Annotated in this window: 43 protein-coding genes, 2 pseudogenes and 1 riboswitch (2 of these 46 running past the window's edge); of the genes and pseudogenes, 36 read left to right on the plus strand and 9 right to left on the minus strand. The window is 27.5% G+C overall.

Features of this window, described 5'->3' with window-relative positions; all coding sequences use genetic code 11:
• Nucleotides 1-588, plus strand: the end of a protein-coding gene (gene rlmD, locus L3B96_RS13445) for a 23S rRNA (uracil(1939)-C(5))-methyltransferase RlmD (protein WP_238861392.1). The gene continues 771 nt to the left of window position 1, outside the view; only the last 588 of its 1,359 coding nucleotides appear in the window; its start codon lies beyond the left edge, outside the window; its stop codon occupies nucleotides 586-588.
• Between the two features lie 916 nt (nucleotides 589-1,504).
• Nucleotides 1,505-1,852, plus strand: a complete 348-nt coding sequence (locus L3B96_RS13455) for a hypothetical protein (RefSeq protein WP_238861394.1) — start codon at nucleotides 1,505-1,507, stop codon at nucleotides 1,850-1,852.
• A 211-nt stretch (nucleotides 1,853-2,063) separates the two neighbouring features.
• Here L3B96_RS13455 and L3B96_RS13460 read toward each other — a convergent pair.
• A pseudogene (locus L3B96_RS13460) lies at nucleotides 2,064-2,610 on the minus strand (sigma-70 family RNA polymerase sigma factor).
• A 314-nt stretch (nucleotides 2,611-2,924) separates the two neighbouring features.
• Here L3B96_RS13460 and L3B96_RS13465 point away from each other — a divergent pair.
• The 4 genes from L3B96_RS13465 to L3B96_RS13475 all read left to right on the plus strand — a co-directional run bounded on the left by L3B96_RS13465 (nucleotide 2,925) and on the right by L3B96_RS13475 (nucleotide 6,150).
• Nucleotides 2,925-3,188 carry a hypothetical protein gene (locus L3B96_RS13465; RefSeq protein WP_275297173.1) on the plus strand — a complete coding sequence of 88 codons (264 nt, stop codon included), beginning with the start codon at nucleotides 2,925-2,927 and terminating at the stop codon, nucleotides 3,186-3,188.
• Between the two features lie 3 nt (nucleotides 3,189-3,191).
• Entirely contained in the window at nucleotides 3,192-3,338 is a 147-nt protein-coding gene (locus tag L3B96_RS27255; protein ID WP_275297174.1) for an N-acetylmuramoyl-L-alanine amidase, read from the plus strand.
• A gap of 792 nt (nucleotides 3,339-4,130) precedes the next feature.
• Nucleotides 4,131-4,910, plus strand: coding sequence for a LytTR family DNA-binding domain-containing protein (locus L3B96_RS13470; RefSeq protein WP_343073094.1), 780 nt, complete (start codon nucleotides 4,131-4,133; stop codon nucleotides 4,908-4,910).
• Nucleotides 4,900-6,150 (plus strand): GHKL domain-containing protein, encoded by a 1,251-nt coding sequence (locus tag L3B96_RS13475; protein WP_238861396.1) that lies wholly within the window; start codon nucleotides 4,900-4,902, stop codon nucleotides 6,148-6,150. Before L3B96_RS13470 ends, L3B96_RS13475 begins: the two co-directional genes overlap by 11 nt.
• On the opposite strand, the gene L3B96_RS13480 is transcribed toward L3B96_RS13475, so the two are convergent.
• Nucleotides 6,126-6,245: a cyclic lactone autoinducer peptide gene (locus tag L3B96_RS13480; RefSeq protein ID WP_238861397.1), complete on the minus strand. Its 120-nt coding sequence runs from the start codon at nucleotides 6,243-6,245 to the stop codon at nucleotides 6,126-6,128. The two genes, L3B96_RS13475 and L3B96_RS13480, sit on opposite strands and share 25 nt — an antisense overlap.
• Nucleotides 6,205-6,807 (minus strand): accessory gene regulator B family protein, encoded by a 603-nt coding sequence (locus L3B96_RS13485; protein ID WP_238861398.1) that lies wholly within the window; start codon nucleotides 6,805-6,807, stop codon nucleotides 6,205-6,207. Before L3B96_RS13485 ends, L3B96_RS13480 begins: the two co-directional genes overlap by 41 nt.
• 751 nt (nucleotides 6,808-7,558) lie before the next feature.
• Here L3B96_RS13485 and L3B96_RS13490 point away from each other — a divergent pair.
• Nucleotides 7,559-7,933, plus strand: a complete 375-nt coding sequence (locus L3B96_RS13490) for a transposase (RefSeq protein WP_343073095.1) — start codon at nucleotides 7,559-7,561, stop codon at nucleotides 7,931-7,933.
• Nucleotides 7,934-8,063: 130 nt separating this feature from the next.
• Nucleotides 8,064-8,285, plus strand: coding sequence for a transposase (locus L3B96_RS13495; protein ID WP_238861400.1), 222 nt, complete (start codon nucleotides 8,064-8,066; stop codon nucleotides 8,283-8,285).
• Between the two features lie 736 nt (nucleotides 8,286-9,021).
• On the opposite strand, the pseudogene L3B96_RS13500 reads toward L3B96_RS13495, so the two are convergent.
• From L3B96_RS13500 to L3B96_RS13510, 3 genes and pseudogenes are all read right to left on the minus strand, one after another.
• Nucleotides 9,022-10,505: pseudogene (locus L3B96_RS13500) on the minus strand (IS1182 family transposase).
• Between the two features lie 261 nt (nucleotides 10,506-10,766).
• Complete coding sequence (locus L3B96_RS13505) at nucleotides 10,767-13,010, minus strand: FtsX-like permease family protein (RefSeq protein ID WP_238861401.1); 2,244 nt, start codon at nucleotides 13,008-13,010, stop codon at nucleotides 10,767-10,769.
• A 33-nt stretch (nucleotides 13,011-13,043) separates the two neighbouring features.
• Complete coding sequence (locus L3B96_RS13510) at nucleotides 13,044-13,742, minus strand: ABC transporter ATP-binding protein (RefSeq protein WP_238861403.1); 699 nt, start codon at nucleotides 13,740-13,742, stop codon at nucleotides 13,044-13,046.
• Nucleotides 13,743-14,138: 396 nt separating this feature from the next.
• Between L3B96_RS13510 and L3B96_RS13515 the strand changes: the two genes are divergently transcribed.
• The 15 genes from L3B96_RS13515 (at nucleotide 14,139) to L3B96_RS13585 (ending at nucleotide 40,942) form a co-directional block, all read left to right on the plus strand.
• The gene (locus L3B96_RS13515; RefSeq protein WP_238861405.1) at nucleotides 14,139-23,684 is read left to right on the plus strand and encodes a non-ribosomal peptide synthetase/type I polyketide synthase; all 9,546 of its coding nucleotides are present in this window, start codon (nucleotides 14,139-14,141) and stop codon (nucleotides 23,682-23,684) included.
• A gap of 1 nt (nucleotide 23,685) precedes the next feature.
• Nucleotides 23,686-26,103 (plus strand): type I polyketide synthase, encoded by a 2,418-nt coding sequence (locus tag L3B96_RS13520; protein ID WP_238861406.1) that lies wholly within the window; start codon nucleotides 23,686-23,688, stop codon nucleotides 26,101-26,103.
• Nucleotides 26,104-26,114: 11 nt separating this feature from the next.
• Complete coding sequence (locus L3B96_RS13525) at nucleotides 26,115-30,338, plus strand: thioester reductase domain-containing protein (RefSeq protein ID WP_238861408.1); 4,224 nt, start codon at nucleotides 26,115-26,117, stop codon at nucleotides 30,336-30,338.
• 17 nt (nucleotides 30,339-30,355) lie between these two features.
• Nucleotides 30,356-31,147, plus strand: a complete 792-nt coding sequence (locus L3B96_RS13530; protein ID WP_238861410.1) for a class I SAM-dependent methyltransferase — start codon at nucleotides 30,356-30,358, stop codon at nucleotides 31,145-31,147.
• 19 nt (nucleotides 31,148-31,166) lie between these two features.
• Nucleotides 31,167-32,315: an MFS transporter gene (locus L3B96_RS13535; protein WP_238861412.1), complete on the plus strand. Its 1,149-nt coding sequence runs from the start codon at nucleotides 31,167-31,169 to the stop codon at nucleotides 32,313-32,315.
• A 127-nt stretch (nucleotides 32,316-32,442) separates the two neighbouring features.
• A complete protein-coding gene (locus L3B96_RS13540) occupies nucleotides 32,443-33,381 on the plus strand; it encodes an ABC transporter ATP-binding protein (protein WP_238861414.1) in 939 nt (312 codons plus the stop codon).
• Between the two features lie 9 nt (nucleotides 33,382-33,390).
• Nucleotides 33,391-34,131, plus strand: a complete 741-nt coding sequence (locus tag L3B96_RS13545) for an ABC transporter permease (protein WP_238861416.1) — start codon at nucleotides 33,391-33,393, stop codon at nucleotides 34,129-34,131.
• 10 nt (nucleotides 34,132-34,141) lie between these two features.
• Entirely contained in the window at nucleotides 34,142-35,113 is a 972-nt protein-coding gene (locus L3B96_RS13550) for an ABC transporter permease (RefSeq protein WP_238861417.1), read from the plus strand.
• Nucleotides 35,114-35,154: 41 nt separating this feature from the next.
• Nucleotides 35,155-35,862 (plus strand): thioesterase domain-containing protein, encoded by a 708-nt coding sequence (locus L3B96_RS13555; RefSeq protein ID WP_238861418.1) that lies wholly within the window; start codon nucleotides 35,155-35,157, stop codon nucleotides 35,860-35,862.
• Nucleotides 35,863-35,865: 3 nt separating this feature from the next.
• A complete protein-coding gene (locus L3B96_RS13560; protein ID WP_238861419.1) occupies nucleotides 35,866-36,573 on the plus strand; it encodes a 4'-phosphopantetheinyl transferase superfamily protein in 708 nt (235 codons plus the stop codon).
• A 224-nt stretch (nucleotides 36,574-36,797) separates the two neighbouring features.
• A complete protein-coding gene (locus L3B96_RS13565; RefSeq protein ID WP_238861420.1) occupies nucleotides 36,798-38,504 on the plus strand; it encodes a fatty acyl-AMP ligase in 1,707 nt (568 codons plus the stop codon).
• A gap of 212 nt (nucleotides 38,505-38,716) precedes the next feature.
• Entirely contained in the window at nucleotides 38,717-38,935 is a 219-nt protein-coding gene (locus L3B96_RS13570) for a hypothetical protein (protein WP_238861421.1), read from the plus strand.
• Between the two features lie 71 nt (nucleotides 38,936-39,006).
• On the plus strand, nucleotides 39,007-39,279 hold the full coding sequence (locus L3B96_RS13575; protein ID WP_238861422.1) for a hypothetical protein: 273 nt from the start codon (nucleotides 39,007-39,009) through the stop codon (nucleotides 39,277-39,279).
• A 60-nt stretch (nucleotides 39,280-39,339) separates the two neighbouring features.
• Nucleotides 39,340-39,594 carry a transposase gene (locus L3B96_RS13580; protein ID WP_238861423.1) on the plus strand — a complete coding sequence of 85 codons (255 nt, stop codon included), beginning with the start codon at nucleotides 39,340-39,342 and terminating at the stop codon, nucleotides 39,592-39,594.
• A gap of 601 nt (nucleotides 39,595-40,195) precedes the next feature.
• Nucleotides 40,196-40,942: an acyl-ACP thioesterase domain-containing protein gene (locus L3B96_RS13585; RefSeq protein ID WP_238861424.1), complete on the plus strand. Its 747-nt coding sequence runs from the start codon at nucleotides 40,196-40,198 to the stop codon at nucleotides 40,940-40,942.
• Between the two features lie 483 nt (nucleotides 40,943-41,425).
• On the opposite strand, the gene L3B96_RS13590 is transcribed toward L3B96_RS13585, so the two are convergent.
• A complete protein-coding gene (locus tag L3B96_RS13590) occupies nucleotides 41,426-41,758 on the minus strand; it encodes a transposase (protein ID WP_238861436.1) in 333 nt (110 codons plus the stop codon).
• A gap of 66 nt (nucleotides 41,759-41,824) precedes the next feature.
• Nucleotides 41,825-42,274, minus strand: a complete 450-nt coding sequence (locus L3B96_RS13595) for a transposase (RefSeq protein WP_238861426.1) — start codon at nucleotides 42,272-42,274, stop codon at nucleotides 41,825-41,827.
• Between the two features lie 616 nt (nucleotides 42,275-42,890).
• Here L3B96_RS13595 and L3B96_RS13600 point away from each other — a divergent pair.
• The 6 genes from L3B96_RS13600 (at nucleotide 42,891) to L3B96_RS13625 (ending at nucleotide 48,413) form a co-directional block, all read left to right on the plus strand.
• A complete protein-coding gene (locus tag L3B96_RS13600) occupies nucleotides 42,891-43,568 on the plus strand; it encodes a response regulator transcription factor (protein ID WP_238861428.1) in 678 nt (225 codons plus the stop codon).
• Entirely contained in the window at nucleotides 43,565-44,638 is a 1,074-nt protein-coding gene (locus L3B96_RS13605; protein ID WP_238861429.1) for a HAMP domain-containing sensor histidine kinase, read from the plus strand. Before L3B96_RS13600 ends, L3B96_RS13605 begins: the two co-directional genes overlap by 4 nt.
• Nucleotides 44,639-44,853: 215 nt before the next feature.
• Entirely contained in the window at nucleotides 44,854-45,204 is a 351-nt protein-coding gene (locus L3B96_RS13610) for an antibiotic biosynthesis monooxygenase (protein ID WP_238861431.1), read from the plus strand.
• 194 nt (nucleotides 45,205-45,398) lie between these two features.
• Nucleotides 45,399-46,757: an MATE family efflux transporter gene (locus tag L3B96_RS13615; protein WP_238861432.1), complete on the plus strand. Its 1,359-nt coding sequence runs from the start codon at nucleotides 45,399-45,401 to the stop codon at nucleotides 46,755-46,757.
• Between the two features lie 598 nt (nucleotides 46,758-47,355).
• Nucleotides 47,356-47,441: riboswitch (cyclic di-GMP riboswitch) on the plus strand.
• A 35-nt stretch (nucleotides 47,442-47,476) separates the two neighbouring features.
• The gene (locus tag L3B96_RS13620; protein ID WP_011967886.1) at nucleotides 47,477-47,842 is read left to right on the plus strand and encodes a response regulator; all 366 of its coding nucleotides are present in this window, start codon (nucleotides 47,477-47,479) and stop codon (nucleotides 47,840-47,842) included.
• A gap of 313 nt (nucleotides 47,843-48,155) precedes the next feature.
• On the plus strand, nucleotides 48,156-48,413 hold the full coding sequence (locus tag L3B96_RS13625; protein ID WP_011967887.1) for a hypothetical protein: 258 nt from the start codon (nucleotides 48,156-48,158) through the stop codon (nucleotides 48,411-48,413).
• A 376-nt stretch (nucleotides 48,414-48,789) separates the two neighbouring features.
• On the opposite strand, the gene L3B96_RS13630 is transcribed toward L3B96_RS13625, so the two are convergent.
• Nucleotides 48,790-49,197 (minus strand): DUF3284 domain-containing protein, encoded by a 408-nt coding sequence (locus L3B96_RS13630; RefSeq protein ID WP_011967888.1) that lies wholly within the window; start codon nucleotides 49,195-49,197, stop codon nucleotides 48,790-48,792.
• Between the two features lie 303 nt (nucleotides 49,198-49,500).
• Between L3B96_RS13630 and L3B96_RS13635 the strand changes: the two genes are divergently transcribed.
• From L3B96_RS13635 to L3B96_RS13665, 7 genes are all read left to right on the plus strand, one after another.
• Entirely contained in the window at nucleotides 49,501-52,383 is a 2,883-nt protein-coding gene (locus tag L3B96_RS13635) for a sigma 54-interacting transcriptional regulator (protein ID WP_011967889.1), read from the plus strand.
• An 18-nt stretch (nucleotides 52,384-52,401) separates the two neighbouring features.
• Complete coding sequence (locus tag L3B96_RS13640; RefSeq protein ID WP_238861433.1) at nucleotides 52,402-52,848, plus strand: PTS sugar transporter subunit IIA; 447 nt, start codon at nucleotides 52,402-52,404, stop codon at nucleotides 52,846-52,848.
• 58 nt (nucleotides 52,849-52,906) lie between these two features.
• Nucleotides 52,907-53,209 (plus strand): PTS sugar transporter subunit IIB, encoded by a 303-nt coding sequence (locus L3B96_RS13645; RefSeq protein ID WP_011967891.1) that lies wholly within the window; start codon nucleotides 52,907-52,909, stop codon nucleotides 53,207-53,209.
• Between the two features lie 31 nt (nucleotides 53,210-53,240).
• A complete protein-coding gene (locus L3B96_RS13650) occupies nucleotides 53,241-54,659 on the plus strand; it encodes a PTS transporter subunit IIC (RefSeq protein WP_077830856.1) in 1,419 nt (472 codons plus the stop codon).
• Nucleotides 54,660-55,044: 385 nt separating this feature from the next.
• Nucleotides 55,045-56,112, plus strand: coding sequence for a galactitol-1-phosphate 5-dehydrogenase (locus L3B96_RS13655; protein WP_207716934.1), 1,068 nt, complete (start codon nucleotides 55,045-55,047; stop codon nucleotides 56,110-56,112).
• 13 nt (nucleotides 56,113-56,125) lie between these two features.
• Entirely contained in the window at nucleotides 56,126-56,944 is an 819-nt protein-coding gene (locus L3B96_RS13660) for a transketolase (RefSeq protein ID WP_238861434.1), read from the plus strand.
• A protein-coding gene (locus L3B96_RS13665; RefSeq protein WP_023973694.1) for a transketolase family protein crosses the window boundary here: on the plus strand, nucleotides 56,944-57,671 show its 5' portion. It continues 190 nt past the right edge of the window; 728 of the gene's 918 nt are visible here — the first part of the coding sequence; its start codon is at nucleotides 56,944-56,946; its stop codon lies off the right edge, out of view. The genes L3B96_RS13660 and L3B96_RS13665 overlap by 1 nt, the downstream gene beginning before the upstream one ends.

The following is a 57,671-nucleotide window of genomic DNA, read 5'->3' on the forward strand; positions in this document are numbered from 1 at the left end:
AAGGTAAATGTGTTATTTGGAAAAGATTATATTAGAGAAACATTACTAGGATTACAATTTAATATTTCTCCATTTTCATTCTTTCAAACCAATACAAAAGGTGCAGAAAGCCTATATTCTATTGTTAAAGAGTTTATGGGAGATAGTGAAGAAAAAATTGTATTCGATCTCTATTGTGGTACAGGAACAATAGGGCAAATAGTAGCTCCAAATGCAAAGAAAGTAATAGGAATAGAACTTATTGAAGAAGCAGTTGAAGCAGCAAGAGAAAATGCTAAATTAAATGGATTAAATAATTGTGAATTTATAGCTGGTGATGTAGCAGAAATAATAAAAACAGTAAAAGTTAAACCGGATATAATAATATTAGATCCACCAAGAACTGGAGTACATCCTAAGGCGTTAGATTATGTAATTAAATTTAATGCACCAGAGATAATATACGTTTCCTGCAATCCAAAGACATTAGTTAATGATCTTAGAGTACTTACTGAAAAGGGATATAAAGTTATTAAAACTAAAGTTAAGGATATGTTCCCTAATACGCCTCACGCTGAAACTGTAGTGAAGCTAATTAAGCAATTGTAGCTAACTAAAAAAGTCTTGCAACTTCTAAAAGAACCCTGCTATTTTCAAAAAAACTGTGCAGAAGGCTGTGAATAAAAGCAAGGAAAATGAAAGGGCTGTGGATAGAATCAAGAAGATTGATTAAGAATAAAATAGGTAGCTCGTATCACTGGCGAAGCCAGATATATCAATGGCTAAAGATAGAATAATGATAGGATTAAGGATTGAACTTCCTTAGTCCTATTTTTCATGCCTTTTTCCACTTTCCCCTTCAACAATACCAGATAAAAGTCCGAACTAATGTATGACAAAACCGCCCCGAAAGGGATACGGAGATAGGTGGAAAGATTGCACTAACACAAGGTAAATCAATGGTTAAGATAGGGTTTGAGGGAAGATAGAAGATAGGCTTAATGATAGATAGAGTGGCTGATACCGGCCTGAATAGAATTGAAAATAACGATAGATTTAAAGCTTGATTTCTCAAGCAAATATGGTCGGTTTTTTTAGCAAGGGTTTCTTCAAATTTGAAAATACTTTTGTGGATAAAGTGGTAATGGATACCAGGGAAAATCAGAAAAATCTTAGCAAGAGTTTTTTCAAAGTCGACCAGGAAATGCGGGGTTGAGGGGGAAAGTTTAGCAAGACTTTTTTACGTGTATCTAGTAATAAAGCCATTTTAGAGGATATAATTAGATGAATATCTTCCGACCGTGGATTTATGTAGTCGGAAGATTTATTTTTAACATATCTTTAAAATATTAAAACTATAATTTGACATCTTTTTAGTAACATGGGAATAAACATCCATGGTAATTGAAGATTTGCTATGACCAAGTTTTTCTTGAATATCTTTTATATTGTCACCAGCTTATAATAACATGGTTGCGTGAGTATGTTTTAATGAGTGAAATTTAAATGTTTTTCTACCACGTTAATGCGAACTAATGAGGTAATCGCAGTTGGCAATTATATTGGTGGGACATATGATTCAAAAGTTGGAATAGTGTTACAAGGGATCGGTCACATAGAAATAATGCTTGGACCTAATTTTGCGGGCCATTCTCTTATAGCTGTTCGCAATGTTTCACAAATACCTTTAAGAATAAAAGTTAATGAAACTTTTATATCCATAATATTTCATTATTTAAATACGCCAATAAATTATGGAGATTCAATCGTCAATGGTCATACTGATAAAATGGCTTCATTAGGAATACATCTAAGTGCAGAAGATGCACAAGTATTAGAGGAAGATTGGGAAAGCAATATAACTCTAGTGTAAGAAGAAATGAGCAAAGATGAAAATTATAAAGAATATAAAAAGGCATTAGGAAAAGGAAAAATAGAGAAAATTCTAAAACAATTAAATTGGAAAAGTGTTAGCGCTCTATGTGTATTTTTATTAATATTTTATTTTGTTTATTTTATATACAAAAATTCAGAATCCTATATGGGAAGATAGATTTTGAACATTAGATTTTTTGTGGGAATAATTAAAAATACAATGAAATACTATTAAGGATTTTGATTAAAATAGTTTTATTAGAATAGCAGTAGAGTAGCACCTATTTTTTTAATAATCATACTCCTTAACAGTGTAATTTCTATAGAATAAAAAATCTATAAGTTCAGGATCCTCTTCATTTAAATCTTCTTAATCACACATTTCGTATAATGAAGTTTCAATTGAGATTTCGAGTTCGGGAAAATCATTTTCAACATCATCATGTAAGCTTAAATCATCACTACCTTCAGTAAACCTTGTGGTTTTAATTCTTTTGATTAAATAATTCATATAATTTTTAATGGCATTAGTAGCATAGATAACGAATCTATGCTTTTCTAAATTGTACATGGAAACAGGTTTAAAAAGTGATTGGTAACATTCCTAGATAATATCATGAGAGTTATACCAATCAATGAAATTTTTTTTAGAAATACTATAAATTAAGGGTCTAAATTCTATAGCAGATTTTTTCTTTGCTTCTTCCTCATTATTCTTACAGCAGTAAGTGTGGTTTCAATATAATTAAAATCCATATAAACCTCATTCTTCAACTAAGAGTTATAGATTAAAGTGATTAACTTGCATATATGGTGTTTCTTGTTGGACTTACCTCTATATATAGTATATATAGCTGAGATCTATATAACTTAGATAGATATAGAAAAATAATTAATTTTATGTTTTTTAAGTTCTTGATTGCAGCATAGCTGTTTCTTTAATAGTGTATAAATTATATGAAAAGGTAAAAAAATTAAATAGTATAAGGGAGCTGTATATAATCATTAATTTTATACTAGCTGTAGGTCATGCTGCAAGTGGAAATATTGGGTAGTTATTGATAAGTTAAATGAGAATGGTTACACCTGTGAGAATGGAGAATTGCAGAGTATTTAAAAGAAAAAAAGAACATGGACTTAATTTACTTAGAACTGATAAGTGTAATAGCTATGGTTTTGAAGATTGTTATGAAAGAGCTAATGAAATTGCAAGGGTATTAGAGGTGGAATTATATGTGAAAATTCATATTAATCAAGGGGAAGGAACTGATCCAGAGGTGTTGACTACTGGTAAATCAGAGTATGCAGTTAAAACAAGTGCAGTATTATCATGAGCTTTGAATTTACCTAACAGAGGCATAAGAACAAGGAACGTAATTGTTCTTAATAAAACTATTATGCCTGCAATTTTATTTGAATGCTTGTTTGCGGATAGTGATGATAGATGCTATGCTTTTGATGAACATGGTATATGGATAAGATGATATATTAATGTTAGGAGGAGATAAAAAGGTTGATTTTTAGGTTTATTATCTATTGATTAATATGCTCATTAAAATACACTAATAATAAATTTTGAAAATATCATCTATAGAAAATTTATTATTATTAAAGAATATCCATGTTCATACAATTGGTAGATAATTCACTAGAACCTGGAGTTCGTTGATTTCAACTTTATTATATTAGTTACATTGAAGGGATTATTTTGCTTGCTTTTAAGGCCCTTTAATTTTATTTGATTATGTAATACTGTAAGAAAATTTAGATGTATTATTTTTATATTTTAATTATAGTGGGTTGTCAAAAAAATTATTGTAATTAAAATTAAAATTGAGTTGTGATATTATTTATATTTACATAATTAAAAGGTTATTATATATTACACTACTTCATAATCAAAATTAATTAATAGTTAGTATTTATAATCTAAAAAGTTAAACTTTTTACATTTAATGTTATGATATAAATCGAACCTATTATATGAAAAAATTGTATTTTATTCAAGAATAGTGTATTCTATAAATAGGAGTTTATTATATATTTTACTTATTTGTTTATAAAATAAATAGATAATCGAATCAATGTTAATATTTGAAATTCCATTTTTCGAAATTTATGAGTATTTCACCGAAGAATACGTTATGTATTTATAATGTAGCTTTGTAAGTATATTTATTAAAACTAAGAAACTAGTGTTATCAAATTGATAAACGACTATTGGTATAAACAAATAATATAAGAATATATTATTTAATGTTATATAACACAGGAGGGTGAAAGTTTTGTATTCAGTTATTTTAGTTGAAGATGACTATATGCAAAGAGAAATTCTGAAAAATATGATTCTATCTACATATGAATCGATAAAAATTTATGAGGCTGATAGTAAAAGCACAGCTCTAGATATAATTGAAAAGAACGATATTAATATGTTCTTAATAGATATTAGCCTAAAAGAATCTTCAGGATTAGATCTTGCAATGAACATTAGACGTATTCCTAAATATGAATTTAGTCAACTTGTTTTTTTAACAACTCATGTAGATTATATGTTACAAGCGTTTAAACAAACCCATTGTTATGACTATATATTAAAGCCTTATAATAAAAATATGGTCCAATCTATGTTGAGTAAGCTTATTAATAAAGAGATCAATAATTCAAATTATGAAGAGGATGAATCTAACGAGTATGCGGACAAGGAGTTGGTTATAAAAATAAGAAGTAATGTATTCGTAAGAGTGAAGATAAATGATATTTTATTCATAGAAATTAATGGTAGAAGTTGCGACGTAAATACTCTTGAGGGAATATATACATATATAAATATAAGTTTAAAAAAAATACTTAAGTTAATTAATTGTAAATATATAGTTCAAAGTCATAAAGCTTTCGCAGTAAATAAAAATTACATATTTAAAGTAGAAAAGTTAGACATTAGATTAAGTAGAATATGCTTTAGAAATTATTCTAAAACAGCTCTATTAGGATATAAATTTAAAAATAATATAATATCAGAGTTTAGACAAGCAGGAAAATATTATGTTAATTAATTTTATTATAAATAGTCTAGACACTACAAATATAATTTATTTATGGGTGATACTAAATAAAAAGAATACTAGTTTGCATAGATTATTATTTTGCATAATTATTTGTTCAGGCTTAATTACGACTGTTGAAGATTTTAACTTGAATTTTATTGTGTCATATATAATATTAATTACGACAATTGCAATTGCTTATAAAAAGAAGTTAAAAGACGTAATATTAGAGTTTTTTTTAATATTATTTATAGAGATGAGTTTGCAATTGATAATTTCTTTGCTTATGAATATATTTGTTTATGACGATAGTATTAAAGCGATTACTGTAGAGTTAATAACATTAGTTGCTGTAATTAGTTTTTCGAAATTGAAGTTAAGTAGTAATAACATTAACTTTGAAAAAATAAATAATGATGTCTCTATGTATTTAATTTCAACATTTAGTATGGATGTTATAGTTTTCAAAATTATTTTGACTTATGATGATACATTAATTTCAAATCATTTACCAATTACAGCTTTAATAGTTGCTATATCGGTTATTTCTCAAATATGTATATATATTTCTATTATTAGAGGGATGAAAGAAAATCAAAAATTAAAAATATCAAAGGAGTATAGTGAAGTAATTGATGAAATTGTTCAGGAAATAAAGCAACGGCAACACGATTTTGTTAATTATAAGAACACAATACGAGGAATCGTAGAAGTCATAGAGGAAGATAAGATAGGTGAGGCGATTAGAAATTATATTAAAGATGAAGATATATATGATAATAAGATAAATGATCTTATATATGTTGATAATGTAGTTATTAAATCTATAATATATAGAAACATGTGTAGAGCAAAAGGGCATAATATTAATTTTCAATATAGAATTAACAACAATATTTTAGATGATATTCTTAACTATAATGAAATATCAAATATACTAAATAATTTATTAAATAATGCTTTTGAGGAAGTAATGAAGGATGATTGCATTAAGAAGAATATTGAAATTGAAATTTTAAAAGAAGATGAAACACCCCATTTAATGATTAAGAATCAGGTGGCAGATTCTAATAATGTTAATATAAATGAGATGTTTACAAGAGGTTATTCTACTAAAAATACGGGCACAAGGGGTTACGGATTGTATAATGTAGAACAAATAATTAATGCACATAAAGGGTGCATGGAGGTTAAAGTGGAATCAAAAGAAATTATTTTTAATATTTATTTTAATAACTCTTCAGGATAATCTGGTTCACCATAATATCCTGCACAGCTTGTGTTTGATGCTAAACCAAATATCTTAATTAATAAAGTTGAAAACAGATTTATTAATTTTTGCATTAGAAACAACTCCTCTCATATTAACGATAATTAATTGAATAATTTGTAATAATAAACTCAGAAATATGCAATTGCATAGTTGTGTATTTCTAAGTGTAAAAAATAATATACACCAAAAAGTGAGAGATATTAAAGATAGTATTTTTAATATCTTTTTATTTTTTATTGGTCTCTTCTCATTGCGACAAGGGGCATAAGCTAAAGTTATAATGAATGATATTATAAAAAACACAATGTAGAAATATATATTTAACTTTGGAGATAATGTACTAAATAGCATTATTACTATAAAGTACATTATGCTACATATTAAACATGATTTAAATGTTTTGCAATGAATACCTCCCATTAAAGGTCTTGTTGAATTTAGAATAACAAAAATTAAGAAAAATAGATATAATTGTTTTAAAAACAAGAAAGTTAGGAGTAATACTGCAGATTTACATATATCCCCCAAAATTACTTGTAGTGAATATTGGATTTTTAATAAGTCACTTTTAGTTAAAGAACTATTGTTATTATTTAAATATTCTGTTAAAAAATTAGCTATTGATTCTATCATATAAACTCCATATATGCCTAATTAGTATAATATGTATATAATTAATTATTATAGTAAATGAATTATAAGATTACAATATTGTTAACATGAAACACACCTTTTTTTTCACGAAAAGCATATTCTTATAAAATATCTATGACTTTATAGAAATAACTAAGTTAATATAGAATGCTTATATAAATTGAAATAGCAAAATGTACAAATATTTGAGTCTAAAATGTTTATAAATAAAATGTATGAACATCTGATATTATATGTTAGCATTTATATTGAAAAGCATATATACTAGCCTTCCCTTAGTCATAGCTTCATTTATTGCTGCGGTTCCCTTTAACGCTATTGAACCATATATGCAGAGCAGCATCAATGTTGATAGTTAATAACTTTAGAATTAAGCTGCATTTTGATGCCGACATTTGCAACCATAATGTATACTTTAAAGGTAAAAGAGTAGTGGACATTATATCTAGAAGAAAATTTTTTATAGCTTTTTATTTTATTTTGCGAAAGTAGAGCTGAGATAAGAAGTAGTGAAAGATCTATGAAGAGAAGATTAAATGCTTAAGGATTTGATTACCAATGTTTAATCTTAATAAAGTTAATACAGTTTATCTTGTATGCGAAATAATAGATTTAAGAAAAAGCCTTGTTTGTTATGAAATATAAATATTAAATTACATTATATGGAGTTGAATCATATTTTAAGATGATGGATGTTAATTTTTCAAGTCAGACATTATATAACTGAATAATAAGCTGTGCAAATAAACTTCCGCCTGTTTTTGATTATATGAAAGAGGAGATATTAATAGGAAGTTATATCCATACCAATGAAACATATGTAAAGGTTATTGAGGAATACATAAAAGATTTTAATTCCAAAAGATTCATCTGGTTATATCGATCTAGAGGCATTGAAAAATTAATGGTTTTATATGACTATCAGAAAATGCGATCTGGCTCTTGTTCTGAAGAATTTCTTAAGGGATTTTCAGGTTATTTTCAGGCAGATGGATATGATAAATATAATAAAGTCAAAAAGATAAAAAGACTAGATTGTATAGCTCATATTCGAAGAAAATTCTTTCACATAATATCAACCTTAAACATTGAAGCTTTAAAGTAATTATATACACTAGCTGGGGTTAATTATTGTTAGCAACTTTATGAAATCGAAAAAGAGATAAGGGAACAATACATAGATAGTGATTATTGGTATGATGATCGATATACGATAAGGTTCAAGAGATTTGTACTTGATTCTTAGAAAGTTTCAAGAATATATAGATAATGAAATTGTTAATGATCTTCCTAGAAGTTCTCTAGGTAAAGTTCTTGCATATTCTAAAAAGTTATTGCCATATATGAGAACTTTCTTGACAAATGGATATCTTGAAATTGATAATAATGCAGCTGAGAGAGCTATAAAACCATTTGTAATTGGCAGAAAAAATTGGATGTCTTTTAAGAGATATTAAAAGGTGCAAAATCAAGTACGCTTTTTTATAGTATTATTGAGACGGCTAAGGCCAAAGTCTTAGCAGCAGAGGAATATTGAGTATGTTTCTTAGAAGTGTTAGTAAATTCAGAAGTTAAGGAAAGAGACATGTTAGAAAATGTATGCATGGTCTGAAAGTATTCCAGATGAGTTGCGTGTTAGGATTATTAAACAATTATTTCTATATAAAATTGTAACAAACAGAAAATATAAATTTTTTTGTTTAGTTTATTTTATCACTTAAGTTATGATACCGCCATGCATCGATTATTTGACGATTACGAAGCGGTATGAAAAATAGAATTAAAATTAAATCAAATTATGAGAGGGGGAATTATTATGGGATAGCTAACGCTCGTGGTAAGCTAGAAGAATTAGATGGTTAAAGAATAAGAAGGCTAAGATTTGCATATGGAAATAATAGAATAAGATTATCATTAAACAAAGAAATTTAGTTAAGCTAGGGATTAAGAAATGCAAAACGCTGAAATATGTAAATACAAGAAAAGGCTATTCGAGAATCTCAAATAGTTATATACCAAGCAAGTCTTTAAATAACAAGGAAGTGTCGCAAAATGATTAAATTTTAATCAGGAGCGATGCTCCTTTTCGGTTTAAACTAGCAAATTTCTAAATATTTGAAATACAATATTAATTATTTAAATATTTCTGATTTTTAAGCGCACTAAAATAAGCCCAGTTAATTTATTCCATAATCAGGCAGTAGGTTTCAATTCATGAAGATGATTTTGAGTTTTTTCATTTTGTATTTTTGAATGTAATTTGTTAATGTTATAACCAAAACAAAGCAAAATAAATTCAGTTTGAACGCTATTTTTTCCACGTGTTAAAAATCTATTGAATTCATAATCACTTTTTAGAATTCCAAATGCTCCTTCCACCTGAATAGATCTATTCATTTTTAATTTAGTTCCAAATTCAGTTGTAATATTTTTATAGGATATTTCACGCTTTTCCACAAAAGTTTTTGAAACCTGCATTTTTCTATTTCCTTTTGCTTTTGTGCATTTTACTTTGTAATCGAAATTATCACAGTTTTCGCATTCATACATAGTTACTTCTGATTTGTATCCACTTGCGGATTTTCTGTAAATAATAGAAGTCGGTATTAATTTTCTATTGTTATGACAAATATAGAAATCCGATTCAGCATCATATTTCATATTTTCGCGCTTACTTATATCATTTTTAAAACTTCCTTTTTTCCACTTCTCATAAGTTTGTAGTTTTATATAAGGAGTTTGCTTATTTGATTCTAAGAATAAATAATTTTCTTCGCTTTCATAACCTGAGTCTGCAATTATATTAAGATATTTAGGACCGATTTTTTCGTTCCTATTATTAAGCATAGGTATTAATGTAATGTTGCTATGTCATTTCTATAATCAAATATTCCGACACCAGTTACGTATTCACTTTCAACTGCGATTTGCACATTATATGCAGTTTTTAATTGACTATTTCTCATATGATCAACTTTCATATGCATGAAAGTTGTGTCTGGATCAGTTTTAAAATAACTATTTCTTTTTGAAAATATTTTTTACTCAAATTATATTTTTCTTCTCTCTCTTTATATTCAGATAGTTGCTCCGTCCACTTTTGAATTTTAGTTTTTCCTTTACCAATTTCATGAACAAACTCTATGTTTCTTTTTTTCATATTCAAGCCATTGAAGAACTTTATCAAACATTTTTTCTTCATTTTTTAAAATAGTTTTTTCCAAACAAATGTATAACGATTAGCATTTGCTTCGATTTTAGTACCATCAATAAATGCATTTTCAAATAGTATTTCATTTTGATTTGCTAAATAATTAACTTGTTGATAAAATAAATCTTCAATTACTTCATTTGAAATATAGTCTTTACAAAATCTACTGATTGTAGAATGATCCGGTGCCTTATAACAATGAAGTAACCACTTGAAATTTATATCTCTTCTGCATGCTTTTTCGATTTCTCTGATTGAATGAATATTTTGAGAATAAGCATATGATATTATTTTAAATATGATTTTAGGTTCCACTGCCGGTTTTCTTCCAACGGAAGAGTACGCCTTACACAACTTCGTGTAATCTAATCCCCTACAATACATGGCTTAGCAAGCGGACTGAATCATCTGATGGTATTAAATTTTCTAGATTTAATGGTAATATAAGTTGAAAATTATCATTAATCTCAGTATAATCTTTATTGTGTAATTTGGTTCTTAGTATAAGTAAATTATGAAATGAATGTGAGTTCTTCGGAATTTACATTTTTTATATCTAAAAAGATGAGCCGCTACAAAACTAATTATGTTAGTTTTGCAACAGCTCCAATTACTATAATATAAATTCTAATGTTCTCAAACATACCGAACATTATGTGTGGTGGTGTAAGAGGTTGGTAGACAAAATAATTGTCTACCTCCTACTCGATTATTTTTCTAACTCAGGTTAATTTAAGTATTCAAGTGGATTTTCAATGATAATTTTACGCACTTTCCTATTAAATAATAATACTACTACACTATAAATTAAGTTTATAATGATAAAAGTAAATATAATGAATAATATATTCGTAGAGAATGGAATAAAATCATTTGTTTCTATTGAAATAAATTTATGAATTTTCTCCGAAATAATTATTGAAAAAGGTAAAGAAATTATAAATAATACAGAAAATACAGGCCTGTAAATATCTATTAACATTCTTTTAATTTCTTTTGCTTTATATCCTAATAAATTTAAGATTATAATGTCATGCTCGTTATCATGAAAGTTCAGTAATAATATTAGATAGATTAATAAACAAGCTATGACTATTCCTAATAATTGATCCAATATAGCACTTGTTTTATTTGAGACAGCATTATTTTTTAGAGACTGTAGTTTTTCATCAAGGGTTGAAATAGCACAATTTTTATCAGAAGTGAGACTAGAGTTACTAGTTAATATTCCTGAATAAGCACCAGATGGAACCTTGAGCCAAGAGGCTAAAATATTACGAGAAACATAAATAGAATCAAAATCTCCATTTATACATACATCAGAGATAATGCAAGTATGGTTCTCATTATTTAATTTAAAAGTAATTTTATCACCCTTTTTTAGGCCATATAAAATACTTAGGGATTGATTAATTATAAAATCATTGTTATCACTTAAAGGTATCTTTTCATTTTTTTTATTAAAAATATTAAATAATTTAGGATTTGAGTCTAAGCCTATAAGTTTCTCAGAAAGAATAGAATTTGAGTTCAATAATAATTTTATATTACTGCTAAGATAATAATCGTTAGAATCATCTAAGTTTTGGGTTTTATATTGATTTTTTTCATAATTTATATCGTATAAATAATTTCTGCCAAGGGTTTCGTATGATATAATTTTTTCACTAGATTGATTTAATGAGTAGCTAGTGATAAACAAAGTACTTGTGATTAAAATGGAAATGAAAGACAAAAGCAATGAAGCAATCTTTGTTAATATTATACGAGAGGAAATTCTAAATTTACTAGGCATTAGTTTTGATATTTTGTTTGCAAAAGATCTAATTCTTATATTCTTTTGATTAGTATCAGTATTATTTAGTAGTAATGAAGTATCAATTTTTATAAAGGATATTATGCTATAATAAATAACAATTGAAATTGCGATATTAAAGGTAAATATTCCATTTATTAAGCTTGAAAAGGATATTCCTTTTATGAAAGTAGGAAAGGAATATGAAGTTTTATACAAATTTATTAATATACTAGATCCGAAATATCCAAAAATAAATCCTAGAATTAATCCAATAGATGATAATATAATAAAAAATTTGATTATTATTACTGTAATACTTAAATTAGTAAAACCAAGGGCCTTGTAACATCCGAAATCTTCTCTATTTAAAGACAAGAATTTTTTGAAAAACATATAATAAATAAACATACTAATCAGTGTTAATATAATTAAGAATGTTTCTGCTAAAATATAATTTGAAGATAATGCAGATTTAAGAGAAGAATCACTAGAAATAGAATTAGAATCTTCTAAGTAAGTGAATCTGCTATCTAGGTACATTTTGGATATTATATTATTAATGTCTGAATCTGGATTATTAAATTTTCCACTATAATATATATATTCTTGTCCATTTACAGAATTATATGAATCTTCTGTTGTTAGTACAAAGGTTGATGTGTTGTAATTTTGTTGTAATTCTTTATATGGAATAAACGCACAATAATCAGGCAGAGAAATAGTTCCAACTATCAAATAATTCTTAGAATCTATTGTATAATTATCACCAATATGCAAATTATTAAAATTCAGAAATTGTGGAAAAACTGCAATTTCATCTTTTTTAATTGGTAAAGCTCCATTTATTAAGAAGGGAATGTTTATTTTCTTAGGATTATTTATAAAAAAATAATTATAATTATTATTAGAGAGTATTTTTTTTATATATCTTTTTTCGCTGGTAAAGTTAAAAGTATGTTCTAGAGAACTAATATCACTATCATTAGCAGTAAATCTAAAGTCTTCTAACTTCTGTTTTTGATTATAGTAATTAACTTTGGTTATATTTGCATCTATTGATATTTCAACAAAAAAATACATAAATGATGCTAAAAGTGAAATTAAAAATAATACTATAATATAACTTTTATTTTTAATAATATTATAATAGATTTGTTTTCTTAAATATCTCATTATGAACCAATCCTTTCGAAGAATATTATGAAACTAATTCCAACTCATTTGAGATGGAAGTATTGGATTAGTATTTAATTTATCTTTGTAGATTTCTCCATTTTTAATTGTTATAATTCTTTCAGATGTTTTTGCAATTTCATAATTGTGGGTAATGAATATTATTGTTAAACCATACTTAACTTTAAGTTCATGTAATAAAGCAATAACATTTTTGCTATTTTCCTCATCTAGTGCACCAGTGGCCTCATCACAGAATAAAATATCAGGATTTTTAATTAAAGCTCTAGCAATAGCAACTCGTTGTTTTTGTCCCCCTGATAGTTCACTAGGAAACTTATTTAAGAGATTTTCTATTCCGAGTATGGATACTAATTCTTTTAAAGAGTAACCTCTCTTTTCTTTAATAAATCCAATCTTTATATTTTCCTCAACGGTAAGATTAGATAAAAGATAATAGTTTTGAAATATTTGGCCAATATCATTACGTCTAAATTCAGATAAATCTGAATCAGAAAATTTAGTTATATTTTTGTTATTATAAATAATAGAGCCACTTGTAGGTGCTAGTAGTCCAGACATAATATTTAGTAATGTAGATTTCCCAGATCCACTTTGACCAATTAATGTAGTAAATGTATTTTTTACAATATCTAATGAAACATTATTTACTGCTGTAGTTCTATTATCATATTTTTTAATGATTGATTTTACTGATAAAATTTCATTCATGGTTACAGTATATCTCCTATCTCAATAATTTTTAAAAGTTAGTATCATAAAACTAATACTTAAAAATGTAAATAATATTATTGTTTAATAATATTACATATACATTAAATAGTAATATACAGTCAATATTATTTAGAATAAAACTCATATTCTACGCATAAAACGTATATTTTTAGATATCACTATTTAATATGATAATAAATTTCTTTTTATGATACAAATTGATTGTTTGATGAAAAATGGGTTTACGTTTTGATAAAATTGGTGCACTATTTTAGAAAAAGAATGTTTTATTATAAAACAAGTATGTGAGGCCAAATAAAAAACAAGGAATTTATCCTATCATAAAAAAATACGTATATTTTAATTTTGATTCAATAGTTAAGAGGTATGGCGATGAAGAAAATAAGTAAAAGTGAAATTCTAGAATTTGTATTAAAGAATATTGCTAAAAAAACTAATAACACAATAAACAAAATTTCATGTGATGAATCTTTTTTTTACTTTGGATATGATTCTAAGGATGCTGTTTTGTTTTCTGGTGAGTTACAAGAATTTTTGGGTATTAAACTTGATCCAACAGTACTTTTTGATTATCCAACAGTTAATTTACTAGTTGAATATGTTTTATCTGTATATGAAAATAACAATGAAACAAATGGAAGTAAAGAAAATAATATTTATAATAATGAGGATATAGCAGTTGTAGGAATGTCCTGTAGATTTCCAGGGAGCAGCAGTATAGAAGAATTTTTGGATAATTTAAAGAATGGAAGAGATTTGGTAACTAAAATACCGAATGAAAGATTAGAGTTACTTTGTTATGAAAATAAAGAAAAATATTTTAATAATCCAATTTTTAATGGTGGATATTTGAATGATATAGAATTATTTGATTTCGATTATTTTAATATTTCTCAGGAAGAAGCTAATAATATGGACCCACAGCAAAGAACTTTATTACAAGAAGTAGTTAAATCCATTGAAGATGCAGGAATAACAAAAAAAATAATTCAGAATGAGAAAATAGGTATATATGTAGGAGTATCAAACAACGATTATTCCAGATTAAATTTAAACGCTAGAAGTGGTTTTTACTCCTTACTTGGAAATGCACAAAGTATGTTAGCAAATAGAGTTTCATATTTATTAGATTTAAAAGGTGTAAGTATGACTATTGATACGGCATGTTCTTCATCATTAGTATCAATTCATGAAGCAGCTATGAGTATTAAAAATAATGAGAACACAATAGCTATATCAGCAGGTGTAAATTTAATATTAGATTTGCATGTTAATGAGATGTTAGATGAAGCAAACATGCTTTCAATAGATGGAAAATGTCATACATTTGATGAAAAAGCAAACGGATATGTTAGAGGAGAAGGTGTAGGAGTTGTAGTATTAAAAAAACTCAGTAAAGCAGTAAGAGATAAGAATCACATATATGCGGTTATAAAAGGAAGTTCTATTAATCAAGATGGAAGGTCTATTGGATTAACAGCACCTAACAAAAAAATGCAAGAGCTTTTAATTAAGGAGGCTTGCAGTAATGCTAACGTTGATCCAGCATATATACAATATGTTGAAGCTCATGGTACAGGAACTGAATTAGGAGATCCAATTGAAATAGGAGCAATAAACAATGTTATAAATAGAGGAAGAGATGAGAAAAGCTATTGTAAGGTTGGTTCAATAAAAACCAATATAGGGCATTTAGAAGGAGCCTCTGGAATTGCAGGTTTTATAAAGTTAGCTTTAAGTATAGATAATAATATTTTGTTTAAGAGCTTAAATTATGAAAGTTCAAATCCAAAATTGGAATTAGAATATAAAAAAATACAAATTCAAGACAAGATTCAAGAATGGAATAATGATACCAAAATTGGAGGAGTAAGCTCCTTTGGGTTTGGAGGAACAAATTGTCACATTATACTAGGAAATAATCTAATAAACCGGGAGACAAGAGATGATAGAAACAATAAAAGTTTTTATTTAATTCCAATTAGTGCACATAAAAAAAGCAGCTTAATTTCTAGACTAAAAGATATTAAGTCATTAATTAATAAGAATGAAAATTTTAAAATGATAGATTTAGAATACACTTTAGCAACTAGAATTGAGCCAAGGAGATATAGAGTATGCTATGTTGTAAAAGATAAGGAAGAATTAATTAGTAAGATAGATAAAACTTTAAAGAACGGATTAGATATAGAGGAAGCTAGAAATAATAAAATATCATTAATTTTTTCTGGGCAAGGAACTCAATGGGTTGGAATGGCAAGAGAATTATTAAAATTTGAAAAGTTTAATAATACATTTCAGGCTTGCAGAAAAGAATTCATTGATATAGGACACGGTGATATTCAAGAATATTTATTTATTGAATCAAAAGAATTGATTATGGGGACATACGTTGCACAACCATTGATATTTTCTATAGAAGTTTCATTGGCTAAACTATTGGAATATTACGGTCTTGACTATGAAATGGCGATAGGACATAGTTTAGGAGAAATTGCAGCGGCTTATAAAGTTGAAGCAATTTCATTAAAAACTGCAGTAAAGATCATACATCATAGAAGCAACATTATGGATAGGTTCACCAATAAAGGGAGAATGCTATCTATAAATAAGAATTCAGCATATGTTGAGAAGCTTATAAAAAATGTACCAGGTATATCAATATCAGTAATTAATGCAGATAATTCTGTAGTTGTATCAGGAAATAATCAAAATATAAGTAAATTTAAGGAGTATTTAGATAGTAATAAAATTAGTAATAGGTATTTGCCAACAAATTATGCATTCCATTTTATTGAATTAGAAAAATATAATGAAGAATTAATAAATAATTTATGTACTATCAAGTGTAAACCTACACTTAAAAAGTACATATCTACAGTTACTGGAGATATTTTAAATACAAGAAACCTTGACAGTAATTATTGGGCAAGAAATATGAGTAAAACAGTAAATTTTAATGGCGCTGTAAACGCTGCAATCAATAGAGGAGTTAATTTATTCGTAGAAATTGCGCCAAGTAGTGTATTGCTAGGTTATATAATGCAAAAGGATATTGATGGTGTTAAGACAATTGCTAGTTTGAAAAGATCATATGATAATCTAAAATCTTTTTATGAAACATTAGGAAATTTATATAAGATAGGATGCAATATTAACTGGGAAAAAATTGTGGCAGATAATGCTACTTTGATGAGGATACCAACGTATAAATTTGAAGAAAAGCCATGCTGGCTAAACAACAATTTTGAGCCGGCTAGAATTAAAGAAATAGTTTTAAATAATGACAGAATAGTTAAAAAAGTTTCAAGAGAAGAGATAAAAGAAGAATTTATAGAAATTATATCTAATGCATTAAATATTGATAAATACAAAATTGATGAGAATAATTCATTGATTGATATAGGGATGGATTCATTAAAATTCATTGAAGTTAAGAATAAAGTGGAAAGAAAATTTAATGTAAAGCTTAAATTTAATGAATTTGTGGTAGCAAAAGATATATCAAGTATTATAACTTTATTAAATGAAAAAACTAATAAATTACATGAAACAATAAAAAAAGATAATGAAATAATTAATTTGGAAGAAATATGTGATAATGTCACAGAAGGCCAAAAAGCTATAATAATTGATCAATACATTAATAGTGAAAGTGCCATGTATAATATGTGTGCTGCTTGGTATATTACTACTGAAATCAACGAGACAATATTTAAAAAGGCATTTGATATAGTAGTCAATAAATATATTTCACTAAAGCTTTTATACAAGTATGAAGATGGACGAATAAAGCAATTTATAAAAGATAATAAAAATGAATTAAATATAGAGATATTAGGTAGATGTGATGAAAATGAATTATTAAATAAGCTAAATAAAGAAGCTAATACTGCCTTTGATTTAAGTAAGGAAGTAATTAATGGAACTTTATATGTTTTGGAAGATAAAAAAGTATTATTTATAAATATACATCATGTGGCTATAGATGGTATTTCTGTGTATATATTACTGAAACATATGAGTAGATTATATGAGGATATATTATCAGAAAAAGTAAATATTGATGAAAATGACGATTATAAATATTTATATTATCAATTGCATGAGAAGAACATTAAACATACAGATGAGTATAAAGAATATGAGGATTTTTGGAAAAACAAACTTGAAGGAAGTTCACTTGCAAAGAATTTTCCAATTGATAATTATCAAACAGAAGCAAGTGACGGAAAGAGCAAGTATTATAAATTTAAACTTGAAAAGGGAACAGTTGATAAAATAAGAAGTTTAGCAAAGCTTAATAGGGTTTCATTATTTACTGTATTATTAAGCACATATGAACTCCTTTACCACAAGCTATCTGGAGAAAAAGATTTTATTATAGGTACCTTCTTTTCAGGTCGTGATAACAATGAGTTTCAAGATGTAATAGGATATACAGTTAAACCGATATTAATGAGAAGCAAGATAGAATCCGATATGAATTATAAGGAATTTTTAAATAATAGCCATAGAAATCTTTTAGACTGTTATGAAAATAGTAATATATCATTTAATGATTTGTATAAAAACTTATTAAATGTGGACAATAAAATATTTAATCATGTATTTGTTTATGAAAAGACATTAGAAGAAAGTGAATATCCATTATATATAAACGGATTTAATTCAACATTAAATTTAAATAATATATCATTAAAATCAATTGATTTAGAAATTGAAGATGTTCAATATGGATTAGTTTTTATGGTTGAAGAATGTAAAGACGATTTATATTTCTCAATACAATATAAAGATAATATATATTCTGAAAAAGGAATAAAAGTAATATTAGAAAGTTATTTAGCACTAGTAAATGAAATTATAAGTAATGATACAAAATCAGTTAAAGCTTATAAATTAGTGGATAAATTTAATGAAGACGAAATTAATAAATCTTTAATTGGAGAAAAGAAAAAATTTGATAGCAAAATGTTATTCCATGATTATCTAGAGAAGTATGCAAGAGAAATTCCTAAAAATATAGCAGTTAGATATAAGAAAATAGAAATTGATTATTATGAATTAAATAGACAAAGTAATATTCTTGCAAGAAATATATTGAAAAAATTCTCTAAAAAGCAATTAGTTATTGGAATATATATGGAAAAGAGCATAGAAACATTAATTTCTATATTTGCTATTATGAAAGCTGGAGGAGCATATGTACCAATTGATAATAATTACCCTCAGGAAAGAATTAAATATATAATAGAAAATTCAAATATTGATGGACTAATAGTAAATAAAATAGATACTAATAATTTAACAGTTGATAGAAATATTGTATTTGACTTAAAAGATATAGATACTAATGTTTTGGGAGAAAACTTAAATTTAGAAATAAGTGAAGAGGATTTAGCATATATAATATACACTTCAGGGTCTACGGGTAGACCAAAAGGTGTACAAGTATCACATAAAGGAATTCAAAATGTTGTTTATGAACAGAAAAAATTATTTAATGTTACATCAAGTGATATTGTTAGTTTTTTTGCATCTATAAGTTTTGATGCTTCAGTATTTGATATTCTAATGGCAATAGGGCATGGTGCCATACTATGTTTTGATGAAAGAGAAAAAATGAGTGCAGGCGAGGTCCTTAGAGAATTTTACATTAATAATAAAATTACAATTACGACAGTACCTTCGTCTATTTTGGAATCAATGGATAACAAAGAATTAGATTATTTACGAATAATAGTAACAGCAGGTGAACCATGCAGTAAAATGATTAAGGATAAGTGGGCTTATAATCATGAATTCTATAATGCATATGGAGTAACTGAAGCAACAATATGGAATACAACAAGTAGATGTTATAAAGAGGAAAATGTATGCATTGGGAAAAGTATAAGTAATACTAATATATATATATTGAATAATGAAATGAATAAATGTCCTATAGGAGTCAAGGGTGAGATGTATATTGGCGGGATAGGCCTTGCCAAAGGATATATTGGATTACCAGGTAAGACTAAGGAAAAGTTTATTAAAGATCCTAATAGTAATGAAATCATATATAAGACTGGTGATTTGGTTAAATTAAGTTACAAAGGTGAAATCGAATATATAGGAAGAACTGATAACCAAATTAAGCTGAGGGGATTTAGAATTGAATTAGAAGAAATTCAAAAAGTTATAGAAAGTAATAGTAATGTGCTTTCATCAGCAGTAATTTTAGAAAATGAAAAACTAATAGGAATGGTTAAGTTAAAAGATGAAAGCTTGGATATTCAAGAGCTTGATAAATATATTAAAACGCTATTACCAGCTTATATGATACCAAATTATTTAATAAAAGTAGAAAATTGGGTTTTGACTTCAAATGGAAAAATTGATAGAAAAGCAATGCTTAGCAATTTTAAGGAAAATTATGAATTTAGAAAAATAGTTAAAGCAAGTAACAAAACTCAAGAAAAAATAACAGAGTTAATAGTGCCTTTCATAGATAATAAAGAAATTTCAATGGAAGATAACTTAATAGAGCTAGGATTTAATTCTATCATGTTATATGAACTTATAGGAAGAATTAAAAATGAATTTGATATCGAATTAAAATTTAAGGATATAATGATGAACACAACAATCTTAGGATTGGAGAAATTAATTAAAAATTCAGTTAAAACAAATAATAAACTCCTATTAAAACCTAAATATGAAAAAGTTATATTAACAGAAAAACAGAAAGGGTTATGGATATATAACAAGATAAATCAAAAGGATACATCGTATAACATACCACTAGTTTTAAAAATTAAAGGAATCTTAGATTTAGATAATTTGTATAAAGTAATGAAGATAATATTAAACAGGCATGATGTTTTAAGAACAAAATATTATGAAGTTGATAATGAAGTTTATGGAGAAATACTAGAGGATTTAAATCTAAAATTTGAATATATTGATTTAAATGACAAAATAGAAGAAAAAGCTAGGAAATTAAATAGCACTATAAAAGAGATGAAAGAAAATATATTTAAATTAGATGAATATCCACTATTTAAATTTAAAGTAATAAGATATGAAAATGATGTCTATTATCTTCTATTCACAATTCATCATATGATTAGTGATGGATGGTCAATGAATATACTATTAAAAGAATTCAAAGAGATTTATGTTGATTTATTAGAAGAAAAAGAAATTGATATGGAGCCATTAAAATATCAATATCAAGATTACGCGTATACACAAAGTTTAATGGATAGAGAGGATATAATTTCAAAGGAAAAATATTGGGAAGATAAATTTAAAGATACAAAGTTAATTTTAGAATTACCAGAAGATTATATTAGACCTCAGATAATGAGTAATAATGGCAATTCAGTAAGTATTGAAATTAAAGATGATATTTATAAAAATATAACACGTTTATGTAATAAACTAAACATCACAAGATTCTCATTTCTAATAACTATATGTGGAGTTCTTTTAAGAAAATATACAGGACGTAATGATATTATAATAGGTACGCCAAACTTTGGGAGAGAAAATACTCAAGTGGAAAATTTAATTGGATTATTTATTGATACTACAATATTGAAGCTTAATATATATGACTATATGAATATTGAAGAAGCAATAGAAGGCGTATCAAAAGAAATTATAGATTCTTTTGATAATAAAGAAATTAAATTACAAAAGATTGTACAGTTAATTAATCCGAAAAGAGATTTGAGTAGAAATCCTATATTCCAAGTTATGTTTAATATGATTAATTTTGATTTACATGAAGAAAATATTGGAAATTTAAAAGCATCAGTTATTGATAACAATGAACAAGACGCAAAATTTGACATGACTTTTTATGCGTTTGAAAAAGCAAATAGTATTGAGATAAAACTTAATTATTATGCAGATGTATATTCAAAAATAAGAATGCAAAATATTCTAAGGAATTATGTTCATTTATTAGAGTCTGTTGTTAATAATCATAAGAAAAAAGTTCAAGAATACTTGTTACCAATTAAAAATGATGAACTAAAAAATCTTAGAAATAAATTAAATTATGTGAGAGATATTAAGTTACAACAAGGATATGAGGAGAATGTTAAAAACAGAGCTTATGAGACAGCTTTGATGCAGGGCAATAGAAAGATAACTTACAAGAAATTAAAAGAAAAAGTTGAGGAGATAAAAGAAAAGTTAATAGAATTAAATCTGAATACAGGAGAATGTATAGCTATAATAACCTCTAAAGATATTGATTTAATTAGTGTTATGTTAGCAGTAATTGAAATTGGAGATAGATTCATATTTATAGATTCAAATTATTCTGTTAGAAAAATAAAGGAAACTATTAAAAAATGCGATGTTAGGACAATAATTAGCGTAAATAGTTTAAGTAGGGAATTATATAAATCAGCAGAAAATATAATCGAATTTAGCAAAGAAAATATGGACGTTATAGTATTAAAGGAAACTAATAATAGTTATAGCATAAGTATTGATGATGAGGAATGTGGATATTTATCAATAACCTCAGGAACTACAAGTGAACCAAAATGCATAAAAGGTAATAACAGTGCAATTAATCATTTTATAAAGTGGAAGATAAAAACTTATGGAATAGATTTTAATTATAGATTTGCATCCTTCTCTGGAATATCACATGATCCATTTCTAAGAGATATCTTTACTCCACTTATGGCCGGAGGAATATTAATATTCCCTGAAAATCCAAAATTAATTGAAAATAATTTATTTGAATTTTTATTAAAAAATAAGATTAATGTAGTTAATCTTACTCCAAGTATATCAGAGGTAGTTTTAACGCAGGCTCCATTAGATGAAAATATAGTTCTTGAAGATTTAAAACTTATTTTTACAGGCGGAGAATTATTAACAAAAACACTTTTAAAAAGAATCGCTAAAATTGCGCCTAATGCTAAAGTTGTAAATTTTTATGGAGCAACAGAAACACCACAAGGAATGGCTTATATGGAATATGATCTTAAAAATTTAGATAAATATAAAGAGAGACTGCCAATAGGTGTGGGAATAGATGATGTACAAATGTTAATTTTAAATTCCAATAATGATATCTTATCAGAAGGAGAAATAGGAGAAATAGCTATACGCACTAAATATTTATCTAAAGGTTATTATAAAAATGAGAACTTAACCAATGAAAAATTTATTAGAAACAAATATCTTGAAGATATGAACGATTTAATTTACAAAACTGGTGACAACGGTAGATATAATTTAGATGGAACAATTGAATTTATAGGAAGAATGGATGAACAGGTAAAGATAACTGGACATAGAGTAGAATTATCTGAGATTGAATGTATATTAAATGAATATACATCAATTAGAAGTTCCAAGGTTTTAGTTTATGAAAATGAAATTTACGCTTTTGCTATTGTTAGAAATGATTTTAAACAGGATCAATTAAACAATTATATTTCGGAAAACTTAAATGCATATATGATACCAAGAAAAGTATTTGTATTAAAGGAAATTCCTGTAAATAATAATGGGAAAATAAATAATAAAAAATTAATTGAAATTATAAAAGAAGACTGTAGTAAAAAGAGTATAAAGGATAACTTACTAACAGATACAGAGAAAAAAATAATGAATGTATGGAATGAGATTTTAGGAAGCGAGACAATTGATCCAGAGGACAAATTTTTTGAGGTGGGTGGAAACTCGCTCAAAGCAATAAAGTTGCAATCAAAACTTTATAATTTATATGGGTATAAGGTAACAATTGTAGATATATTCAAATATCCAACAGTAAAGGGATTAGCAATATATATTGATAAAAGCGTTAAGGAAAATGATACAAACCATGGTAATAGAGGAAATAAAATTAGAAGTGCAATAATAAATAATAAGAAAAGAAAATTAAATAGGAGTGAGTGAAATGGAAAATGCTATTGCAGTAATAGGAATTGATTGTAAATTTCCAGGTGCTAAAAATAAAGATGAATATTGGGAACTGTTAAAAAATGGCGTTGAGGCAGTAAAGAGTATTGAAAAAGAATCTAGCGAAGAAAATTCAAAAAATAGTAATCATATAAAAATGGGAGCTAAAGTAGATGATATTGATAAATTTGATGCAGCGTTCTTTAATATAAATCCAATTGAAGCAAGGTTCATGGATCCACAACATAGATTATTTTTACAATCTGCTTGGAAGGCAATAGAGGACGCAGGATATAATGTTGAAAAAATAAATTGTAATGTAGGTGTGTTTGCAGGTGTAGGTATAAGTACATATCTAATCTACAACATACTGCCAATGGCAATACAAAAGAACAATTTAGAAAAGTATAAAGTAGCTATTCTTCATGGAAATAGTAGTGATTATTTAGCAACAAGAGTATCCTATAAACTAAATTTTAAGGGCCCATCTATGGCTATTCAAACAGCATGCTCCTCCTCCTTAACAGCAATTAGCTTAGCATGTAGAAGCTTACTAACTTACGAATGTGATATGGCATTAAGTGGAGGAGTATCAATAAATGTATGTCAAGATGAAGGATATTTATATAACCCTGGTGAGATATTATCATCAAATGGTCATTGTAGACCATTTGATGAAGATGCAGATGGAACTGTATTTGGAGGAGGGGTAGGAACCTTAATATTAAAAAGGTATGAAGATGCAATAGAAGATGGAGATTACATTTATGCAATAATACGTGGAACAGCCATAAATAATGATGGAAATGATAAGGTCTCTTACATGGCACCGAGTATAAATGGTCAAGCTAATGTAATAAAAGATGCTATAGATTTTGCTGATATATCTCCTAAAACTATAAGTTATATTGAAGCTCATGGAACAGGAACCAAGATAGGAGATCCAATAGAAGTAAATGCATTAAAAGAAATAATGCCATATGAAGGAAAAAAATATTGCAGTATAGGGTCAGTAAAAGGAAATATAGGACATTCTATAGCAGCATCAGGTATTGCAGGATTAATAAAAGTAATTTTAAGTTTGGAAAAAGGATATTTATGTCCATCTATAAATTGTGAAAATGTAAATAAGGAGCTAGGACTAGAAAATAGCGTATTTGAAATAAATAGGGAATTCAAAAAATGGGAAAAAATCGATGGAGTAAGAAGAGCTGGTGTAAGTTCGTTTGGAATGGGTGGATCAAATGTTCATGTGATTTTAGAAGGATATGATTTTGAAACTCCTAAAAGAAAAAATAGTGATCAATTAAAAATTTTAAAGTTATCAGCTAAGACTTATGATTCATTATTATCAATTAAGAAAAAGCTAGGACTTTACTTAACAAATAACAATGTAAATGATGATGATTTACTATTCATATATAACTTAAATAGAAAAGATTTTAAATGTAGAGAGAGTTTTATTTATAGAAGTCAGTCAGAATTAATTGAAAAATTAAACGCAAGTGAATTGAATCAATCTTTATATGAAAAAAGAGATTTAGTAATGTCATTTGAAAATTTTGATTTAAGTAAAATAGGTATATTTAAAGATATGTATGAAAACATTGAAATTTTCAAAAATACAATAAATATATGTGCAGAAGTATTAAATCGCAAAAGTATTAATATTATTCATATTTTAAGTAATGAGAGCGTGGATGAAATTAATGATACTGATAAATTCCCAATAAGAATTGCATTAGAATTTTGTTTCGCAAAAACTATGAAAGAGCTCGGAAGTGAATTTAAATTAAAAATAGGAAATAAATTATATGAGGACTTAGAAAAAGCAATTAATAATGATGACATAAGCTTTGAAGATTTATTGATGACGTATGCAGACGAACAACAAGAAGAAAGTTTAGAATATAAAGCCTTAAAGAGAGAAGAGATAGGTTATATAAAGGTCAACAGTGAAGAGAATCAATTTATTATAAATTCATATTCAAGACTTCTAACTTTGATATCAAATTTATGGATGAGTGGATATGACATTAGATTTGAAAAATTATATGACTATAAAAATGCTTTAAAAAAGCCATTTCCATCATATGAGTTTGATGGGGAGAGCTATTGGATAGAAAGTAAATATGATAATTATGAAGAGTCAGCTAAAGAAATTGAAATAAATGAAGATGATATTAAAAATAGAGATATCTCTAAAATTGTTAAACAATGTTGGAGCAAATTTCTTGGAATAAAAGAGATTGAAGAAGATGAAAATTTCTTTGAACTAGGAGGACATTCCTTATTGGCAATACAAATAATAACAGAAATAGAGGAATTATTTAAAATATCAATACCATTAGAAGATGTTTTGATAGAACCAACAATTGGAAATGTGTCAAATATAATAAGAAAAATTAAAAATTGAGAGGTTTAGGCATGAATAAGAACATTATAAATGCAGTAGAATTATATCCTGTTACTCACCAACAAGAAAAATTATTGATAATTAACGAACTGTATCCTAATGATACTACTTATAATATAACTCAAGCTATACGCATAAAAGGAAAACTTGAAGCTAATAGGTTAAAAAAGGCATTTGAATATTTATTTGACAATGAGCCAGTATTTAAGATCAATTTTAAAAAAATGCAAGGAAAGTATGTACAAGTATATGATCAAAGCAAATATATAAGTTTAAATTTAATTGATTTAAGCAAAGAAGACAATGTTGATGAAGAGTTGAAAAAAGAAATAAATCACAATAAAGTAATACCATTTGATTTGAAAAAGGATGATCTTGTTAGAGCTTTCTTATATAAATTAACTGAAGATCAACATATGCTGTTGATTATTATTCACCATACAATATGTGATGGATGGTCATTACAATTAATAAATAAGAAAATTATGGATTATTATTATAATGGCATGGCAGAGAGTACAAATTTAGAGTATTCATATATGACATACGCTATGCAGCAAGAAGAAAATAAAAGATCTAGTGCTTATCAAGAAAAAACTTTATTCTGGAAAAATAAATTAGAAGGTGCAGATAAAAAACTTAGTTTACCTTTTGATTTTAGTGAAAAAGTAGAACAAAGCAATGATGGAAAAATGTATAAATGTAGAATTTCGAAATATGATACAAAAAAAATTTTGGAATTTTGCAAAGAAAATAAAATAACAGCCTTTAATTTTTTCTTTGGCTCTTTTGCAAAGTTAATGCATATATATACAAATCAAAAGAAGTTTGTAATAGGTACTCCAGTAGCAAATCGATTAAAGAGAGAAACTCAAAATTTAGTTGGATATTTTGTGAATTCTGTACCTGTGGACTTTAACTTTGAAAAAGAATATGTGGTAAAAGAATATTTTAATAGTATAAGAGATGAATTTATTAAAATACTTACCAAAACAGATATACCAATAGAGCAAGATTTTAATGTATTTTTCGCCTATCAAAGCATACCTAAGTTAGATATAAAAAATGTAAATTTGAAGTTTGATTATGAAAAAATAGATGTTGATAAAACAAAATTTGATCTAGCACTATCAGTAAGTGAAAGAGATGAAGAATTGTTATTAGAATGGGAATATTCAAGTGAATTGTTCAAATTAGAAACAATTGAAAATATGAATAAACATTTAAAGGTTCTTATGAATGAAATTATAAATAAAGCTGATAGTAATATTTCGTATCTAAATATTCTTACTCAAGATGAGATAAATGAGCAATTAAATAAATTTAATGATACAAAGAAAAAATATAGACGTAATGTAACGTTAAAAAGTTTGTTTGAAGAGGCTAGTGATAAATTTAAAGATGAAAAAGCACTGATATTTAGAAATGAAACTATTACATACCATAAATTAAATATCAAGGCAAATGGATTAGCAACAACTTTAATAGAAAGTGGAATTAGGCAAGGAGATATTGTTGGTGTATTTTTTGAAAGATCTATTGAAATGATGATTGGAATATATGCAATTATAAAGAGTGGAGCCTCATATATGCCAATAGATATCGAATCACCAAAAGATAGAATAGATTATTTGATAGATGATTCAAAGTGTAAATTAGTCCTAACAACTCATAACCTTAAAGAAAGAATCAATAGCAAGGTTGAGATAATTATTGTTGATAAAGAAAAAATAGATAATAAAGAGGAAGATATAGAGGTATGTGTAGATGAAGAATCTTCTGCCTATGTAATATACACATCTGGTTCAACAGGAAAACCTAAGGGGGTTATCAATTCACATAAGGGGATAGTTAATAGATTATTTTGGATGCAAGATGTTTTTAACATTCAAGTAGGTGATAGGGTATTACAAAAAACACCATATACTTTTGATGTATCCGTTTGGGAATTGTTTTGGCCATTGTTAACAGGAGGAACCATTGTTATTGCAGAGCCAAATGGTCACAAAGATGCAAATTATATGGTGAATATTATAAATGAAGAACAAATTAATATAATACATTTCGTACCATCAATGTTAAAGATATTCTTATTAAATGATCGCTGCAAAATGTGCGCATCACTTAAATATGTAATATGTAGTGGAGAAGCGTTGTCTTATAATACTGTAGAAAAATATTATATGCAGTTAAAAGCTCCATTGTATAACTTGTATGGTCCAACAGAGGCAGCTATTGATGTAAGTTATTGGGAAGCAAAATTAGAAAATGTTAAAAATCAAAAGATTCCGATAGGTAAACCTATTAATAATATTAAATTATATAAGTTAGATGACTATTTAAAACTCACTCCAAAGTGTGTTCTGGGTCAGCTATATATATCTGGAATAGGAGTAGCGCAAGGATATCTAAATAATGAAAAATTGACTAAAGATAAATTTATAAAAAATCCATTTGGAGATGGAGACTATGGTAGGTTATATAAAACAGGTGATTTAGTAAGGTTTGATGATGATGGAAATATTATTTATTTAGATAGAATTGATTTTCAAGTAAAGATTAGAGGGTTGAGAATAGAGTTAGGTGATGTAGAAAGTAAAATAAAGGATATTAATGGAGTAAAAGACACTGTTGTATTAGTATCCGGAAACGAAGAGAATAAGAGATTAGTGGCATATGTAGTTGCAGATAAAAATTTGTCTAAGAAAGTTATATTAGATGAGTTAAGCAATAAAATATTAAACTATATGATTCCAGATAACATAATATTTATAAATAAAATACCTTTGTCAAAGAATGGAAAGGTTGATAGAAAAGCATTAATGGCTATTAAAGATGTTGAAAATATGATGGAGTATGAAGCGCCTAAAACTAATACTGAATTAATCTTAACAAATATCTTTAAAAAGACGCTTGAATGTAATAAAGTTGGTAGAAATGATAATTTCTTTATAATTGGAGGAAATTCTTTATCTGCTGCAAGATTTAATTTTGAGTTAAGAAATGAGTTAAAAATAGATGTACCGTTTAATCTGATTTTTAAATTTCCAATAGTAAAAAATCTTGCTAGGAAAATTGACAAGTTTATTGAAGATAGTGATTTTAAGATTGAAACCAATATAGATATAAATAGGGAAATAGAATGCGATATAAAGATAAATAGCAATCTGAATATTATTAATGTAAGAAAGAAAATCTTTTTAACAGGAGCAACAGGATTTTTAGGTGCGTATCTTATAAAAGAATTCTTAACAGTTAGTGAAACAGAGATATACTGCCTAGTTAGGTGTAAGGATAGCGAAGATGGAATTAGAAGAATAACAGAAAATATGAAAAAGTGGAAGCTATGGAATGAAGAATATAAGTCAAGGATATTTTCAATAGTTGGAGATTTGTCTAAAAAGAATTTAGGTATGAATGATCATGTTATTAAGTTTATTGAAAATAAAATAGATATTATATGTCATAATGGAGCAGCTGTTAACTTTTCAATACCATATGAAAATATTAAGAAGACAAATGTAGATAGTACAAAAGAAATTATAAAATTGCTTGCAAATGGAAAAGAAAAATATTTAGAATATATTTCAACCTTATCTGTATTTACAGAAAAAGATTATGAGAATGATAATGCATTAGAGGATAGGCTTCCTTTAGATATTAACAATTTGTCCATTGGATATACTCAATCAAAATTAGTAAGTGAAGCCTTATGTATGAAATACAGAAAAAAAGGATTAAAGATAAATATTATAAGAATAGGACGTATATCAGGAGATAAGAATACAGGTAAATGTCAGAATACTGACCTAATCTGGAAAATTATTGATTTGTGCAAAGAAATTAAGTATATACCTGATAGCAAAATATTATTTGACTTAATTCCAGTTGATTTTGTAAGTAAGATGATTAGATATATTACTTTTGAAACAGAGGAATTTAAGAACTATCATATAGCAAGTGAATTACCAGTATCTTTAGAGGATATATGGAGAGTCCTAATTGAAAAAGGTCTGGACATAAAAAAAATAGATTTAAAAAGCTGGCAAGATATATGTAAATTTAAAGCAAAGAATGGAGTAAAAATAGCAAATGAAGTTATTCCATTTATAGATGGTATCAAAGACAACAATAAAAATTATAATATTTCATTAAAAAATATTAGACAGATATTAGTTAGTAAGAATCTTGAAATACCGAGTGTAGATAAAGATTTACTATATAAATATATTTAAATTTAGGAGGTTATATCATGGAAAAAGAAAAATTTGAAAGATTTATAGCAAAAATGGAGGTTCAAGCTAACTTAAGCTGGAAGAAGGAAGTAAAAGTTATAAAAGGAGAAATTGAAGAGTTTAATGGACCAATAAGAATATTAGAAATAGGCAGTGGTCCTGGTGTAATTACTGAAAGATTGTTGAAATTATTTCCTAATAGCAAAATAACAGCATTGGAAATAGATGAAAATGCCCATAATTACGCAAAGGAAAAACTATCAGGAAAATACGGTGATAGAGTTGAATTTATTCAAGGAGATATTACTAATATAGAATTAGAAAAAGAAAAATATGATATTGTTTATGCCAGATTAGTATTGCAACATGTTCATGGTGTACAAGCTGCAGTTAAAAATGCATCTAATGCACTAAAAAAAGATGGACACTTTATTATTACAGATATAGATGAAGGATTATTTGGTATAATTGATCCTCCAATGCCTCATTTGCAATATGTATTAAGGCAACATATTCAGGAGCAAATAATAGAGGGCGGAGATAGATTTATAGGCAGAAAGCTTTATAAAATATTAAAAGAAACTCAATTTAGTGAAGTTGAATTAAACCTATTAGCAATTAATAGCGATGATGTTGGAATAGAGTCTTTCGTACCACAGGTAGATTATGAAGAAATGGGTACTATGATTGATAATAATTTAATTTCTCAAGAAGATATAGATAAAGTAAAAGAGGAAACAGAACAATTTAAAAACGGAAAAGACTCATATGCATTACTTGTTATATTTTCAGTAATTGGGAAAAAGTAATTAAAGGAACATTAGTATTATGAGAAATAAGAATATTTTTTTAGTTCAAATACTTACATCATTTGCAATCTGGATTTTCCTAGTCTTTATACTATATAACATAGGATTGTTACAAAACTGCACTCCAGTTCAGCTTGGGATAATATCATTTTGTTTTTCTGGTGCAATGGCATTAGTCAATGGCCTAGGATCAGCATTTATAAAATATAGGTCAGCCAAATCGTGTATACTAATTGGATTATTAATAAGTATATTGATAATAATATCATTTTATAATATTGCAACTCCAATAATTCAATATGTTTTAATATTTTTAATATCATCTTGTTATTCACTGATAAGTATTGGAAAAGATAAAATAGTTGAAAATGGAGAACAGAAATTTGACAAAATAAATGAAAGAATTTTTAGAATAATAAGATTTCTAGGGCCAATTGTTGGAGGTATTTTAGTATACTTTTTTACTTATAAAGAAGTTCTCCTAATTATATCAGTACTGTATATTCTAAGTTTATTATTTATGATTAGCATTAAATTAGAAGGGGAAGTATTTAAAGAAAGATTAGAGAACAAGTTTATAAAGACTAATAAATATGAAAAGAATCCAAGATTGATAAAAAGTTTTTTTGTTTTATCTTTCATTGTAACATTATTTATACAAGTAATTGATGCACAGCTAGTAACACTTTTCAAATATTCTAATTTAATGTTACCAACTTATATTGGAGTATGTATAGGCTGTTCAGGAATAGGTGTTTTTATAATTGCTGAATTTTTTGAAAGTAAACTCGTAAAAGAAAAATTATTGTATATTAGCTGTTTTTGTTTAGGAGTTTTGTTATTTCTAGCTGGAAGTTATATGGAGTATTTTGGAGAAATAAAGATTTTTTTAATAATTCTAATTTTTTCTATAGGTGGATTATGCTGGCAAGTAGTAATGGGGACATTTGAAAATATAATTAAAAGCTACAAAAATAAAGATTTAATGATGAGAATATTTACAATTGTGGGGATTTTAACATTGATATCATATTCAACCGGAGCTCTTATAAGTGGATTTTTGGTTAATATTTTAAGGATATATTTGGTTTATATTATTGCAGGAGTAGTACTTTTAGTATCAGCAGTAGTAATCACATGCTTTAATATGAAATATAAAGAGGATTAAGTAATAAAATTAATTTAATAATCTTTAAAGTTTTATTTATAATAATTAATATTTAAAGATTATTGAATTAAACTTCATAAATGCATGCATTATGCGATTTGATGAATAATTTAATCAGAGGTGATTTATGGAAAATATAATAGAAATAAAAAACTTAGTAAAAAATTATAATGATAAAAAAGCAGTAGATGGAATATCTTTTGATGTAAAAAAAGGAGAGGTTCTAGGATTCTTAGGTCCTAATGGTGCTGGTAAAAGTACCACAATAAATATAATATCAACAGTCTTAAAGCAGACAGCAGGAGAAATTATTTTTGAAGGAAAAAATATACAAGAAAATTTAAAATATTTCAAGAATAGTATAGGGATTGTACCACAGGATTTGGCAATATATGAGGATATTACAGCAATTGATAATCTGAAATTTTTTGCTTCATTATATGGAATTTCTAAAAAGGAAGTAGAGGCTAATTCATTAGAAGCTTTACGATTTGTTGGTTTATTAGATAGAGCCAATGATAAGCCATATACTTTTTCAGGAGGAATGAAAAGAAGATTAAATATTGCTTGTGCCTTGAGTCATAAACCAAAGTTAATAATAATGGATGAGCCGACAGTCGGAATAGACCCTCAATCAAGAAACTATATATTAGATTCTATAAAAGAACTTAAAAAAATGGAAGTTACAGTAATATACACTACTCACTATATGGAGGAAGTTGAGGAAATTGCAGATAGGATAATAATAATAGATAAAGGAAAGATTGTTTCGGATTGTAACATTGAAAATATAAGGAATGTTATTAAAACAAATAAAATAATTAAAGTTATTACAGATGATTTCAATAAAAATATTGAAGAAGAAGTGTTAATGATTAATGGAGTAAAATCAGTTGTCAGTGGGAATGAAGAAATCGAATTTGAAGTTGTAGATAATTTTAATGCTTTAGGAGATATTTTTAAAGTGTTGTTATCAAACGGAATAGTTATTAAAGACATTATCAAGAGAGAAAAAAATTTAGAGAATGTATTTTTAAGTTTAACCGGTAAGTCTTTAAGGGATTAGGAGGGCACAATGATATTTCTTAGATTAATGAGTTTCGATTTTAAAAATAATATAATAAAAAAGCCAGTTATGATTGTCTATATGTTTATTATGCCAATCATACTATTTTATCTACTTCAAGGACTATCAGCAAATGAATTCGGAAAAAATATAACATCCTCAGATTATTACGGTGTAGCAGTGCTTATATTTTTTCAACTAGGTATGGGAACAATGGTGGCTAATGCGCTTATGGAGAACAGTGTAAAGAAGCCTAATATTAGAATTATATATTCATTAGAGAATAAATCATATATATATATTTCAAAAATAATATCAACATTATTATGTAATTTATTTTCAGTAATGTTTTATATGGCTGTTTGTGCTAATATATTCAACGTGAATTTTGGAGAAAATGTTGTGCTAGTGTATATATCGTATATAGTATTAGGATTATTTTCAATGAGTTTAGGAACATTACTTTGTACTATACTAAAAGAAGAAAATTTAACAAATAATATTCTGGGCATTACACAATCGATATTATGTTTACTTGGTGGTGTTTTTTTTCCAGTAGAAGCCATGGGAAGTCTTATAAGCACAGTTTCAAACTTATCTATAGTTAAGTGGATACTTGATGGAATGTATAAGTACATATATGATGGTGTATTTATTAACATAACAATAATATGCGCTATATCTATAGTTATAACTATTGCAATCATGATATTGGTAAAGTATACATTCAAAATAGAAGATTATATATAGGAGAGGAAAAATGGAGAGGATTATCGCATTAATTATAAATAACATGAAAAGAATTAAAAATAACAAAATAAGTCTAATTATTACCTTTCTAATAATACCAATATCTATAGGATTTGCATGTTTTACTGCAAGTAAAGATCTTGTAAGTGGAAAAGTTGCCATAATAGGAAGTGATAAAGAATATATAGATTACTTAGTTTCGCAAAAAATCGATTATGATGAACTAAATGCTCCACCAAGTAATTCGGATATTATAGAAGGTAAATATATAGGAACTATATATTTACCAATAAGTGAAGGTAAATATGTAAATTATAGAGGGCAAGACAATGAAAAAATATTAAAAAAGTTGGTAGATAAGAAAAGCATAGTTAGTTACAGCAATAATGATAAATTAGGACTAATATATGGTTATGTTGTATTATTTGTAATAATACAAGCTGTACTTAATATGAAGTTGTACACACAAAATAGAGAATTAGGTATTCTTAAAAGAATATGTTCAACGGGAACATCTTTTTCAAATTATATTATTTGTGAAGTAATATATAATTTCTTAATGGTCTTTATTCCTACAATTTTTTCAATATATATATTTAAATTTATTTTTAATGTTAAGTTTAATGCTTCATATGTAGAGATCATATTATTAACGGCATTAATCACTATATTAGCTATTTCAATAGCATTGTTTATTTGTACAGTAATACAGGACAGTGACTCAGCTATAATGACTGGAAATATAGTAGCACTATTTACCACAATATTATCTGGAGCCTTTATGCCAATAAATTGTGGTGGGTTAATACAAATGACTAGTAATATAATGCCACAAAAAATATTTTTAGATATTGTTTCGTGTGTAGAAAAAAATGGTAATTTATTATATTATAACTTATTAATAATTTTATTAATAAGTATGGGGTTGGTTATATTTTCAATATTATATAATGTGAAAATCATACGAGAGGGAAGATGCTAGATTTTATAGAGTGATACACAAAAATGGGGGAATGATTAGAAATGGAGAAGATTAAATTATTTTGTTTACCATATGCGGGTGGATCATCCAGCAGTTATTATATGTTTAAGAATTACTTAGATAATAATATAGAAATTTGTCCAATTGAATTAGCTGGAAGAGGAATTAGATTTACTGATAAGTTGAATCAAAATTTTGAAGAAGTTTTATCAGATATATTTGAACATGTAAAATGTAAAATTGATTCTACTCCATATGCTATTTTTGGACATAGTATGGGGTCTTGGTTAGCATATGAATTATATAATAAGATTGATGAAAATAAATTAAAGATTCCAATACATTTGTTTTTATCAGGAAGAGGATCACCACTTGAGAAAAATAATAGAATAATATCTAATAAAAGTGATGAAAAATTAAAAGAATTCTTAAAAGAACTTGGTGGGACAGATACAATATTATTAAATAATGATGATGCTATGAATATGTTCATTAGGATAATAAGATCTGATTTTAAGTTGCTTGAGAATTATAAATATAGAGAATATCCAAGAAAAATAAGAAGTAAAGTATCTATTATAAATGGAAGTAGAGATAATTCAATTACTAAGGAAGGTTTGGAGTTGTGGAAAAGATTGATTGATAATCATATAGAATATAAATTTTATAATGGTAGTCATTTTTACTTTAAGAAAAGAGCTGATTTGTTGTGTGACTATATAAATAAAACATTATTAAAGGAGCATTAGTATATGGTGCAAGTTTATGCTGTATCTATAGATAGCAATAATTTGGAACTATTGCTTAATAGCTATATATATTTATTAAATGAAGAAAAAAGAAATAAAATATATAGATTTATGTATATTGAAGATAAGCAAAGAACAATAGTTGGAGACTTATTAATTAAAGCAATCCTTATGGAAAAATTGAATATAAATTACAATAAAGTGGAGTTTTATTGTAATAAATTTGGTAAATTGTATTTAAAAGGATTTAATAATATTTATTTTAATATATCACATTCTGGGAAATGGATAGTATGTGCAATAGATGATGAAGAAATTGGAATTGATATAGAAGAGGTTAAACCAATAGATATAAACATTGGAGCAGTAGCTTTTTCAGATAATGAATTAGATTTATTATCACGGCAGGAAGAGTATAACAAGTTGAATTTTTTCTATAGATTATGGACTTTAAAAGAAAGCTATGTTAAATCAGTAGGAATGGGACTAAATATGCAATTAAAATCATTCTCTATAGATGTAGATAAAGTATATTCGCATAGCAAAATCCTTGATAGATATTTTAGACAATATGTTATAGAAAAAAATTATATTGTATCAATATGTGGATTAAAAAATAAATTTACAGAAGAAATTAAATTTAAAAATATAGAAGAGTTATATAATAAAGTTATTTCACAATCAGATTATTCAGTACAAGCTAGTATATAAGTATATAAAAGGGGGAATTTTGTTAGTAATCCCAAATGTTAAATGGTGCGGGGTAAATTATAAAAAATATAATTAAAACTTACATATGTTGCATAAGTAAAAGGCATAGTTTTTAATTAATCATTTAATTTTAGATATTTTAAAGTGAATCATGAAAAAATCGAAACAAAGTTTTATCTAAATTATTAAGTGAAAATGTTTAATTTTATGAGGAGAGAATTTATATGAATAAAGATTTTATTAATATAATACAAGATAACAGTTATAGATATTTAGAAAAAAAAGCATTTATAAATATTAAAGATGAAGAAATTATTGAGGAGATAACATATAAGGATTTAATGAAACAGGTAATAAAGTTTGCTTCATATTTACAAGCATATGAATGTAAAAATCAAAGGGGATTAATATTTTTATCACCTAGTATTAATTATATAGTAAGCTTTTTAGGTTTGATATTTGCTCATGCAATTGCTGTTCCAGCATATACAATAAAAAATGATGCTGATTATGATGCGATTAAATCCATTCTTGAAAGTTCAAAATCAGAGTTTATTATTACAAACAACGAATGTATGGGTAAGCTTCAAGAATATTTGGGAGATAAAATTGAAGAAATTTGTTTAATAAATATTGATGAAATACTTGCTAGTGATGAAGAATATGAATGGAATAAGGAAATTTATAGCTTTTCTGATATAGCTTACTTACAATATACATCAGGTTCAACAAGAAATCCAAAAGGAGTAAGAGTTACTTACAAAAATATAATTAGCAATGAAGATATAATGGTAAGGGAATTCAAAGTAGATTCTAATGATGTTTTAGTAAATTGGCTACCTTTCAACTATGATATGGGCTTAATAGGAAATATTCTGCTTTCGTTGTATTCAGGTGCTACATGTGTATTTATGAAACCAGAATTATTTATGCAATATCCAATTAATTGGATAAAAGCTATTTCAAAATATAAAGGAAGTATAGTTTTTGCCCCAAACTTCGCATATGAGTTATGTATAAATAATATAAAAGATGAAGATTTAGCTGGAGTTAATTTATCTTGTTTAAAATATGCAGTTAATGGAGCTGAACCAACAAGGAGTAATACATTAGTAAACTTTCAAAATAAATATGAAAAATATGGTTTAAAAAGGAATGTCATAAATGCTTGCTATGGGCTAGCAGAAGCAACTTTAGCTGTTACAATAACTGAATTTCAAACAGAATATAAATCAAAAACATTAAATCCTAAATTACTTGAAAAAGGAATTGTAAAGGTTGAAGAAGTGGGGATTAATGTTTTATCAAGTGGAAAAGTCTTGGAAGGAATAGAATTAAAAATCGTAAATCCAGAAAACTATACTGTTTTAGAAGAAGGAATGATTGGTGAAATATGGGTTGCTGGTGATTCGATAGCTGATGGATATTTTAATTTGGAAAGTGAAACTAAAAATACTTTTAATGGAGAGATAAAGGATAGAAACAAACAGTATTTGAGAACAGGCGATTTAGGATTTGTAATGGATAATTATTTATATGTAATTGGAAGAGTTAAGGATATGATTGTTATTCGAGGCAGTAATTTTTATCCGCAAGATATTGAATGCACAGTTGAGAATAGTGATAAAGAATTAATGGGAGCTTCTATAGTAGCGTTTTCAACTGAGATAGGCAATGAAGAGAGATTAGTAATATTAGCAGAGATTAACAATGAAAATAATGAAATTGAAAGTGTGAATTACTGGAATAAAATTATATATAAAATATTTGAAAATGTAGTTAAAAATCATAAAATCAAGCCACATACAATAACACTAACTAATAAAAATATAATACCTAAAACAACTAGTGGAAAAATTCAAAGACAACTATGTAAGAAAAATTTTATTAATAATACGTTTAAGAGTTATATCTCTAAAGAGTTTATTTAAAAACTCAAAAAATTATATATGGACAATTAATTAATCAATTTTCATAATTCAAAAATTGTTCCTATAAATTAACTACCTAAGTTTGGCACAAACAAAACTATAGTATTTTCCAAGTTATAGTTTCGAAAAAATAAATAAATAAAGGGGAATACCAAGCCTTAAAGTATAATTTTCTTTACAATCTCAAAATTAAGAAAGGCAGGTGCTATCCCATGAGTAATTTTACCCTTACTAATGATAGCTGTAAAGAAAAAACTACTTCCGCCTGGCTAATTTCAGTAATGCAATTTGGACTAAAAGCTAATATATTCAAACCGTTTGAAAGCTTTAAGCTTAAAATGAAACAAGTGAAATATTATATAACAGCAAAAACTTATTATTACTATGATGTCTATAGTAATTGGCAGCGAAACGGCCAAAGATATCAATAAAAAGCTTGGTGCAGAAAAACTAGCGCTCAATATATTCGATTTAGATACCATTCCCGATCAATCCCAGATTAATGAACTTATTAGGCGATTTTGCTAAGAAGAAAAATCAATGCGGTTATCACGGTTATCAATTAGCTTCTGCATTTACTGGCAAGCATTCAGAGAAAGTTGCAATGCTTTTAGATTCTGGTAATTCTCATTGCACTGATCACTATAATGATTTATTAAAATCTATAATACTAAAATATAAAGACCAACCATCTAAGCGTAATTTAATTTTGAGAATCGATAGTGGATTTGGATCAGTGGATAGCGTTAAAAACTGCTCTCAATTCCTAAGCTAAAATTTGTTACTAAAGGATATTCAACTAAAACAGCTAGCAATCTTGCAAAAGACATAGATTATGCTGAATATATTCAAGCGGACAAAGTTGCTTTGGGGTTATGAACTGCCACAAAACAATAAGGCTAGGTATATTATAATTGAAACGTTGTCATCAAAAGGTAAACTAAAATATTCTTTACTCATAACAAACATAAGTAGCAATGAAATGAGTACAGTAGAATTATTTCACTTTTATAGTGGACGTCAAACTATAGAAGCATTCTTCAAGATGACTAAAAATGTATATCATATAAGAAATCTAAGAACATCATAATTCCATAGCATATACGGGTTTCTATGGCTTGTATTCATAACTCATAATCTAAGCCGGTTCAAATATACATACAGTTCTATACGGCACTGAACTAGAGAATATGGCGTTAGAGGTCTAATAAAAACTGTTGGAAATATAAAAGGTTTTATTAAAAGAACTTCTGATGAAATTACAATAAATACTCTGCCGCTAATAAAGTTAGCAAGATTGATTGCCCATGCACTTTGTAATCCTAGATATGTCCGACTGACTTTTGATATTTCAAGTTAAAACAGTTCCTAATAATACAATATAATCTGAAACTGGAAGAGTTATATTTACTCTTTTTAGTGTGAACATTTTTAAAGTTTGTATACTATTTTATAACATACTTATCCTTAATTGTAAAATTAATACAACGTTATGGATAATGCTAACAGGTAATTATATGCAAAGATAGCTTTTACCTTTGTACGAAATCTAAGTAATTAAATCTGCTTCGCAGACAATGTATTTTGTTACTTTCAAAAGATATTTAGAGAGTTAAGTTTTTCATAATTTTATAAAAAATGAAAAGTGTAAAACAATTAATTATTTTGATTATATATGGAGTGTGAATATAATGACATCAGTAGAAAAAGAATATTATATACATTATTACGAAATTAATTTTCGTAAAGAATTAATGATAACAAGTATTATGAATTTTTTTCAAGATATATTTGTCTATACGATCGAATCTAATGGCAAGGGGATAGATTATCTTAAAACTATTAATTCAACATGGATGGTATATAGATGGGAAATAGATATATATAAATATCCAACTTATAATCAAAAAGTAAAAGTAAAGATGACGCCAACAGGATATAGAAAATCTTACATGAATATAATGTTTGAAATATTTAGTGAGGAGGGGGAAAAAATAGTAGAAGCTCTTTCACTATGGGTTATAATTGATACAAAAAGAAATTTACCATGCAAAAATGTATTAGAAAATGCATATGAAGTTTATGGATTAAGTTCTAATAACACAAATATTATTACTATGAGAAAAATTGGATTGCCCCAAAATATTAATAATGAAGAAGTATTTAAAGTTGGATATGGTGATATAGATACCAACGGACATGTTAATAATGTAAAATACTTAAATTGGTTATTAGAATCACTAGCGGAAGATATAGTGAAAGAATATAAATTGAGTAAAATAGAAATTAGTTATAAAAAGGATGCTAAATATAATGAGATAATAAAATCAAGTGCTGAAACAATTACAGAGAAAACAGCAGTAAGATGCGTGCATAAAATAACTGATGGGCAGAATGGAATATTAGTAATAGCAGAAACTTTTTGGGAAAATATTTAATGGGGGGATGATAAATTAACATTAGATTCCTTTATCGTTATATAAAGAGATTATTAATATAATATAGGGACAGGATCAATTAATTTTTGAAGCGCGCCTATTTTATTATTTGATTGTCATCACAAGGTTAACATTTATATGCAAAAAACCTATAAAATAAAATTTTAGATTTAGAGTACACTATAATTAAAGTACTCTAGAATATGTTTATTTAAACCTAGTTTTTAAACTTATAAACAGGTGCTTTTTATAACCAAAAGTATATGGAAATACTCTTTATTATTATTTATTAGGTTGTTGAATAACTAATTTTTACAAATAGTTATCTGAGAAAACATTCTTAGGAATCAAAGATTCCAAGGATATTTTCTCGATTTTATTTCCTGCTGTTTCTTATTAAATTCATCTATTAAATAAGCTAATAAAACCCATTTTATATGGCGTTCGTATCGGGCAGGCCCATGGAGTCTTGGATTTTCTAAGTTATATAAACCTTTTAATACGGAGAATAATTGCTCTATTTTTATATATGTTGACTCCTATAGGAGATTCGAAAAATAAAGCATTTTCATATCGCTTATCAGTGAATGCCTCAATACTCTTAGCTCCACGCATATTTATATCAGTTAATAAACTAAATTCTAGTTTTGTGGCAATTTCAAACCATTCAACTGAATCGTATGCTGCATCAGCAATTACTAAAAAAGGATTATAGATTTTAGCTTCGTACAGTAAATCTGGAACTTGATTATCATAAACATTAGCTGTTGTTAAATTAAAAACTAAATGTATTATAGTATCAGTTACTGTTACGATGCAGTGTAATTTGTAACCTTTATAATATCCTAGACGTGTACCTTTGCCAGATTTAGCTTCGCTATCTTATTTTGAACTTCTTAAGGCAGTAGCATCAACTGCATACAATCTAGTTTCTGGAGCAATAAGTTCAACAAACATAGCATAAATACCATAATATATATGTTTCTCTAAAGTTTTAGCTCTTAATGAAAGTGTAGAATAATCGGGTATTTCATTAAGATTAATTATAGATTGAAACACATAATCTTTTTTTATTTCATATTCAAGTTCTCTTACGCTGAATATACTATGTTTAACATCATATAACATACATGCGACCATTTGCTCGTCTGAATACTTGCGTGGATGGCCTTTAGGATTTTTTATATTAGAATTTAATTTAATAAATGAAATTTTAATAGCTTCAAAAGTTTTATAATTATCATTTTCGATTTTAATCTTTGGTGATATAACCTTATTTGAGTCATTCTTTATGTGATGTAACAGGTTTTTAGCTAAATTATTATACCACAAAGGAATGGATTATTTATTTTTTACAGATTTTGTTTATTTAATAACCTAATTATATATAAAAATATAATTAGTGAGATAAATAAATAGAGTGAAATATTTTTACGTAAAAGTAATTAGACAAATATTAAGGGAGGAATTAATGAATAAAAAGTTATAGTAAACCAGAAAGCCATACAAAAGTAAAGCCTAAGATAATAGAAAGAAAAGAAATTCTAAGTATTGATATTGCTTAAATTAAGAAATGGTCGGAGGAACTAAAAATTCCACCCATATTCCGACTATAAACAAGATATATTATGTTATTTTAAAATACAATATGTAAAGAAGTGATATTTTGATCTGAGGTTTGATTTATTTTCTATGATAAATAGATATAATAAAATATTTTCAGTTATGATTTAATAAAACTATTCAACACACGCCTCACGTTGAAACTGTAGTGAAGCTAATTAAGCAATAAAGCAATCTTAATGTTTCAGAATCATATATAAAAGCTAATTACCACCCATTGTTTTAGATGGGTGGTAATTTAATATCAAAATAATAAACGAAAAATAGTCCAATTTATATTGTATTTACATTGATATTCTATACTCAAAAGAGGAAGGTGATAGATTTGAATAAGATTTTAGTTATAGATGATGATGATTATATCAGAGAGCTTATTTGTACAGTATTAAAAAATGAAGGATTTTCTGTAGCCGAAGCTGTAAATGGAAGGGATGCATTAGAAAAACTTGGGGAGGAAAAAATTGATCTTTGTGTACTTGATATTATGATGCCTCAAATGGATGGCTATGAATTTTGTAAACAAGCACGCAGATATTATGAGGATATGCCAATTTTAATGCTGACTGCCAAAAGCGAACTTTCTCAAAAAGTAAAGGGATTTGAACTTGGCACAGATGATTACTTAACAAAACCATTTGAGATTGATGAGTTGCTTGTTAGAATAAAAGCTCTTTTGAGGCGTTATAAAGTAGCTGCTTCGCGGATTATTAATATTGGTAATTTAGTGATGGATAAAAGTAGTTATACAGTCATTAGTAATAATGAACAATTCGATATACCTATGAAGGAATTTGAACTCTTATTCATGCTTGGAAGTTATCCGGGTAAAACCCTTTCCCGTGACAGGCTCATAGAAGAGGTTTGGGGTCTTGATTTTGAAGGAAACGAACGAACCCTTGACGTTCATATAAATCGTCTTAGAGAGAGGTTTCAGTCTGATATTTACAAGTTCAAAATTGCTACTATTAGGGGTCTTGGTTACAGAGTGGAGGAAGTGAAGTGAGGGAAGGAAACAGGTATTTTTTTTCACTAATACTGATTTTTATTATAACATTACTTGGTCTTACTAGTGGATATTATATTTGTATATTTATTTTCGGTAAGTCAGAAAGCATTCCTCTAGATATAATATTTATTGTTCAAAGCTTAACTTCTGTTGTGATATATTTTCTAGGTTGGAAAGCATTTATATATATGCACTGGCGCTTCGCTAATAAACATAAAAAATTTGATCTTTCACATTTTCCAATATTAAGCGGAGCTGTTGAAGCCATGAACAAGATAGCTTCTGGTGATTTCAATGTACTTGTTAAAACAAATGAACTCGATCCTTTTAATGAGGTAGCAGACAATGTCAACAGAATGGCAAAAGAGCTAGGGTCTTTGGAGAAACTACGCCAAGATTTTATATCAGATGTGTCACATGAAATACAGTCACCATTAACTTCTATATCAGGGTTTGCTACTCTATTAAAAAAAGGAAGTTTAGATAAGGATCAGATATCACATTATGCCAGCATAATAGAAACTGAAAGTAAACGATTATCTAAATTAAGCGAAAATCTATTAAGATTATCTAATTTGGAATCAGAAGACAATAATTTAAACTTAAAGAAATATGAAATAAACAAGCAAATTGAAAGTGTTTTACTTATGTTAGAACCACAGTGGTCGGCAAAAAATATAACACTTGATATTTCTCTTGAAGAAACTATCATATGTGGGGATGAAGATTTATTAAGTCAGGTATTTATAAATTTGCTTAATAATGCTATTAAGTTCACACCAGAAAACGGAAATATTGGCGTTAACTTATGTAGCGATGAAAATTCAATTGTATGTAAAATCTCCGATACAGGTATAGGCATTTCACCGCAAGACCAACCGCGGATTTTCGAGAGGTTTTATAAAGCAGATAAAGCTCGTAACCGTTCTTTGGGTGGAAACGGACTTGGACTTTCAATAGTAAAAAAGATTATTGACTTACATGGAGGGAAAATATCTCTTACAAGTGAAATTGGAAAAGGTACAGAATTTATTATTTGGCTGCCTAAGGTACATGAAAGAAAATAACAAGTCCTAATATTCAGACAGATTGACTTGTTATTTTTTTGATAATGCCCAAATAGAAGCTAAATATGCTCATTATCACAGTCTGAATTAACAGACTGTGACTTTTTGTTTACATTGAGTTTAAGTTCTATTTAAGTTTAGTTTAAATAGCAGCTATATAGTATTTTTGTAGAAACTAAACAGCATTTGGAAATAATATTATTTGGAGGTATAACATGATTGAAACAAAAGGAAAACATATGATGATTGATCCAAGTCAACCTGGCACCGTGCTAAAGATGCATGCAAAGCCTGGAAAAGGTGATGCTTTATTTGAACTTACCAATAACCTTCATTACAACGGTGATCCAGATGGACCTGTAGATTGGATACTCTGTAGAGCGGATGACGATCCGGATACCTTGTGGGCTTTCGAGTTTTACAAGGACGAGGAATCGTTCAAGCGTCACTTCTCCAACCCGAACATCGAAAAGAGTCATGATGAGGTCATCGACCTTCTGAGCGAGATGCCGATGAGAATCGAAGTTCATTCAGCCTTCTCCGGTTACCAACTCAAGGAGGATTGACATCTTTATAACCACAGTCTGAATTAATAGACTGTGGTTTTTCTTTTGGTTTACATTGCGTTTAAATTCCATTTAAGTGCAGTTTAAATTGCGGGAATATACTATGTTTTGTAGAAGCTAAACGGGCTTTAGAAAGAATATTATTGTTAAGGCAAATTTTATTATTTAATACAATGCGAAAGGAGTTTTTTTATATGGAAAACACAGAAAATATAGATGAAAAATCACTCTACTATCTTGAAAAGGCACCTGTTACAAAAGCAATAATACACATGGCTACTCCTATGATACTAAGTAGTATAGCGTCAGTTGTATATAATATCATCGATGCTTTTTTTGTTGGTAAACTTAATAATACTGCAATGATGGCGGCAGTGATACTGGCACTACCATTTTCATTAGTATTAATGGCAATTGGACAAATGTTTGGAGTAGGTTCTGGAACATATATATCAAGACTTTTAGGTGAAGGCAATACAGACAATACCCGAAAAGTTAGTTCTATTAACTTTTGGTCATCAATGCTTATGGGTATTATTCTTATGATGATATGTCTGCCTTTTTTATCCTCTATTTTGCCGCTTTTAGGAGCAAGTGGCGAAACGTTACAATATACAAGAAATTTTGTTATGGTACTTGTTATTGGAGCTCCAATTATCATTGTTAATATGGCGCTTGACGCAGCTGTACGTGCAGAGGGTGCATCCACTATTTCTATGACTGGTACCATAGCAGGTATTATTATTAATATAATACTTAATCCCTTTTTCATTTTCGTTCTAAATATGAATGTTATGGGATCAGCACTAGCCTCTGTTTGTGGTAATATAGTTTCCGTTTTGTATTTTATATATTATTTGCAAAAGAAGAGTACTGTTCAGAGTTTATCAATCAAGGATTTTAAACCAAGTAAAGAAATTTATGGTGAAATTTTTAAGGTTGGAGTTTCAGCTTTATTAATGAGTGGATTTTTTGTAATCATAAGTCTTCTTTTCAATAATTATTCTATGATTTATGGAGATAGTGTTGTAGCGGGATTTGGAATTGCACAAAGAGTTGTTCAAATTGTAGATTGTATTGGTATGGGCTTTGCGATGGGAGTTGTACCACTAATTGCATTTGCTTACTCTGCAAATAATCAAAAACGTCTCATGGAAATTGTTAAGAAAACTATACTGTATATGCTAAGTTTAACATTAACTTTAGGAGCAGTTCTATTTGCACTCAGGTTACAGATTATTGGCATCTTCAGTATTGACCCAGAGGTTATTGCCATTGGTGAAATAACTCTCATAGCTCAACTTTCCTCAACTATGTTTGCTGCCCTATGTGAATTTTTTACTGGAATCTTCCAAGCTCAAGGTGATGGTGTGAAATCAAATATTATGGCCGCTGTGAGGGGTGTTTTATTTGTCCCTATTCTGATTGTAGGAAACTTAATATTTGCTGTTAATGGCGTTATTTGGGCGATGACAGCTACAGAGGGATTATCATGTCTGATAGGAATAGCGTTATGGCTTATGATTAGTAGGAAAAGCTTACTAGCAATATAAGTTAACCATAACTTTTTAGCTAAACGAAGATAAGTAGAATTGTGGACTTGGATAGTTGTTGTAAGAGTATGCTTTATTAAGTACTAAGAGATTTTTCTAAATATAATTAATTAAAAATCTTCTGACTGTGGATTTATATAGTCAGAAGATTTATTTTTTAACATATTTTTAAGATAAATAGGAATTAATTTATCTTGAAATAAAAGGAGCCCCTAAAGTTAAGGGCCTAGTGAATAGGTTAGAACAAAAAAAGACTATGAATGGAGAGTAACTAAATGAGAAACAAATAACATTCAAGAGGTTTCTTTTAATTATATTAAGGCTGGCTTCAAATAATTCTAAATAGTAATAAATAATTCTTCGCGCTTCAATTAAGGAGTAAAAAATATAGCTTATTGCTGAGCATATTAAGGAAAATAATTATTATGAAAAGTTTAAAACTTAGTGAAATGTAATGATAATGATTGTATAAAAAGTAGATAGATGCTAATTAGGATAATAATCTATGGAAGTTTAATAATACTACATTAACAATAAACGTTAGATAAGCAAAATAAAGTTTTTATTTAAAAGTACGATATATTTAATGTTAAATTTAATATTGAATTGGCAAAGCAGTTGAAAAACTGTGACGCAAAGCTAGAGGGCCTTTTCCTTTTGAAAGGATGGCAGCCAGTTGCAAGTCTTTGCCTATTTGAAATGAATAGGAGGAAAATGAAATGAATGACAAAATTTTAATTTGTGATGATGCTAGATTTATGAGAGTTACTTTAAAGAATTCCCTAGAAAAAGAGGGATATCAAGTAGTTGATGAGGCAGAAAATGGAGAAGTGTTGATTGAAAAATATAAGCAATTAAATCCTGATTTAATACTAATGGATATTACAATGCCTGTAATGGATGGAATTAGTGCACTATCATCAATTATGGAGATTAATCCCAATGCAAAGGTGATTATATGTTCCGCGATGGGACAAGGAGATATCGTTATCAAAGCGATAAAAACTGGAGCCAAAGATTTCATTGTTAAGCCATTTAGAAATGAAAGATTAATACAATCAGTCAGAAGAGTTTTGGAAAACTGATTTCCCAATGTACATATTTAAGGTAAATATCACGCTAACGTATCACATTGTTTATAAATAAGAGTGTGATTTTTTATTATGTAATGCAAAAGATTTGAAAAAACTAGTATAGAGCATACTAGTTTTTTTCGGTTAAATTAGTTTACATGCTGCCTAATATTTTGAGTTTATTGGGACAAATTTATATCGTTTAATACTATTAATTTATTAGTTATTTTATTTTAACAATATATTAAGAAATGATTAATATATTTGACAAAGAACTGACAAGAAAAAATAATAGTATATTCATAAGGAAAGGAGTTTGATATTTATGTTAAGAGAAATTGAAGAATTAAAAATTAAAGATAAAATTACAATAGAAGACAAACAAATGCTTAGAAAAGCACTAGATGGCATAAAGGGATGGAAGTTCAATCCGGTTGCAGTAATTACAAATGGAATTGAAGATTATTATTTTATATGTAGAGTAAAAACAGTAATAAAAGATTTACAAATGAAGATGGCAAAAGTATATATTAAAATACAAGAGGGGAGTAACCCTAGACTGTTAGCAATAGAAGAAATATAATAATTCAAATACATGAATAAATAAAAGCGGAAATAAATTTATATCTATAATGTATAGAAAAGCAATTTCTAAGTAAAAACTGGAGATTAGATTAGTAAATAAAGATATAAAATAGATAGTACAATATCAACAAGTTTTCGAGATAGGCTATGTGATAAAACTAGTCCTATCTTATTTTTATGTGTATTTTAGGCAGACTGATAATTTGTAAATAGATACTGCAGCTTAATAAAGTTTTTTATTCCTAATTCACTTAGTATAAAAGTGGAGAATATATGAATTATAAAAAGCATTGTCATTAAAAGTTAAAGTAGTTTTTATTAGAAACAATTTATTAATGACAATGCTTTCTATATGAAAGATTAAAATATGTTGATTAGGAAGCTAATGATTTTTCTAAGTTCTTTATAAAAGTATTAAATTCATCAGGTTGACGTTTACCTAAAAGTAAAGAAGTTAATGCAGAATTTATTTTTCCAAATATGTTTCTATCACTCTCTATCTCAGTAAAAATGAGTTTAGTCTCATTTTCAGAAATAGGAATAAGTTGATATCTAGTTATAAAGGATTCTCTTCTATTTCTAGCAGTTATTTCGTAGATTTTATCTCTTTCAAATGCAGTTATTTCAACCCTAAATCTTTTATTCTTCTTTTGCTTAGAATAGGTTCCAACAGCTCTTTTTTCTTTAAAGTCAGGAAAGTTTGCCTTTGCAGATTTTACAAAAGTATTAAATATTTTCTTACAAGAGTGATTAATTATAGATTCGGTAGTAAATGTTTTCAAATTGAATACCCCCTATGCAACTAAATTATAATACCAATTATATACTATAAAATTCAATTTTCAAGTTAACATTAGATCAAAATTATATAGTTAAGTGATATTATAGTAAAATTATAATAACTTCTATATCATTAATTCTAAATATACATTTTGTTAATTACTTACTATACAAAATGTATATTTGATTAAAATGTAAAGGGTTTAATAAATGCTAGTAAATACAATGCTTAGGATAAAATTACAAAAAAGAATTAAGTATGGCATGGAAGTTGCTATATTTAATTTGCGAGAGGAGATATTATTATGGATTTAGAAAACAAACTTATAAACATCATTAATACCGAAAATAAAAAAAATCCACTGACTGATGTTCAAATGGCTAAATTCTTGGGTGTGGCTAGAGAATCAATAACCAATTTAAGAAAAGAATTAAACATAGCAAACTCTAGGCAAAGGAGATATCCATATTTAAAGGTGGCAACATCAACTATATTAAAAAAAAATAAAGACATTGCAGTATCTGAGCTTACTAGAGAACTATTGGCCGAAGGATTTGATGTTTCAAGAAGAATTGTTGAAGAAATATTAGAAAAAGATAATTTTGAAGTTAATAAAGTTAAAGTTGAAAAAGAGGAAGTAACAGATCCTTTTGATTGCCTAATTGGAAGTAATGGAAGTTTGAAAAATTCTATCGAACAAGCTAAATCAGCAATTTTATATCCACCTAGAGGACTTACAACACTAATCGTTGGAGAAAGTGGAGTTGGTAAAAGTAAATTTTCTGAATGCATGTATGAATTTGCAAAGAAAAAGAAGGTTATAAAAGAAAACGCTTCGTTTGTTGTATTCAATTGTGCTGATTATGGTGACAATCCACAATTATTATTATCACTCTTATTTGGACATAAAAAAGGTGCATTTACAGGCGCAGATTCAGATGCATCTGGATTAGTAGAAGAAGCAAATGGAGGAGTACTTTTTTTAGACGAGATTCATAGGTTACCTCCAAAAGGTCAAGAAATACTCTTCTCTATTATGGATAGAGGAAAATTTAGAAGATTGGGTGAAGCCAATTCAGAAAGAAAAGTTAATTTAATGTTGATTGGAGCAACTACTGAAAATGTAGAAGCTAATTTACTATTAACATTTAGAAGAAGGATACCAATGGTAATAAAAATTCCTTCTCTGCATGAAAGATCAATAAGAGAGAAGATTGATATCATCTATAATGAATTTCAAGCAGAGTGTAATAGAATAGATGCTAAAATTTTTGTTGATAAAAAAGTAGTAGAAATACTAGCTCTAAAAAAGTTTAGTGCCAATATTGGTCAATTGCAGAATATGATTCAGGTTTTATGCGCAAGAGCTTTTATGACTTTCATAAATAAGGAAGATATAAATAAAGAATCATTGATAATAGATATGAATCAAATATTAAAGATAAATGACTCGTTTCAAGATATAAAATTTCAGGATATTAATAGAGCAGAGATACGAAAATATGTAAAGGATTCTATATTTATTCCATTTATGTTGGAAAATCAATTAAGAGAAGAATCAACAGAAGTTAGTGAAAGCGCGTTTCCAGAGGATATATATAGGCAGATTGAAAGAAAATATTACGAACTTAAGAAGATAGATATACAAGAAGCAGATATTGAAAGTATTCTCTGGGCATTTATACAAAATAGTTTTACAAATATAGAAACTACTTTTAATTATGAAAAATCATTTTCTATGAATGATTTAAGAAGCTTTGTAAGTGAAGATTTATTAGATTTTATAGAAACCTTTATGGAAGAACTAATTAAAGAGAATCCATCATTAGAAATAAATAAAAATGTATTTAAATACTTAGCTATCCATGTAGAGGAAAGCATTAAAAGGATAAGGTTAAAACAAAAGATAATAAATGTAGATAAAATTATAAGCGATACAACTTATGAATATGAAGTAGCTAAAAGATTTGCTATGGGAGTTGAAAAAATAAAAGACATAGAAATACCTAATGATGAAATTATATTTATAGGACTGTATATAAAAGCAGCACTAAAATCTGAAAATAAAAGAGATAAAGTTGGATTAATGATAATTTCTCATGGAAAAATAGCTACTGCTATAACTAATGTAGTTAAGGAACTTTTAGGAATAAGATTTCCTGTAGCAATAGACATGCCTTTAGATGAGAATCCAATCAATATATATAACAAGGTAGTTGAACTATCAAAAATAATAGATCAGGGAAAAGGCGTGCTCTTCTTAGTAGATATGGGTTCATTAAATAATATAGGAGATATAGTTAATAAAAGAACTGGAATAAAATCAAGGACAATGGATAGGGTAGACCTTATAATCGCATTAGAAGCAGCTAGAAAGATTTCAATAGGAGAAGGGAATCTTGATGAAATATACTTTTCTTTAATGAAGGATAGACTCGGACATAGATATTTTATGGAAAGTGTATCAGATAAACCAAAAGCAATAATTTCATTATGTCTAACTGGTGAGGGAATGGCTAAATATATAAGTAAGAATTTAATGGATAAATATAGTGATGTAAACTTCTATGAAATGAGTGCACTAGATGAAGAATTATCAAACAAGATAGTTAAATTAAAAGAAGATAATAATATATTAGCGGTCATAGGAACTATGGATCCAGAAATACAGGGAATAAATTTCATACCGTATGATAAAGAAATCTTAAATAATTTAAATATAGATTCATTAGTAAATAAAAGTGAAGAACTAAAAAAATATGAAAGGATTATAGATGAAGATTTATTGATATTTGAACCAGATATATATTTCAAAAAGGATTTATTGGAGTATGTTTGCTCAATACTTATAAATAATGGAAGTGTAGATAAAGAGTATTTATCATCTGTTGTTAATAGGGAAAATTTAGCTCCAACATATCTAAAGGGAGAAATAGCTGTTCCACATGGAGAGTCTTCATACGTAAACAAGACAAGCTTTGTATTTATCAAGTTAAAAAGTCCAATTGATTGGGGGGTTGGAAATGTAAATATAATATTTATGCCAGTTTTTAAAGCAAATGATAAGGTAATTGTAAAAAACACACTAAAAATTTTAGAGGATAAGATTTTCATAGAAAATATGAAGAATAGTTTAACTGAGTTGGAATTTAAAAATATAATTTTAAACAAGTTTAAAGAAATATAACAAATAGGGGGAATAACAATGAATTCAGATTTAATTGCATTAAATTTAGAAGTAAAAAACAAAGAAGAGGTCATACAGGAATTAGGAAAGAGAATGTTTGAAAAGGGATATGTTAAGTCTACTTACATAGATGCTGTTCTAGAAAGAGAAAAGACGCTGCCTACAGGACTTGATATCGGAGAAATGTGTGTAGCAATCCCGCATACAGATTCTAAGCATGTAAATGAATCTAATGTAGCACTAGCTGTTCTAAAGAATCCAGTAGAGTTTAGAAATATGATAGATCCTAGCAAAAAAGTTGAAGTAATGGTTGTATTTTTATTAGCTATAAACGATCCTGATTCTCAGGTAACTTTGCTAAGCAAACTAATGTCAGTTTTTCAAAATGTGGAGTTATTAAAGCAGATAAAGAATTCATCATCTACAGAGGAAGTAACAAAATTATTAGAATGTATAGGAATATAGTACTTGAAATTATAAAAGATTTTAAGTTTATATAATAAATTTTTGGGAGGAATATATTATGAAAAATGTCAACGTATTATCAGTTTGTGGCTCAGGTACAGTAACATCATCTATGGTCGCAGGAAAAGTTAAAGAAACATTAAAGGAAAAAGGAATAAGCTCTTCTACAACAGAAGCAAGACCAACAGAAGCATTAAATTTAGCACAGTCAGGAAGGTTTGATTTTATTGTTTACACAAGTCCACTACCACCTGGGGATTATAAGATACCAACTATCAATGCATTTGCATGTCTTACAGGAATAGGAGAAGATAAGTTTTTTGAAGACGTATTCAAAACAGTAGACGAACTAAATAAATAGTAAAATATTATTAATAATGGGGGAATTAAATATGTTAGCATTTCTTAAATCAATAATTGACACATTTGGATCAGCAATAATAGTTCCGTTTATTATATTTGTAATAGCAAAAGTTTTCAGAATATCAACTAATAAATCATTTCTTTCGGCTATATATGCTGGTGTTGCCTTGCAGGGCTTTTCACTAATATTGAATTCATTTACACCAATAGTAACACCAGTTATTAATAGAATGGTTGAAAGTACAGGAGTAAACCGTCCAGTGTTTGACGTAGGATGGCAAGCTACATCGCTAGTTGCTTTCTCTTCAAGTGCAGGTATGATATATCTTGGATTAGGAATTCTATTGCAGACTGTATTATTTCTAATAAAGTGGACAGATGTTTTTCAACCATCAGATTTGTGGAATAATTACTCATACATGGTTTGGGGAGCTATGGTTATAGGGGTAACAGGAAGCTTCCCTTTAGGAATAGCATGTATGGTTTTATTGAATCTATACAGCTTACTAATATCAGAATTAGTAGCAAGAAGATGGTCAAATTATTACAGATATCCGAATTGTACAATAATAGCTATGCATAATGTAGAAGCATCAATATTTGCAGTTGCTATAGATCCAATATATAACGCATTAGGATTTAATAAGATTAAACTGAATCCACAACAATTAGAAAAGAAATTAGGATTCTTTGGAGAACCTATGACTCTAGGATTATTTTTAGGAATGTTTATAGGTATATTAGGTAATGTTGCAAGAATAGGAACTATGGAGGCATGGGGAGAAATATTAAAATTAGGTATTGCGACTAGTGCGGTTATGGCTATTTTCCCTAAAGTTGCTAGTATGTTTGCACAAGCATTTTCACCTATAACAGATGGAGCAAGGAAATTCATGCAAAACCAAGGAAATCGTGATTGGTTTATAGCAGTAAACGATGCAGTAGGATATGGTGAACCAGCAACATTGATATCAGGGTTAATATTAATACCATTTATGCTTGTATTAGCAATGATACTTCCAGGAAATCAAGTATTACCTGTAGTTGATTTACTTGCACTTCCATATATGGTTCAAGGTTTAGTTGCCGTATATAACGGAAATATATTTAAAGTTTTACTTTCAGGTATAATATGGTTTGGATTAGGGTTATATGTATGTACATTTACAGCGCCATTGTTCACATCGATGGCAGTTGGTGTGGGTGTAGCTATACCAGCAGGTGCTATGATGATTACAAGCTTTAATATATTAGGAAAACCTTTAATGGGATTAGTATTCTTTGCATTCTTAACAGGAAACCCAGTGTTTATTGCAATTGCGGTGGCAGTATATATTGCTTTATGGGCATTGTTTAAGAAGAATAAAAATGCGATTGTTGATTATTTAGAAAGACAAGCTGTAAAAAATATAGGAGAAGATGGAGTAACTCCTAGTATGGCAAGTTAATATAGAAAAATAAATTAAGTGAAAAGTATTCTGTTTAGTAGATAGTCATAGTTGATCTACTGATCAGGATACTTTTTTATTCTTTAGGAATTTATATTTCAGTAAAATCTATGGAAGATGTACTCCTTAATGGTATAACTTAAAAAAGTTTGATTGAATAGTTTTTATATTTAAAAAAGAATAGAAAAGAAATCTTATTCGCTTTAACAAAGATAGGTCACAATAAAACCATATGATTTTACAATTTATCATAATGTAATGAGTTTTATAAAATGTAATATAAATCAATTTAACACTTTAAATATAAGGCATATAAAGAAATTAAAATTACTTTTTTGTATGGCACGGAAATTGCTTTATATATTTTCAGAAAGATAGAAAGGGGATGTTTATAGTGACAAATAAAATGAAGGCTTCATTATTATATGGAATAGGAGATGTTAGATATGAAATTGTAGATATACCAGAAATTTCATCTAATGAAGTGCTAGTAAAAGTTAAAAATGTAGGTATATGTGGTTCAGATCTACCAAGAAGTATGGTAAGTGGACTTAGTGGAGGAGCAAAATATCCAATTATATTAGGTCATGAGTTCTCAGGTGAAATAAGTGGGGTAGGATCGGATGTCAAAAATATTCAAATAGGAGATAGAGTTGCAGTTGCACCTTTAGTTCCTTGCGGAAAATGTATTTACTGTAAATCTGGAGATTATGGATTATGTACTGATTATCACATTATTGGAACAAGAGTAAATGGAGCTTTAGCTGAATATGTCAAAGTGCCAGCGGATCATATATTAAAATTACCAGATAGTTTAGATTTTGAAACTGCTGCCGGAATTGAACCAGCAACTATAGCATACCATGGACTAGCAAAAGCAGGTATTAAGGTAGGTGACAGTGTAGTAGTTTTAGGGTGTGGGCCAATAGGTCAATTTGCTATACAATGGGCTAAGGTTTTCGGAGCATCTAAAATTATAGCAGTAGATATTTTTAATGAAAAATTGGAGCTTGCTAAAAAGTTAGGAGCTAATTATTCAGTCAATTCAAAGGAATCTGATGTAGTGGCTGAAATTAAAAAGATTACAAGTGGTGGAGCTGATGCGGTAATAGAGACAGCAGGAAGCAAATTTACTCAAGAACAAGCCTTACTTATTTCTAAAAAGAAAGGAAATGTGGTATTTGTAGGAATATCTCATACACCACTACCATTAAGTGAATCAGCAACAGAAAGTATATTAAGAGGAGAATTAAAAATTCAGGGATCTTGGAATTCTTACACACAGCCATATCCAGGGAATGCTTGGCATGCAACCGTTGACTTTATGGGAAAAGGAGAGATTGTATTTAAACCTATGATTTCCCATAAGATAAAACTTGAAGAGGTTGGAGAATATTTAAAGAAGATGGTAAATAGAGAAATTAATTTCAATAAAGTAGTAGTAGAAATATAGGTGGTGAATAGTTATGAAAGAAAATTTAAAGAAAATATCTAATAGCATTAGAATGAACATAATTAAAAGTGTATCAGCAGCAAAATCAGGTCATCCAGGTGGATCATTATCAATTGCAGATATTTTAACTGTTTTATATTTTGAAAAGATGAATATTGATCCTAAAAATCCCAAAGACCCAAATAGAGATAGATTTGTATTATCAAAGGGGCATTCAGCACCAGCATTGTATTGCACATTAGCAGAAAGAGGGTACTTCCCTAAAGAAGAGCTTTTGGGATTAAGAAAATATGAATCAAATTTGCAAGGGCATCCTGATATGAAAAAGGTAATAGGAGTAGATATGTCCACAGGCTCACTAGGACAAGGACTATCAGCAGCAAATGGAATGGCTTTAGCAGGAAAGCTAGATGAAAGTTCTTACAGAGTCTATGCAATACTTGGAGATGGAGAAGCACAAGAAGGGCAAATATGGGAAGCTGCAATGAGCGCTGCACACTATAAACTTGATAACTTAACTGCTTTTCTTGATTTAAACGGATTGCAAATAGATGGATCTAATGAAGAAATAATGAGTATAAGTCCGATTGACGAGAAGTTCAAATCATTTGGATGGAATGTTGTAACCATAGATGGACATTGCTTTGAAGAGATAAGTAAAGCTATAGATGATGCTAAGGATACAAAAGGTAAACCAACAATTATAATTTGTAAGACAGTTAAAGGCAAAGGCGTTTCGTTTATGGAAAATAACGTTAATTGGCATGGATCGGCACCAAATAAAGAAGAAACTGAAAAGGCACTAGCTGAATTAGAAGGAGGGGAAAAATAATGGGAGTAGCAACAAGAGAAGCGTATGGACAAGCATTAAAGGAGCTAGCATTAGATAATAATGTTGTTGTATTAGAAGCAGATTTAGGAAAAGCAACTAAAAGCATTGAGTTTAAGAAAATTGCACCAGAAAGATATTTTGATATGGGAATATCTGAAGGAGATATGATTGGAACTGCGGCAGGTCTTGCTACATGTGGAAAAATACCATTTGCAAGTACGTTTGCTATGTTTGCAGCAGGAAGAGCATTTGAACAGATAAGAAATTCAGTAGCATATCCTAAATTAAATGTTAAGATAGTGGCAACTCATGCAGGTATAACTGTTGGTGAAGATGGTGGAAGTCATCAAGCAATAGAGGACATATCTTTAATGAGAAGTATCCCTAATATGGTTGTATTAAGTCCAGCAGATGTTATTGAAGCAAAAAAAGCAATATTTGCAGCGAAAGAATACAGTGGGCCAGTATATATAAGATTAGGAAGAGCAGCAACTCCAGAAATACACACTGAAGATTATGAATTCAAGATTGGGAAAGGTGAAATCCTAAGAAATGGTGATGATGTGGCTATAATTGCAACTGGAATAATGGTAGCAAAAGCTTTGGATGCGGCTCAAATATTAAGTGAACAAGGTATTAATGCAACGGTTGTTAATATTTCAACTATAAAGCCATTTGATAGTAGCTTAATTGTTGAGGTTGCAAAAAGAGTTGGTAAAATCGTAAC

Source organism: Clostridium sp. YIM B02569, from assembly GCF_022320765.1.
GTDB classification, from domain to species: Bacteria; Bacillota; Clostridia; order Clostridiales; family Clostridiaceae; genus Clostridium; species Clostridium beijerinckii.

What these genes read in the sequence shown, in the direction of transcription:
- L3B96_RS13455 (WP_238861394.1), top strand. Translation starts at nt 1,505, where the DNA reads ATGCGAACTAATGAGGTAATCGCAGTTGGCAATTATATTGGTGGGACA.
- L3B96_RS13465 (WP_275297173.1), top strand. Translation starts at nt 2,925, where the DNA reads ATGAGAATGGTTACACCTGTGAGAATGGAGAATTGCAGAGTATTTAAA.
- L3B96_RS13475 (WP_238861396.1), top strand. Translation starts at nt 4,900, where the DNA reads ATGTTAATTAATTTTATTATAAATAGTCTAGACACTACAAATATAATT.
- L3B96_RS13480 (WP_238861397.1), bottom strand. Translation starts at nt 6,245, where the DNA reads ATGCAAAAATTAATAAATCTGTTTTCAACTTTATTAATTAAGATATTT.
- L3B96_RS13485 (WP_238861398.1), bottom strand. Translation starts at nt 6,807, where the DNA reads ATGATAGAATCAATAGCTAATTTTTTAACAGAATATTTAAATAATAAC.
- L3B96_RS13505 (WP_238861401.1), bottom strand. Translation starts at nt 13,010, where the DNA reads ATGAGATATTTAAGAAAACAAATCTATTATAATATTATTAAAAATAAA.
- L3B96_RS13510 (WP_238861403.1), bottom strand. Translation starts at nt 13,742, where the DNA reads ATGAATGAAATTTTATCAGTAAAATCAATCATTAAAAAATATGATAAT.
- L3B96_RS13515 (WP_238861405.1), top strand. Translation starts at nt 14,139, where the DNA reads ATGAAGAAAATAAGTAAAAGTGAAATTCTAGAATTTGTATTAAAGAAT.
- L3B96_RS13520 (WP_238861406.1), top strand. Translation starts at nt 23,686, where the DNA reads ATGGAAAATGCTATTGCAGTAATAGGAATTGATTGTAAATTTCCAGGT.
- L3B96_RS13525 (WP_238861408.1), top strand. Translation starts at nt 26,115, where the DNA reads ATGAATAAGAACATTATAAATGCAGTAGAATTATATCCTGTTACTCAC.
- L3B96_RS13530 (WP_238861410.1), top strand. Translation starts at nt 30,356, where the DNA reads ATGGAAAAAGAAAAATTTGAAAGATTTATAGCAAAAATGGAGGTTCAA.
- L3B96_RS13535 (WP_238861412.1), top strand. Translation starts at nt 31,167, where the DNA reads ATGAGAAATAAGAATATTTTTTTAGTTCAAATACTTACATCATTTGCA.
- L3B96_RS13540 (WP_238861414.1), top strand. Translation starts at nt 32,443, where the DNA reads ATGGAAAATATAATAGAAATAAAAAACTTAGTAAAAAATTATAATGAT.
- L3B96_RS13545 (WP_238861416.1), top strand. Translation starts at nt 33,391, where the DNA reads ATGATATTTCTTAGATTAATGAGTTTCGATTTTAAAAATAATATAATA.
- L3B96_RS13550 (WP_238861417.1), top strand. Translation starts at nt 34,142, where the DNA reads ATGGAGAGGATTATCGCATTAATTATAAATAACATGAAAAGAATTAAA.
- L3B96_RS13555 (WP_238861418.1), top strand. Translation starts at nt 35,155, where the DNA reads ATGGAGAAGATTAAATTATTTTGTTTACCATATGCGGGTGGATCATCC.
- L3B96_RS13560 (WP_238861419.1), top strand. Translation starts at nt 35,866, where the DNA reads ATGGTGCAAGTTTATGCTGTATCTATAGATAGCAATAATTTGGAACTA.
- L3B96_RS13565 (WP_238861420.1), top strand. Translation starts at nt 36,798, where the DNA reads ATGAATAAAGATTTTATTAATATAATACAAGATAACAGTTATAGATAT.
- L3B96_RS13570 (WP_238861421.1), top strand. Translation starts at nt 38,717, where the DNA reads ATGAGTAATTTTACCCTTACTAATGATAGCTGTAAAGAAAAAACTACT.
- L3B96_RS13575 (WP_238861422.1), top strand. Translation starts at nt 39,007, where the DNA reads ATGAACTTATTAGGCGATTTTGCTAAGAAGAAAAATCAATGCGGTTAT.
- L3B96_RS13580 (WP_238861423.1), top strand. Translation starts at nt 39,340, where the DNA reads ATGCTGAATATATTCAAGCGGACAAAGTTGCTTTGGGGTTATGAACTG.
- L3B96_RS13585 (WP_238861424.1), top strand. Translation starts at nt 40,196, where the DNA reads ATGACATCAGTAGAAAAAGAATATTATATACATTATTACGAAATTAAT.
- L3B96_RS13610 (WP_238861431.1), top strand. Translation starts at nt 44,854, where the DNA reads ATGATTGAAACAAAAGGAAAACATATGATGATTGATCCAAGTCAACCT.
- L3B96_RS13615 (WP_238861432.1), top strand. Translation starts at nt 45,399, where the DNA reads ATGGAAAACACAGAAAATATAGATGAAAAATCACTCTACTATCTTGAA.
- L3B96_RS13620 (WP_011967886.1), top strand. Translation starts at nt 47,477, where the DNA reads ATGAATGACAAAATTTTAATTTGTGATGATGCTAGATTTATGAGAGTT.
- L3B96_RS13625 (WP_011967887.1), top strand. Translation starts at nt 48,156, where the DNA reads ATGTTAAGAGAAATTGAAGAATTAAAAATTAAAGATAAAATTACAATA.
- L3B96_RS13635 (WP_011967889.1), top strand. Translation starts at nt 49,501, where the DNA reads ATGGATTTAGAAAACAAACTTATAAACATCATTAATACCGAAAATAAA.
- L3B96_RS13640 (WP_238861433.1), top strand. Translation starts at nt 52,402, where the DNA reads ATGAATTCAGATTTAATTGCATTAAATTTAGAAGTAAAAAACAAAGAA.
- L3B96_RS13645 (WP_011967891.1), top strand. Translation starts at nt 52,907, where the DNA reads ATGAAAAATGTCAACGTATTATCAGTTTGTGGCTCAGGTACAGTAACA.
- L3B96_RS13650 (WP_077830856.1), top strand. Translation starts at nt 53,241, where the DNA reads ATGTTAGCATTTCTTAAATCAATAATTGACACATTTGGATCAGCAATA.
- L3B96_RS13655 (WP_207716934.1), top strand. Translation starts at nt 55,045, where the DNA reads ATGTTTATAGTGACAAATAAAATGAAGGCTTCATTATTATATGGAATA.
- L3B96_RS13660 (WP_238861434.1), top strand. Translation starts at nt 56,126, where the DNA reads ATGAAAGAAAATTTAAAGAAAATATCTAATAGCATTAGAATGAACATA.